Genomic DNA, 57671 nt, shown 5'->3' on the forward strand with positions numbered 1-57671 from the left:
AGCTGTCGTTGCCCGCGCTGCCCGTGTAGCCGCCGTCGACATTCAAGGTTGTGCCGCTCGCCACCGTCGTGGTGACCGCGCCGTTGATCGCACCGCCGGCACCGATGTCCAGCGTGCCACCCTCCACATTGACGACAGTGAAGCTCGAGCTCGCCGGCCCATCGACATGGAGCGTGCCTGTGTTGGTCTTGGTCAGGGTCTCGAAATTGATCGCGCCGCCCAGCGTCGCGCTGCCTGCGATATCCGCCAGGAAGGTATCGGTGCCCGCCCCTCCGTCCACGGCATTCGCCAAGCCCGACAGATCGGCACCGTCCCGGACAGTGAAGGTGTCGTCGCCTTCGAGCAGGTCCACGGTGCCCGTGCCGGTCAGCGTACCGGCTACGGTCATTGTGTCGCTCCCGCTCGTGCCGGTGAAGCTGCCGTCCACGTTCAACGTCGCGCCGTTGCCGACCGTGGTGTCCTGCACCGATACCGTGGCGCTTGGCCCGATATTCAGCGTGCCGCCGAGCACGTCGACTTGCAGCAGGTCGGTCGCGGCGGGACCGTTGATGTCGAGGGTGCCGACGCCGGTTTTGGTCACGCCTTCGAAGTTGACCAATGCGCCCAGATCGGCGGCCAGGTTGATGTCGTAGACGCGGGTGTCCAGACCGGCCCCCCCGTCGATGGTGCCGATGATATTGGTGCCGTCGCGCACGATGAAGGTATCGTTGCCATCCCCCAGCGCGAAGGTTCCCCCCTGCGTGTCGAGCGTGCCGATCACATCGAGTACATCGTTGCCGGCGCCCAGGTCGCCGCTGGCGAGCAAGGTCCCGCCCGCTCCCACGGTGACGGTATTAGTGCCCACACTACCGATGATCGTCGCGGCCGTACCGCCCGCTCCCTGCAGCGAACCATCGACATTGAGCGTCGTGTTGTCGGCCAGCGTCACGGTCGGCGTGCTCAGTGCACCGTCCACGTCCAGCGTGCCGCCGTTGATCGTGGTGCCGCTGCTGAAGCCCTGTGTCCCGGTCAGCGTCGCCGTGCCAGTGTTGTCCTTCTGAAGGAATTCGAAATTGATCGTATCGCTGGCGTCGAAGCTCAGTGTGTTGGCGTTGTTCAGCACGACGGTGTCGCCTGCGCCATGCGCGCCGCCGTCGATGACGTTGCTCAGCACCGCGCCGTCGTTGAGTGTCAGCGTGTCGTCACCGGCGGCCAGGTCGATGGTGCCACTGCCGCTGACCGTGCCGGACACGTCGAAGCTGTCGTTGCCCGCGCTGCCCGTGTAGCCGCCGTCGACATTCAAGGTCGCACCGCTTGCCACCGTCGTGGTGACCACGCCGTTTATCGCACCGGCAGCACCGATATCCAGCGTGCCGCCCAGGACGTTGACCGTAGTGAACGACGAAGAAGCCGGGCCATCGACGTTGAGCGTGCCGATGTTGGTCTTGGTCAGCGTCTCGAAGTTGACTACGCCCCCCAGGACCACACTGCCGGCGATGTCAGCCAACACTGTATCCGTTCCATCTCCGCCACTCAGCGCGTTGACCAGACCCGACAGATTCGCGCCGTCGTTTAAGATCAGCGTGTCGTCGCCGTCACACAGATCGATGGTGCCGCTGCCCCTCACCGTGCCGCCAACGGTCATCGTATCGTTGCCGGAGCCGCAGCCGTAGCTGCCGTCCACGTTGAGGGTGGAGCCACTCGCGACGAGCGTATTGAGCGGACTACCGTCGGCGGGCCCGTCCACGATGCCATCCGGCCCGATGTTCAATGTGCCCTCCAGCACGTTGACGTTCTGGATGGTGGACGGGAACAACACGCCGACGGTATCGCCGTTAATGTTGAGGGTGCCGCCACCGGTCTTGGTCAGGACTTCAAACTGAGCCAGTGCGCCGAGATTGGCAGTCAGGTTGATATCGGCGATGGCGGTGTCGTTACCATCGCCGCCGTAGACGACGCCATCCACCACAGCCCCGTCGTGCAGGGTGAACAGATCGTCGCCGTCGCCCAGCGAGAGCACGCCGCTGAAGCTGCTGCCATTCGTGTTGAGTTCACCGTACACGTCCAGCACGTCGTTGCCGCCCGCCAAGTCGCCTGTCGCGAACAGCAAGCCGCCAGCCCCGATCGTTACCGTGTTGACGTCATCGTCACCGCCAAGGAGCGCTTCGGCGCCATTGAAGCCTCTTACCACGCCGTCAACGTTGAGCGTCGTACCGCCAAGCAGAACCATATCCGACGTCTCCAGCGTGCCGTCCACATCCAGCGTGCCCGCCGCCACATTGACGCTGCCGAAACCCTGGGTTCCGATCAAGGTCGCGATACCCGTATTTTCCTTCTGCAGGAGCTCGAAGTTGGTCGTGTTGCCAGCGTCGAACGTAAAGGCATTGGCGTTGTTCAACACCACGGTATCGCCGTTTATAGAGTCTCCGCCGCTGACGACGTTGCTCAGCACCGCGCCATCGTTGAGGGTCAGCGTGTCATCGCCGCCACACAGGTCGATGGTGCCGGTGCCCGACACCGTGCCGGACACTGTCATCGTATCGTTGCCGTCGCCGCATCCATAGCCGCCATCGACATTCAAGGTGGCGCCGCTGCCAACCAAGGTGCTGAGCGTGCTGCCCGGGGTCGCCACCACGCTGCCGGTGGGTCCGATGTTCAACGTACCGCCCAGCACGCTGACTTCTTGCAGATCGGTCGCACCGGGGCCGTTGAGGTTGAGAGTGCCCGTACCGGTCTTGGTCACGCCTTCGAAGTTGACCAGTTGGCCCAGGTCGGAGGTCTGATTGATGTCGTAGACGCGGGTATCCACGCCAGCACCACCGTCGATAGTGCCGATGACATGGGTGCCGTCGTGCACGGTGAAGGTATCGTCGCCATCGCCCAGCGCGAAGGTTCCGCCCAGTGTGTCGAGCGTGCCAACCACGTCTAGCACATCGTCGCTGGCCCCAAGGTCGCCGGTCGCGACCAGCGTGCCATTGACTGTCACCGTATTGATGCCGGCGCTGCCAGTAATCGTCGCGGCTGTACCGCCCGCGCCCTGCAGCGAACCATCGACGTTGAGCGTCGTGTTGTCGGCAAGCGTTACGGTCGGCGTATTCATTGCACCGTCCACATCCAGAGTGCCACCACTGATTGCGGTGCCGCCGCTGAAGCTCTGTGTCCCGGTCAGCGTCGCCGTGCCGGTGTTGTCCTTCTGCAGGAATTCGAAGTTGACGATGTTGCCGCCGTTGAGGGCCAGTGCGCCGGCGTTGTTCAATATGACCGTGTCGCCTGCGCCATGCGCGCCACCGTCGAGTGGATTGGCCAGCCCACTCAGGTCAGCGCCGTCGTTCAAGGTCAGTACGTCGTCGCCGCCGAGCAGGTTGATCGTGCCCGTGCCATTGACCGTGCCTGACACCGTGAACGTGTCGTTGCCTGCGGTGCCTTGGTACGTCCCATCCACGGTCATGGTCGCGCCCGAGGACACCACGGTGGTCTGCGGATCGACGATGGTGCCCGCGGCGATATGCAGCGTCCCGCCCCGCACCAGCACCGTATCGAACTGAGAAGTCACCGGGCCTGTGATGTTGAGCGTGCCGACATTGGATTTGATCAGTGTTTCGAAATTGACCGCGCCACCCAGGGCAGCAGTGGTGGCGATGTCAGCCGTCAGCGTATCGATGCCGAGGCCACCGTTGATCGCGGTCGTCAGACCGCTTAGATCAGCGCCATCCTGTAGCGTTAACTGATCATCGCCGTCGAGCATGTCGACGGTGCCCGTCCCCGCCACATTGCCTGCAACGGTGAAACTGTCAGAGCCTGTGGTAAAACCCAGGCTGCCATTGACGTTCAGCGCCGCGCCGCTGGCGACCGTCGCGCTGAATACACCGGTAAGGCTGGCAGCGGCATTGATGTTCAAAATGCCGGCCAGCACGTTGACGGTCGTGAAGTCCGAACCCGTCGGGCCATTGAAGTTGAGTGAGCCGACGCCAGTCTTGGTCAGGGTTTCAAACCCTTGCACGGCGCCCACGTCTGCGCTGGTATTGATATCAGTGGCGAAAGTATCGGTGCCCGCGCCCGCCGTCACGGCGCCGATGATGTGGGTGCCATCATGGATGATCAGGGTGTCATCACCGTCGCCGAGTGCGAAAGTACCACCGCCGGTGTCGAGCGTGCCGGCCACGTCCAGGAAATCGTCGCCGCCACCCAGATCGCCACTGGCGACCAGGTGGCCGCCAGCACCTACCGTCAAGGTATTCGCGCCGGCACTGCCGGTGACCGTGGTCGCGGCTCCGCCAACACCCTGCAGTGAGCCATCGACATTGAGCGTCACACTGTCAGCCAGATTCACTGATGGCGTTTCCAGCGCACCCACCACATTAAGCGCGCCGCCGTTGATTGTGGTGCCGACACTGAAGCTCTGACTGCCGGTCAGGGTGGTGACGCCGCCGTTCTGTTTGAGCAGACTCTCGAAACCCGCAGTCGCGCCTCCGTTGAAAGTCAGCGCCAGGGCATTGTCGAGCACCAACTGGTCGTTGCCGGTTCCGGCGTTGATGCCCACGCCACTGATTACAGCGCCGTCATGCAGGATCACGGTTTCGTCCCCCGCACCCAGGTCCAGGGCGGCAGCGCCCGTGTTAAGCGTACCTGCGAGGGTGACGTTGTCGGTGCCGCCGCCAAGGCTGCCGCTTGCTTGCAGCGTCGCCCCGCTGTTGATGTTGAGGGTGTTGGCGCCGGCGCTGCCGGTGAGGATGGCAGTCGTCCCGCCCATGCCTCGCACCGTGCCAACCACATTCAAGGTGGTGGCGTCCGCCATCGAGACGGTTGATGTATCTAGCGAGCCGCCCACATTCAGCGCGCCGCCATTGATCGCGGTACCGGCACTGTAACTCTGGTTGCCGGTCAAGGTCAGCGTGCCCACGTTCTGCTTGGTCAGTTGTTCGAAGCCACTGAAACCACCGAAGGTCTTCGCCAGGGCGTTGTTGATCACCAGGCTGTCGGCGGTGCCGGCACCCGCGTCGACACCGGCGCCGTTGATCACTCCGTCATTGATGGTCAGCGTGTCGTTGCCAGCGCCCAGGTTCAACACCGTGGCACCCGTATCCAGCGTGCCCGTCACGTTGAGCGCATCGCTGCCATCGCCCAAGTCGCCATTAACGCGCAGGGTCGCACCGCTGTTAACGTTGATCGTGCTGGCGCCTGCGTCGCCGGTGATCGCAGCAGTCGTTCCGCCCGCCGCTTGCACGGTACCGTCCACGTTGAGGGTGGAGGTGCTACTCATGGCAATGGAGCCGGTATTCAGCACGCCGTTCACGTCCAGTGTGCCCGCGCTCACCGTGGCGCCACCGATGCTGTTGCCTGCAGTCAGCGTAGTGGTGCCGGTGCCGACCTGCGCGAAGGTGCCCGGACCACTCATGGCGGCATTGAAGATGACCGTGTCACTGCGGTTCATCGACAACGTCGAAGTCGCCGAATCAACGATCACATTGCCGGTGCCGAGATTGCCCGACGTGTTGCCGTCGCCGATTGTCAGGTTGCCGTCGTTGACGACGGTGTTCCCGGTGTACGTGTTGTTGCCGGTCAGTACCCAAGTGCCGCTGCCGTTTTTGGCCAGTGTGGTGATACCGGTGCCGCTGTTGCCGATCACGCCGGCCACAGTGTTGTTGCCAGTGTTGGTACCACCTAGGGCGACGGTGCGTGCCACGTTGGGATTCGATAGCCCGATTGTGCCGGAATTAGTGAAGTTGATCGCGCCTGTCCCCGACGATTCGATGAACGAAACGCCGCCCGCCAGCGTGAACAGTCGATTGCTGCTGTCGCCCGAGCCGGTGTAGCGCAGGGCTGAGTCGTTGCCAATCACCAGGTTGGAGGCCGCACTGGACGCAGCGCCGATACCGCTGGCCGTGCCGCCATTGCTGAGTTTGCTAACTCCGAGCACGCCACCGCTGATGGTGGTGACACCGGTGTAGCTGCTGCTGTTGTTGGTCAGGATCCAGGTGCCGGTGCCGGTCTTGGTTAACGAGCTGACACCCGTACCGTTGTTGTCGAGCTGCGCCGACAGAGTGTTGTTGCCGGTGTTGGTACCGTTGAGCGTCAACGTGCGCGCGATGCCGTTACCGGTCAACGCAATGGCGCCGACGTTGGTCAGGTTCAATGCTCCTGTGCCCGAGGAATCCAGCGAGCCACCGCCCGCGCCGAGCGTGAACAGGCGGTCGCTGCTTTGGCCCGCGCCGCCGTACGACAGAGTGGCGCCATTGTTGATGACCAGGTTGCTTGCAGCCGCGCTGCTGGCGCCGGTGCCACTGTTGCTGCCGCCGTCGGCCAGGCAGTCGACGGCCAGGGTGCCGCCGTTGATGGTGGTGGTGCCGGTGTAGCCGTTGTTGCATCCGGTCATTCGCTGGACCTGCACACCACTCTTGACCAGGTTACCGGTGCCATTGATGTTGCCTGCATAGGCAACGCCAGCCGTATTGTTGCCGGTGCTGATCGTCAGCGTCTGCCCGCCCAGGTTGATGTTGCCGCCCGTGGTGCCGCCACCTTGCAACCAAGTGAACGAAGGATTGAAACCGTTGGCATCCAGCGTGGCGCCGGCCACGTTGCCCATGTTCAGGTAGCCATTGCCAAAGGCCGTGGCTGAGCCGGCTCGCAGGATGCCGGCCTGATCAACCACTGTGCCGCCGGTATACGTATTGTTGCCGGACAGCACCACCGTGCCGGGCCCTCTCTTGTACAGGGTGCCGGCGCCGCCCACCGCCCCACTGATGCCCAGGGTGGTCGCCGCATTGGTGACGTTGAGCACGCCAAACCCGCTCTGTACCGTGAGTCCGTGATCGATGTTGACGTTGCCACCGGTGTAATTGAGAAAACCGTTATTGAACAGTAAGTTGGAAGCAGCGCTGGTCGATGCGCCGATACCGCTTGCCTGCCCGCCATTGGCCAGACAATCGACGGTAACCTGGCTGTTGTTGTTGATGGCGGTGGCGCCGGTGTAGGTATTGTTGCAACCGGACATGATCTGGGTGCCACCCGCCTGGGTATAGCCGCCGCTACCGCTGATGATTCCGCTGAAGCTCCCGCCGGCGAGCGCCGTTAGCGTGCCGGAGCCCAGGGTCACGTTGCCGGCGCCCTGAAGCGCCCCGATCGAGGTGTTGAAACCATTGAGATCCGCCGTGGCTCCGCTCGCCACGCTCAGGTTGTTGCTTGTGCTGCCGAAAGCCTGGATGGACCCTGCGCGCAACGTACCGGCAGTGACCGAGGTACCGCCCGAGTAGGTATTGGTGCCGGAGAGCACCAGTGTGCCCGCCCCGTCCTTGCGAAAACCATCATCACCTACGGCCGTGCCGCTGACGGTCAAGGTGGTGGCCGCGTTGCTGACGCCAATCGCACCAACGCTGCCGCCAACGCCGGGTGTGCCGACGGTGAAACCACGATCGGTGCTGAACGTCCCAGCGAGATAATTGAGCGTGCCGCCATTGAGGACCAGATTGGCCGAAGCATTGCTGGACGCACCGATGCCGCTGACCTGGCCGCCATTGGCCAGGGTGTTGACCGCCAGCGTGCCGCCGGAGACGGTGGTGATGCCGGTGTAGTCGTTGCCCGCGTTGCCCAACGTCAGCGTGCCGACGCCGGTCTTGGTGAAATTGGCGCCATCGGTGCTGGTGACCAGGCCGTTGAACGTCAGGTCGCTGGCGGCACCGGTGACATCGATGGCACTGCCCAGGATCGCGCCGGATTTGGCGATGGTGAAACCGCGGTCACTGGTCGTCGTGGCACCGGTGTACCGCAGTGTGCTGCCTTCCAGCAACAGGTTGGACGACGTTGCGGACGAGGAACCGATGCCGCTGGCCGTGCCGCCGTTGGTGATGTTGCCGACCGAGAGGATCCCCTGCGACACGATGGTGGCGCCGGTGTAGGTGTTGTTGGCGTTGGTCAGCGTGACCAGCCCGGCACCGGCCTTGGTGAAGCCGACTCCGCCGCCGTTGTCGACGATCTGGGACGCTATGGTGAAGTTGCCGGTGCCATTTTGCTGAACGCCCAGTACACCACCTCCGGAGGTACCGGTGAGCGAACCGCCCGTGATCGTCTGATTGTTGGCCCCGACCGACGGCGCAACGATGATCGTGCCATCCACCCCTAGAATATTACCGGCGCCCACAGTCACGGTGGAGTTGGCTGCCGCGGTGTACTGCAAGCCGCCGATCTGCTTGCTGCCGCTCACCGTGCCAAAATAGGGCGAGTTCGCAGTGCCACCGGCATCGCTGAGGATCTCGTTGTTCAGCCAGGTGGACGCATTGTCCTTGTTGACATAGTCCGCTGTGGTGAAGGCAAGGATGTTGCCACCGACCACCTTGGCGTAATTGGTGCCGTTGACCGTGGCCCAACCGCCCAGGGTGCTATTTGTGGTGGTGATGTTGCCGCTGCCCGGCAGGTTGAAGTTGACCAGGCCACTGGTGCGGGTGATCGCCCCCAGGTTGAGCGCCATGCTGCCGCCGGTGCCGGATGTCGCGCCGATCGTGTTGTTGCCTCCAGTGACGAGGAGACCATTGAACGTCTGCGTGTTGGCCTTGCCAGCAGCACCGATCGCATTGAGCACCCCGCCGCCCATTTTCAGGGTCGAGGCGCTGGAAATGATGTTGCTGGTGGGCGCGGTGGCTGCACCGTAGTCCAACCGCAGCGTGCCGCCGTTGATCGTGGTCGCACCCGTATAGGTGTTGGCCCCGGTGAGGGTCTGCGTGCTGGCCCCGGTCTTGGTGAGGCCACCGCTGCCGGTGATGTTGCCGGCGTAGGCGGTACTGATACCCGCAGCATCGTTCAGGGTAAGCGTTCCCGATCCCAGGTCGACGGTGCCGCCCGTACCGGCCAACGAGGAAAGCGTGATGTTCAGATCATTAATATCCAGCGTGGCGCCGCTGTTCACAACGACCCCATTGGTTGCCCCAAAGGCCGTGGTGCTGCCGGCACGGAGTGTGCCGCTGTTGACAATAGTGCTGCCGGTGTAGGTATTGGCGCCGCTGAGTGTCCAGGTGGACGCGCCGCTCTTGCTCAGCCCTCCCGTGCCGGAAATGACGCCCGAGAACAGGTTGTCGGCGCCAATGTAGCTGCCGCCGAGCGTGCCGGTGTTGGTGAGTGCCAAGGTGCCACTGAGCGCAAGCGCGCCAGTGCCATCGTTGTTGATCGCGCCGCCGTTTAGCCCCCATGTCCGATTGCTGCTGTCGCCAGCGCCGGTGTAGGTCACGGCGCCATTGGTGATGCCGATGCCATTCCCCACCGCGCCGGCGCCAAAGGAACTGGCGGTGCCGATGTCCTTGAACGAACCGGCCCGTACGGTTACACCGTTGATGCCGGTCGCGGTCGTATACGTATTTACGTTGCCAAGCGTGATGGTTCTTCCGGCGCTACCGGTATAGGAGACCAAGCCATTGCCTGAAATGATGCCCAGCAATGACATGTCGGCCGAATTGGCATTGAAGTTAGTTCCATAGGTGCTGCCACCCGACACGACCATGTTGCCGGTCAGTGTCAACGTGCCTGTCCCTATGTTGCGAAAGGTGAGCGGTGCCACGGTGCCCGCGGCGTTGAATTGCCAGTTGCGGTTGGAACTGCTGCCGGCACCGAAATAGCTCAGGGTTGCAGGAACGCCACCGCCGGACCCAAGCGTGATGGTGCCATTGGCCACCGTCGTTGGCGCACCCAGGGAACTGGCCACGCCCAGATCGGCGACGGAGTTGAAGGAAAAGCTGCCGCCATTCCCGTTGCCGAAAATGGTCGCCCCGGTATAGTTGCTAGCGGCGTTGGTGAGGCTGACACCGCTATTGAGCCTGAGTCCACCAGCACCGGTGAAGCGGGCCGAGCCCACGCCGGCGCCGTTCAGCAGGACGCTGCCACTGGTGAGGGTGATGTTACGGCTCGCTGCGAGGGCACCAGTGCTGCTCAAGCTGGTGCCGCCGGCGATGGTGACGCCGTTGCCCGCCGCACCCAGCGCGGAATCGCCGTTGAGGGCCAGGCCGCCGGTATTGACCACGACATCACCGCTGAAGGTGTTGGCGCCGTTGAGGCTGAGGACACCGGCCCCCGCCTTGGTCAGACCCGCGCTGCCAGCCAGGATCGAGTTGATGGTGGCGGCGCCATTGGCGGTGACGGTGGGCGTGATCCCCCCCAGAGTCAGGGTGCTGCCGTTGAGCGTGTAACCGGTGGTCAGGAAGGTGAGGTTGTGCACGGTGATCGGCGTGCCCAGGGTTATGGTGCCGGCGGTGCCGCCGAAAAAAGCGTCGTCGAGGGTGGCATTGTTCCAGGCGCTATAGGGGCCGCTGACGCCGTCGCTGTTGGGGCTCCAGAATGCGCTGGAAAGATTCCAGGTGCCGGTACCACCCGAGCCCAGTGCCGTGCCGTTGGTATCCCAATACCGATCGGCTGCCTGCAACAACGGGCTGAACGCCATGCCCGCCGACAGCAACAAGGGCAGTATCCGGAGCCTGCGCCCCCGCCGCCCGCCGCTGCGACCTTTGCCATGAGATTTCGCATATTCGCTGACTGCTACGAAAGTACCTGCACGTCCACTCCAGACAATGCGAAATACATGATTCATGGTCTTTCCCTTTTTTCTTATTGGTTGTGCCCTGTCGAGTTACCCGCTCAACAGTTGCGCGCTGGCCCCTACACACGCAGCAAATGCACGCCGGTACATCAAATCTAGTCAGGAATATCACTAAGAAAATTCTGAAAATGCGCAAATTACCGTAGCGTCGCCCAACGGACGGTCAAGGAAATTCCCGGCAGCACATGAATTGACGGGCTAGAGTTTGCGAGCGTTCTGGAGAACGCGCGGGTCGTACGCGGGCAGATCCATGGAGCATTTGGCGATGGCGACGTTCGGAGAAACGTCTGCACACATTGGTTAGGCGTACGGCCCCCGCAATTGTCAGAATGGAGCAGCGCGGCAAGAGTGATCGGTCCGCCAAGACTCGTCCCGCACTTACCTTGCCCGGATCGATATGAGGCACCCATCTCAAGGGAAAGCTTTGTGCAATTCACCATCACTTGGGCAATGAAATAAAAGCAGGGCGAACTGCATCAGAGCGGCGCAATGCCGAAAAAATGACGCTATCCGGCATGCGGTGCAACTCAAGTCAAGGGTAACAACGACCTAGCACACAATGTTTATCCGTGCGCAGTTTGGAAAGCATCCATTTTGCATGCTGCCAAGAAAAATCTTATCCGAGTAGTCAATATTTTTTCGACGCACGTATTTCCTGACAGACTAACCTATGAAGTGTTCCGCTATGCCCCCAATTGGCTTTGTCGAGATTTCATCATGCCATGGCGATCACATTCCTTGATGGTGCGTCTTACGACAGGTATTGCTTCCTTCATGTTGTTTGTCTATGTGCTCGCAGGTTTGGCGCTCTACCAGAGTAAAAAGCAGCATGAGCTTCAAGCCGCCATCACAGCGGAGAACCTGGCGCGATCCTTGGCGATCAATGTCACTGGCGTCCTTGATAAAGTTGATGTGGGCCTGTTCGCTGTGGCAAGGGAAGTGGAGCGGCAAATGGCTGCTGGAGGCATCAATGAGACATTGCTGGATGGATATCTAACACAACAGCAGACAGCGATTAGAGATTGCGAAGGGCTATGGGTAGCTGATGAAAAAGGCGATGTCCCTTGGGGAACAATATTGACCGCCGGCAAAACGAATATTGCCGACAGAGAGTATTTCCAACGCTTGCATGAGAATTCGCATCTTGGAATGGTTATATCCAAACCTGTGATAGGACGCACCACAAAAACCTGGTCGGTCCTTCTGTCCAGACGCATCAACCACATTGATGGCTCCTTTGCAGGCGTGGCGCTAGGCTCGTTACGCATGGTGGATTATTTTACCGAGATATTCTCCACTTTTGATGTTGGAAAACAAGGAGTCATCGCAATTCGTGATGATGAGATGGCACTCATAGCACGGTATCCGGAAGTAGCGAGTGAAAGTGGAAAAGTTGGCTCCAAGTTGGTGTCAGCCAAGGCTACAGAAACTATTCGTGCGTTCCCGAATGATGGGAGCTACACCGCAGTTGCTCCACTAGACGGCATTGAGCGACTCTACAGCTATCGAAAAATTGCTAATTACCCTCTCTATATCATCGTCGCAACGAGCACCGACGAGTTTCTCGCTCCTTGGCGAAAGGAAGCAGCCATAACACTGTTACTGATAGCAATTTTCACCCTGACTATTCTTGTTTACACGCGTAACAGTTATAGACATGAAACTGAAGTTCTTAAGGCTAAAAGAATGGGGCGCTTTCGGACCGCATTCCGCGCCAGCCCAGATAGTCAGGTCATCACCCGCCTTGACGATGGGAGCCTTCTTGAGGTCAATGATGGATTTACCCGCATATTTGGCTGGACACGGGAAGAGACTTTTGGAAAAACAGTATTTGATATCGACATTTGGCGTTATCCGGAAGAGCGTCACGAATCAGTTCGACTCTTACAGCAACAAGGATACTTCATTGATCATGAAGCTGAATTTGTAAGCAAGGATGGCCGCACTTGGCCCGGTCTGATTTCGGCGCACATAATGACCCTGGATGACACTCAATGTATTCAAGGGATCATCCGCGACATCAGCGACCGGAAAGATGCCGAACAACAGATCCAAAGACTGTCATTCTCTGACCAGTTAACAGGGTTACCAAATCGCCGACTCTTTATGGATCGGCTGGAACAAGCATTGATTTCGAGTATTCGCCATCAATGGATAGGCGCATTGATGTTTGTCGATCTCGATGACTTCAAGTCCATCAACGAAACTCAGGGGCATGGCCAAGGCGACTTGTTTCTAAATGAAATAGCCCAACGATTGAGGAGTTGTGTGCCGGAGGGCAACACCGTCGCCCGCCTTGGAGGCGACAAATTCGCTCTTATTCTGGAGAGCAAGAGCGCCAATCCGCAAGAGGCGGCGAACCATGCTGAAACCATTGGCGAAAAAACCCTGCGGGAGATCGAGCAGCCTTATGAGTTGTGTACATCGACACTGCACCGAACCTGCAGCATAGGTATTACTTTGTTCGGCGAGCGGGATGAGGATGCAAGCGAGCCCCTGAAACGCGCCGAGTTGGCCATGTACCAAGCCAAAGCCTGCGGACGCAATGTCTTGTGTTTTTTCGACCCCGAGATGCAGACGGTCGTCAGCGCTCGAATCGCACTGGAGGAAGGACTGCGCAAAGCTATCAAGCAACACCACATCCTGTTGCACTATCAACCGCAGGTCACGAAGGAAGGTCGCATTACAGGCGTGGAGGCGTTAGTGCGCTGGAAAGACACGCGCGGCGGCATGATTTCTCCGGCAGAGTTCATTCCAATGGCAGAGGCGTCGGGCTTGATTTTTCCGCTAGGCCAGCAGGTGCTCGAAATAGCTTGTAAGCAGTTGGCCGTATGGGCGTATAGACCGAAGTTCTCTCACCTGACCATCGCCGTCAACGTCAGTGCTCGGCAGTTTAATCAGGATGGTTTTGTCGAACAAATACAGTCTGCGCTCGAGCTCTCCGGTGCCAATCCTCATCGTCTCAAGCTGGAAATTACTGAAAGTATGCTGGTCTCCAGCATCGAGGACGTAATAGCCAAGATGAATGCGTTGAAATCCATCGGCGTCGGCTTTTCGCTGGACGACTTTGGCACCGGTTACTCCTCCCTCTCGTATCTCAAGCGCCTGCCGCTGGACCAACTCAAGATCGACCAGGGATTCGTACGCGATATCCTGGTGGACCCAAACGACGCTGCAATCGCCAGGACAGTGGTTGCGTTGGCAAACAGTATGAGCTTGTCGGTCATTGCTGAGGGGGTTGAAACACGCGCACAGCGTGACATGCTGGCTGCCTTGGGTTGCCATAACTTCCAAGGATATTTATTTGGTTGCCCCATGGCCATAGAAGCATTGGAGGCTTACATCGATACAGGGATTCGCCACGCTCTTCCAGGCCGGTAGCCGGGCAACTGCTGCTACAGCAGTGTGTCTCGGCCTGACGCTCTCAACGTGAGGGATCCTTGCATTAGAGACCGCTCAACTCATATGGAACAGGACTGATCGGAATGGAAGCACGAGCCACTTTTTCCTCCAGGAATTTCAAACCAACCGACCTGACGCCCACGCTCGAAATTACCCCCTCGCGGTCGAACCATAGCCAAAGTGCTTGCCTTTCTCGCCGTTGACTCTGAAATCCGTCACGGACTTTTTTCGGAACGGGGCGCTGCCAATGGGGGATTCATTCACCTCTAAACGCGCACTGGCTCTCGTTTCATCCCCCATTCGCTGAGCATATTCCAACTTCTTCAGGCAGCCGCCTTCGACTCGGCAAGATCAACCTCAGTCGCACTGCGCCCCGCCAGCCAGGCGACCACAGACGCCACCACCAACACCGCTGCACTCAGTTCGAAGGTGGCTTTGTAACCACTCAGATCAAATGCCAGGCCGCCGACAATTGCCCCGGCGGCGATAGCCAGTTGCACAATGGCCACCAGTAACCCTCCGCCGGCTTCAGCGTCGTCAGGGAGCGTCTGCGCCAGCCAGGTCCACCAGCCTACGGGCGCCGCCGTAGCGACCAGGCCCCATAGGCCGAGCAGCACTGCGGTCAGCAACGGCGAGGCGCCGAAGTTGACCAGCGCCAGCGCGATGACCGCCATGATCAGCGGGATCACTGTCAGTGTGCGGTAGAGGCCATTGCCGATGAATCTTTCGATCAGAAAAGTCCCGATGAAACCGGCAAGGCCAAGGCCCAGCAGCATGAACGACAATGTTGAAACGCTGACGCCGGTGACGCCCTCAAGGAACGGGCGCAGGTAGGTGAACAACATGAACTGCCCCATGAAAAATACGCTGACGGCGATCATCCCCAAAGCGACGGGCAGCCGCTGCATCAGCCGCAGGGCGTTGCCGCTGCCGGTCTCGCGCTCGACCTTGAAGGACGGCAGGCTGATCAGCAGCCACACGGCCGCCAGCGCTGCGACCGGTACAACACAGAAGAATGCGCCGCGCCAGCCAATCAGCGAACCAAGGAAGCTGCCCGCGGGGGCGGCGATGACCGTCGCCAGCGCGTTACCGCCATTGACGATGGCCAGTGCTCGGGAAACCTGATCGGGCTGCACCAGACGCATGGCGGTCGCCGCCGACAATGACCAGAACCCGCCGATGGCGATGCCAATCAAGGCGCGTCCAAACATGAATGACGGGTAGCCCGGCGCGAATGCGACGACCGTACCCGAAACGATCATCAACAAGGTCAGGCACAGCAGCAGCTTCTTGCGCTCGACACGCGCGGCGACTGCAGCAATCACCAGACTGGTGAGCAAGGCGAAGCCACCGGAGACGGCAATCCCCTGCCCGGCCTGGCCTTCGGTAATGTGCAGTTCTGCCGCGATGGGCGTCAGCAGGCTGACGGGCATGAATTCTGAAGCGACCAGGGCGAATGCGGCCAACGACATGGCCAGCACGGCGCTCCAGCCGCGTTTTTCTGTAGAAAGGGAAGTCATTGGAACTACCTGTATTGCGAGAGGCGGCCGGGCGATTGCCCGGACGCGCTGTTTTTCACTGCGCCAGCGTCGCGTTGTCGATCACGAACCGGTATTTGACGTCACCTTTGAGCATGCGCTCGTACGCCTCATTGATCTGCTCGGCGCGGATCAACTCGATGTCCGAAACGATGCCGTGCTCGGCGCAGAAATCGAGCATCTCCTGGGTCTGCGGGATACCGCCGATCATCGACCCCGCCAGAGTGCGACGCTTCATGATCAGATTGAACACGTTGGGCGACGGATGCGGTGAGGCTGGCGCGCCGACCAGGGTCATCGCGCCGTCACGCTTGAGCAGGATCAACAAGGCATCGAGGTCGTGCGGCGCGGCGACGGTGTTGATGATCAGGTCGAAGCTCTTCAGGTGCGCCGCCATTTGCTGCGCATCGCTTGAGACCACCACTTCATCGGCACCCAGGCTTTTCGCGGCTTCACGCTTCGATTCGGAGGTGGTGAATGCCACCACATGCGCGCCCAGCGCATGGGCCAGTTTGATGCCCATGTGACCGAGGCCTCCGATGCCCACCACGCCGACTTTCTTGCCGGGGCCAGCGTTCCAGTGCCGCAGCGGCGACCAGGTGGTGATGCCCGCGCACAGCAGCGGCGCAACGGCAGCCAACTGCGCCTCGGGGTGACGAATGCGCAATGCGTAGCGCTGGTGCACGACGATCGCCTGTGAGTAGCCACCGAGGGTCCAGCCAGGTGCGTCCGGGGTCGGAAAATTGTAGGTGCCGATCATGCCGTCGCAGTAGTTTTCGAGGCCTTCGGCACACTCTTCGCAATGCTTGCAGCTGTCGACGATGCAGCCGACGCCGACCAGATCACCCGGGGCGAACCCGGTGACTTTTTGGCCTACCGCCGTGACACGACCGACAATTTCGTGACCGGGTACACAAGGGTATTGCGTACCCTCCCATTCGGCGCGCACCTGGTGCAGGTCCGAGTGGCAGATACCGCAATAGGCAATCTCGATCTGCACATCTTCCGGGCCGGGATCGCGACGCGTGATGCGCAGGGGTTCAAGCGGTTTATCGCCCGCATGGGCGCCATAAGCGAAGACTTGCATAGGGACTCTCCTGTAAGGGCTTTTCCTGTAAGGGCTTTCCTGTAACAGTTCGACACATTCTCCCGGTCGATCCGCCTCTGCCCTAGCGCATTCCTCTTGAATGCTTGCCTGATCCTCTGAGGATGCAGGGTGATGGATAGGAAACGCCTCGGCAGCGGATTAGAGTTCGGTCAACAGGAGTGACCCGACATGATCCCTACCCCCCTGCGCCATGAATCGCCTTTGGCGTCGAACATTGACTCGCGCGTGAGCGTACCGGGCGACTTCGCCACCTCTATTCCCGGGCTGTCGCTGTTTCGTCGCGATCAGCCGGCACCTCCCACCGTGTGCATGGTCGAGCCAAGCCTGATTCTGGTGGGCCGTGGTGAAAAGCGCTTGTGGGTCGGTGGTGAGGGTTACTGCTACGACCCGTCGCGATTTCTGGTCACCTCGCTGGACCTGCCCGCCAACTCCGAGGTGATGCTTGCCAGTCCCCAACAACCCTGTGTCGGGCTGGTGCTGAAACTGGATGTCGGCATGCTCGCCGAGGTCCTCAGCAAGGGTGGCTTGCCTGCCAGACGCCATCCTTCGATGAGCACAGGCGCGGGTATTGGCAGTATGTCGTCGGCCCTCGAAGGCGCCCTTGATCGCCTGTTGGCATTGCTCGATGAGCCCGAGGCAATCCCGGTGCTGGCGCCGCTGATCCTGCGGGAAATTCACTATCGGCTGCTCAATACCGATCAAGGCGCGCGACTGCGGCAGATCATCGCCGTGGATGGCCAGGGTTATCGCATCGCCAAAGCCATCGACTGGCTCAAGGTCAACTACACCGAGGCCCTGCGCATCGAAGAGCTGGCAGCGCGGGTGCAGATGAGCACGCCGACCTTTCACCATCATTTCCGCCAGCTCACTGGCATGAGCCCGCTGCAGTACCAGAAGTGGCTGCGGCTGAACGAGGCCCGCCGGCTGATGTTGACCGAACACCTGGACGTCTCGCGGGCAGCGTTTGCGGTCGGCTACGAAAGCCCTTCGCAGTTCAGTCGCGAATATGCCCGCTTGTTCGGCACCGCGCCGAGCCGTGACATCGCCCTGATGCGCGGGCAGCCACTCGAGGCAGAAGCGCCCGGCGCCGTAGCGAACTGAACGAAAGCCGGTGATGCGCCTTGCCGCGTGTCACCGTTTATAACAATGCACGTCAACCGATGATCAGCGGGTGAACCATGGAACTACGAATCAACCAGAAGACCTATCAGGTCGATGCCGACGCCGATACGCCCTTGCTGTGGGTGATCCGCGATGACTTGGGCATGACCGGCACCAAATACGGCTGCGGCCTGGCGCAGTGCGGCGCCTGTTCGGTGCTGGTGGACGGCAATGTGGTGCGCTCGTGCGTCACGCCGGTGGCCGGCGTGGTCGGCCGCGAGGTCACCACGATTGAGGCCATCGAGGCCGATGACGTGGGCAAACGGGTCGTTTCCACTTGGGTCGATCTGCAGGTCGCGCAGTGCGGTTACTGCCAGTCCGGGCAAGTGATGGCCGCTACTGCGTTGCTCAAACAGAACCCCAAGCCGAGTGATGCGCAGATCGAGGCGGCGATGGTCAATCTGTGCCGTTGCGGTACTTACAACGCCATTCATGCCGCCGTGCATGAGCTTGCCGGCAAGGGAGATGCCTGATGAACGTTCGAATCGATCCTACGCTGGAAGCAGCAGCACTGGCTCTGCATGATCCGGTCAACCTATCGCGCAGACGTTTCCTGACCGGCACCGCCGTCGGCGCACTGGTGCTTGGCTTCGGCCTGCCGCTGGGTGCGACACGCGTGCAAGCGGCAGCGGCGGCAACGACTGCCGAGCGCGGCACGCAAGTGCCGGCGTTTCTGGAAATCCGCCCGGACAACCGCGTGCGTCTGCTCTGCCCGTTCATGGAAGGCGGACAAGGCACGTTCACCGCGATGGCGCAAATCGTCGGTGAAGAACTGGATGCCGACCCGGCGACCTTCCTGGTTGAAGCGGCACCGCCCGGCGAAGCCTATGTGGTGATGGAAAACGGCATGCGCATCACCGGCGGCAGCATGTCGGTGCGCATGAGTTACCCGGTCATGCGCCGCCTCGGCGCCCTCGCCCGCGCCATGCTGCTGCAGGCCGGCGCGCAGAAGCTTGGGGTGTCGGTGGGCGAATTGACCACCGAGCCTGGCAAAGTCGTGCACGCCAAGTCTGGCCGCTCGCTGGCCTACGGTGAACTGGCCGAGCACGCGATGGACCTGCCGGTTCCCGATCCGGCCTCTGTGCAGCTGCGTGATCCAAGCCAGTTCCGCTGGATCGGCAAACCGGTCAAACGCCTCGATGCTTACGACAAGTCCACGGGCAAGGCGCTCTACAGCATCGATCTGAAGGTCGACGGCATGCTGCATGCCGCCGTTCAGCATGCCCCGCGCCTGGGGATGACGGTGGGCAACCTGCGCAACGAAGACCAAGTCAAGGCGATGAAAGGCGTGCATTCCGTGCATCGTCTGCCGGGCGCCGTGGCGGTGGTCGCCGAACGTTGGTGGCACGCCAAACGTGCGGTCGAAGCGATTCAGGTCGACTGGCAGGAGCCCACGGCAGACAGCACCGTGCGGCCGATGCCCGCTGACTTTTCCAGCGATGCCTGGCTCAAGCGACTCGCTGCAGACAAAGGCCCCGCCAAAGATGATGAACATGAAGGCGACGTGGCGTCGATTCTCAAGGAGGCCAAGACCCGGATCGACGCCACTTACCACAACCAATACCTGAACCACGGGCAACTGGAGCCGCCTTCTGCGCTGGCCCGCTTCAATCCGGACGGCTCGCTGGAGGTCTGGTTGCCGAATCAGGCGCCGGACATGTTCCGTGCGGACATCGCCAAACGCACGGGGCTGGATCCGTCGCGCATTACCTTGCATTCACCGTTGCTGGGTGGATTCTTCGGTCGGCATTTTCTCTACGACGCGGCCAGCCCCTATCCGCAGGCAATCGCGCTGGCGAAAGCGGTTGGCCGCCCGGTCAAGCTGATCTGGAGTCGCGAGGAAGAGTTCCTGCGTGACGTGCTGCGTCCGGTTGCTGCGGTGAACTTCCGCGCGGCGCTGGACAACGATGGCTGGCCGCTGGCAATCGAAGCGATCAGTGCCACCGAAGGCCCGACCGAAGCCCTCGCCGGCAAGCAGGGTGAGAAGCTCGACCCGACGGCGCTTGAAGGGTTGTCGGGCAAGTCCTACGCGATCCCCAACAAGCGCATCGCGCAGATCTACGTCAAAGGCCCGGCGATGTTGGGTTACTGGCGTTCGGTGGGCAATTCCCTCAACGACTTCTTCTATGAATCGTTCCTCGACGAACTGGCCGACAAGGGCGGCAAGGACCCGTTCGACCTGCGCCTGCATCTGCTGCGTGGCAACCAGCGACTGACCACGCTGCTGCAAGCGGTGGGTGAGCTGTCGGGCGGCTGGAAGCGCGGGCCGTTTACCGGCGAGGACGGCAGCAAACGTGCGCGAGGTGTGGCGATGGCTTCGCCGTTCGGTACCCAGACGGCGGTGATCGCCGAGGTGTCCATCGAGAACGGCCAGGTCAGGGTGCACGACATCTGGCAGGCGATTGACCCGGGCAGCATCGTCAATCCGGCGATTGTCGAAGCGCAGGTCAATGGCGCCGTGGCGTTGGGATTGTCGCAGACACTGGTGGAGGAATCCGTCTGGGTGGATGGCAAACCCCGGGCGCGCAACTACGACTTGTATCCGATCCTGCCGCCTGCGCGGATGGCCCGGGTCCACGTGCGTGTCGTCGAGAGCGGGGAAAAAATGGGTGGCATTGGCGAGCCGCCATTGCCCGCCGTCGCGCCAGCCGTCGCCAATGCGGTGGCAACGCTGACGGGGCAGCGGGTGCGCAGCCTGCCCATGAGCCGACACACCTTCACTTGATCAGCGCCGGAGCCTTCATGAATAACAGCCGATTCGCAAGAACCGCTGGCTGGCTGGCCGTGCCGTGCCTGGTCGCGGCAGGCCTGCTGGCCTGGTATGTCACCCGCGAGCCTGTTTCGCGCCTGGAAAACCATCAGATCGCTGTGGCCGACATCGACCCGGCGCTGGTCGCCCGTGGCGAATACGTTGCCAGGCTCAGCGATTGCGTGGCCTGTCACAGCGTGCCGGGCGGCGCACCGTTCGCCGGTGGCCTGGAAATGGCCACACCGCTGGGTGCGATCCATGCGACCAATATCACCCCGGACACGCAAACCGGCATCGGCCATTACAGCCTGGCGGACTTCGACCGAGCCGTGCGCCACGGTGTAACACCTGACAGTCGCCGCCTGTATCCGGCGATGCCCTACCCGTCTTACGTCAAGCTCAGTGACGACGATGTGCGTGCGCTGTATGCGTTCTTCATGAAAGGCGTGGCGCCGGTGAAACAGGCGAACATCCCGAGTGCGATTGCGTGGCCGTTGAACCTGCGCTGGCCGATTGCAATGTGGAACGGCGTGTTCGTCGACGCCGAACCCTACGCAGCCAAACCGTCGCAGGACGAAGTATGGAACCGTGGCGCGTACCTCGTTCAAGGCGCGGGGCACTGCGGCAGTTGCCATACGCCGCGTGGTCTGGCGTTCAACGAAAAGGCACTGGATGAGACCGGTCAGCCGTACCTCGCCGGCGCCTTGCTCGATGGCTGGTACGCGCCGAGCCTGCGTGATGATCACAACACCGGGCTGGGCCGCTGGAGCGAACCGCAGATCGTGCAGTTCCTCAAGACCGGGCGCAACCAACATGCGGTGGTTTACGGCTCGATGACCGAGGCGTTCAACAACTCCACGCAGTTCATGACCGACGATGATTTGACCGCGATTGCCCACTACCTGAAGTCGCTTCCCGGGGACCGCGAGCGCGACGGGCAGCCATGGCAGTATCAAGCGGTTTCGGCAACGGAACGTCTGGACGCGCCCGGTGCGCATACCTACGTGACACGCTGTGCTTCGTGCCACGGACTGGACGGCAAGGGCCAGCCCGAATGGATGCCGCCGTTGGCTGGCGCGACTTCCGCACTGGCCAAAGAGAGCGCCTCGGCGATCAACATCACCCTCAATGGTTCACAGCGGGTCGTAGCTGCCGGCGTGCCGGACGCCTATCGCATGCCGGCCTTCCGTGAGCAGTTGTCGGATCAGCAGATTGCCGAAGTGCTGACCTTCATGCGCAGTACTTGGGGCAATCAGGGCAGTGCCGTTGATGTGCAGGCGGTTGGCAAGCTGCGTGAACACACCGGTCCGGCCAGCAGCAGCCCGATCATTCTGCAGATGCGCTAAGAGGAGAGCCTGATGGAAAGTATCGACTTGCTGGTCCTGCGCACGGCGCGGGACTGGCTCGCCGCCGGCGAGCGCGTGCTGGTCGCCACGGTGGCGCGCACGTGGGGTTCTTCGCCGCGCCCGACGGGGTCGATGATGGCCTTGCGTGACGACGGTCGCGTGGTGGGCAGCGTGTCCGGCGGCTGTATCGAGGATGACCTGATCCATCGCTATACCACGGCCCATGGCGGCAGTGGTTTTGACGACAGCGCACCGCAAGTGGTGCGCTACGGCGTCAGCGCCGATGAGGCGCATCGCTTCGGTTTGCCCTGCGGTGGCACGCTTGAACTGATCCTTGAGTTCAATCCGGCGTGGCAGTCACTCGACGCGTTGCTGGTGCAACTGGACGCCGGGCAGCTGGTTCGCCGTCGCCTGGCGCTGGCGACCGGTCAGGTCAAGCTCGAAGCCACGGCGACGCCGGAGCAGTTCTGCTTCGATGGCGCGCAGATGCTCAATACCTTGGGGCCGGGTTATCGGATGCTGATGATCGGTGCCGGTGCGCTGGCCGAGTATCTGGCGACCATGGCGTTGTTCAACGGCTTCAAGGTGGCAGTGTGCGATCCGCGTCCCGAGTACATCGAGACTTGGGCGGTAGGCGGCGTGGAGCGCATCGTCGGCATGCCGGATGACGTCGTCCGCGACTTCGCGGTCGACCTGCGCACCTGCATCGTCGCCTTGAGTCATGACCCCAAACTCGACGATCTGGCACTGCTCGAAGCGCTCCACGGCCCGGCGTTCTACATCGGTGCCATCGGCTCGCGGCGCAACAGCCAACTGCGTCGTGAACGTCTGATCGAGCATTTTGGTGAGAGCGAGGCGTCGCTTGAGCGCCTGCACGGGCCGATCGGCCTCTACATCGGCAGCAAGACACCCGCGGAAATCGCCGTCAGCGTGATGGCCGAGATTCTTGCCGCCAAGAATGGCGCCCGCCTGCCGCAAGCGCTTTCAATCGCCAGGGCCAAAGCGCTCGCGGAATGAGCCACGCTGCTACTGCGCGTCGACGTCATCGACCGGCAACGAAGCCAGCATTTGCGCGCGACACACTTCAAGAATTTCGTCCGCCAGCGCGGAATCATCCGGGCAGGCACGCGACAGAATAATCGCGCCGACCGCCCGCGACAGCAGGTCGATCATCTTCTTTCGCCCCTCACCCGCCTCGGCATCCGGCCCTGTCGGGTATTTCTCGCCCAGGGTTTGCAGGGTGTGCTCAATGCCCTCGGCAAATGTCGCTTTCACCTCGTCCGCCTGGCGCGCCGCATCGCCGCCCAACGCGGCCATGGTGCAACCGCTGCCGCGTGCGTCCCGGTGTTCTCTGTTCACGTAGACGTTGATGAAGCCCGGCACATCGAGCGCTTGGGCGCCGGTCAGCGATTTGCCAAGACTGCAGGCCGAGGCTTCAGCCATCAGGTCGGCCTTCGATCCGAAGTGCTTGTAGAAGCCTCCGTGGGTGAAACCGGCTGCCGCCATGAGATCGGCCACACCGACGCCATCAAAGCCGCGTTCACGGAACAGTTCAGAGGCCGTTTCAACGATGTGCTCTCGATTGGCCTGCGCCTGGGCCTTGGTCACTCTCACGTGCAATACCTCGTGTTTAGCGGGAAATCATGCGTCCGATGATACATAGATGTTGCCCATAATCAAAATCGTTGACAGTTTAGATTTCGATCATCATCCTAACTGCACGCACCACCGACTTCCATCAACGGGCACGGAAGATTCATCAGATGACCAATCAGAACCTGTTCACCCCTTACACCTTGGGCAGCCTTACGCTGTCGAACCGCGTGGTTCTCGCGCCGCTGACACGCAATCGCGCAGGCCAGGGCTTTGTCCCCAGCGAATTCGCGGCCACCTACTACAGCCAACGCGCCAGCGCCGGCTTGCTGATCAGCGAGGCGACGCAGATTTCCCGACAGGGCCAGGGTTATCAGGACACCCCTGGGATCTACACCCAGGCGCAGATCGACGGCTGGCGTGCAGTGACCGAAGCCGTTCATGCCAGGGGCGGGAAAATCTTCCTGCAACTGTGGCATGTCGGCCGCGTGTCGCACGTTGATCTGCAAGAAAACGGCGCTGCGCCCGTGGCCCCTTCTACGCTGCGCGCCGCGACCAAAGTGTTCGTCAACAACCGCTTCGAAGACGTCTCCGAGCCGCGCGCGCTGGACATCAGTGAACTGCCGGGAATTGTTGCCGATTTCCGCAAGGCGGCCGCCAACGCGATCGCCGCCGGCTTCGATGGTGTGGAGATTCACGGTGCCAACGGCTATTTGCTCGATCAATTCCTCAAGGACAGCGCCAATCTGCGCACCGACGCTTACGGCGGTTCGATTGAAAATCGTGCGCGTCTGCTGCTCGAAGTGACGGCGGCCGTGGTCAATGAGATCGGCGCGGATCGCACCGGTGTGCGCCTGTCGCCGGTGTCGCCGGCCAATGGCGTTTCCAGCAGCGATCCGCAGGCGCAATTCGAATACCTCGTCGAGCAACTCGATGCCCTCGGCGTGGTTTACCTGCACGTGGTCGAAGGCGCGACCGGTGGCCCGCGCGATGTGGCGCCCTTCGATTTCGACGCCCTGCGCCAGCGCTTCAAAAACACCTACATCGCCAACAACGGCTATGACCTGGACCTGGCGACCGCGAAGCTCGCTGAAGACCAGGCCGACCTGATCGCCTTCGGTCGTCCGTTCATTGGCAACCCGGATCTGGTGGAGCGCCTCAAGCATGGCGCGCCGCTGTCCGCGTTCAATCCCGCCACCCTCTATGGCGGCGGTGCGCAAGGCTACATCGACTACCCGACGCTGGCTGAATCGAGCGCCAGCTGAGCGCGTTCTGTTTCTCACACCCTGAAAGAGAGATACCCCATGAGCACTCGCCCTACTGTTCTTGTCACTGGCGCCTCCACCGGCATTGGCGCGGTCTACGCCGAGCGCTTCGCGCAACGCGGCCACGATCTGGTCCTGGTCGCCCGCGATCAGGCGCGCCTGGACGCACTGGCCGCACGTTTGCGCAGCGACCACGACGTCGCCGTCGATGTGATTCGGGCGGACCTGACCCAACTCAGCGATCTGACCTCCGTCGAAAGCCGCCTGCGCGACGACGCCCGCATCGGCATCCTCGTCAATAACGCCGGTGCCGGGCTGTCGGGCAACTTCGTCGATCAAAGCACCGACAGCATGGCGCAACTGGTCGCCCTCAACACCACGGCGCTGGTGCGGCTCCCCAGCGCCATCGCCCCACGCCTGGCCAAGGCCGGCGACGGCGCGATCATCAACATCGGTTCGGTGGTGGGCCTGGCGCCGGAATTCGGCATGACCGTCTACGGTGCGACCAAGGCATTCGTGTTGTTCCTGTCCCAGGGCCTGAGCCTGGAACTGTCGCCTCAAGGCGTCTACGTGCAAGCCGTGCTGCCGGCCGCTACCCGTACGGAGATCTGGGATCGCTCCGGCGTCGACATCAATACCTTGAGTGAAATCATGGAAGTGGGCGATCTGGTGGATGCCGCACTGGTCGGTTTTGATCGTCGCGAACCGGTGACCATCCCGCCGCTGCACGAAGCGCAACGCTGGGATGACCTGCAGAGCGCACGTCAGGGCCTGCTGGGGCAAATCCGCCAGTCAGCGGTTGCCCAGCGCTACCAGAACCCACAGTGATCTTTTGGTAGCGAGCACTCACGGTGGATTCGATGCAGGCGCAAGTCACTGCATCGAATCCGATCCGTTGTCCGGAGTAGCCATGAATTCAATACAGACAAATCCCCCTTCGGGTTCGCCGACATCGTTCATCAACGCCGTGAACCAGTCGATCACGGTCAACGGCGTTCGCTTTGCCTATCGCGACATCGGTCCACATTCCGGTGTGCCGCTCGTACTGTTCAACCATTGGGGCGCGGTGCTGGATAACTTCGACCCCGCGATCATCGATGGCCTGGCGCAAACCAGACGCATCATTACCACCAACTATCGCGGCATCGGCGGCTCGGGTGGAACCGCGCCCCTGACCGTTGGCGAAATGGCCGACGATGCCATCCGGCTGATCCAGGCGCTGGGCCTGGAAACCGTTGATGTGCTGGGTTTCTCCCTCGGCGGCTTCGTTGCTCAGGACCTCGCCCTGAAGGCGCCTGACTTGGTGCGCCGCTTGATTCTGACCGGTACCGGACCGGCCGGCGGCAGCGGCATGGACAAGGTCGGCGCGGTGTCGTGGCCATTGATCCTCAAAGGTTTGCTGACCTTGCGCGACCCGAAGTTCTACCTGTTCTTCACCTCGACAGCCAATGGCCGCCGATCTGCTTCGCAGTATGTGCAACGCCTGCAAGCACGCAAAAAAGATCGCGACAAAGGCCCGACGCCCCGCGCTTTCCTGCGGCAGTTGAAAGCCATCACCGCGTGGGGCCAACAGGCGCCGCAAGACCTCGGGCGTTTGCGCACGCCGACGCTGATCGTCAACGGCGACAACGACATCATGGTGCCCAGCGTCAATTCGTTTGAGCTGGCCAAGCGTATCCCCAACGCAGAGCTGGTGATGTATGAGGATGCCGGGCACGGCGGGATTTTCCAGCATCACACTGATTTTGTGGCCAAGGTACAGGCGTTCCTCGATGCCTGACCACGCACCGGCTACCCTCCTGATAACCGACAAGAGCCGCACCCCGATGAAAGCATTTCTGATTGATCGCTATGGCAAGCATCCCGGACGCCAGGGCGAAGTGCCCGCCCCCGCAGTGGGTCCTCACGACGTTTTGATCGAGGTCCATGCCAGCAGCGTCAACGTGCTGGATTCAAAGATCAGCGCAGGCGAATTCAAGCTGATCCTGCCCTACGCGTTTCCACTGATCCTGGGCAACGATCTGGCAGGTGTGGTGATTGAAGTGGGCTCGAAGGTGACACGCTTCCAACCGGGAGACGAGGTGTACGCCCGCCCGCCGGAAACGCGGATCGGCACGTTCGCCGAGTTGATTGCCGTGCACGAGCACGCGATCGCCCTGAAACCGGCCAATACCAACATGGCGCAAGCGGCTTCCCTGCCCTTGGTGGCATTGACCGCCTGGCAAGTGCTGGTCGACACCGCCCGCCTGCAAAAGGGCCAGAAGGTGCTGATTCACGCCGGCTCCGGCGGCGTCGGCAGCGTGGCCATTCAGCTGGCCAAACACCTCGGCGCCTTTGTCGCGACCACCACCAGCACCGCGAATGTCGAGTGGGTCAAGGCGTTGGGCGCTGATGTGGTGATCGACTACAAACAGCAGAACTTCGAAACTGTCCTGCACGACTACGACGTGGTCGTTGAACAGTCTCGGCGCCGATGTCCTGGAGCAGTCACTCAAAGTGCTCAAGCCCGGTGGTCAGCTGATTTCCATCTCGGGGCCACCCACCGCGCAATTCGCTCAGGAGCAAGGGTTGTCCTGGCCATTGCAGCAAGTCATGCGCCTGCTGAGCCTCGGCATTCGACGCAAGGCCCGCAAGCTGAACGTCAGCTACACGTTTGTGTTCATGCGCGCCAATGGCGATCAACTGCAACAAATCAGCGTGCTAGTCGAGGCGGGAATCATCAAACCGGTGATTGACCGCGCCTTCCCCTTTGAATCAACGGCAGCGGCGCTGAAGTATGTCGAACAGGGACGGGCCAAGGGCAAGGTCGTTGTCACGATTAAATGACGACGCCGAGAAAGTGTGTGGCAAGGCACACCGGTCGCTGAGGCGCCGCATCAATCAGTCATCCCTTCACAAACTGGTTACGCCCCAGCGCCTTGGCGTTGTACAGCGCCTGGTCTGCGACCTCGATCAACCCTTGCAAGTGATCCAGTTGCGACCCTGTGGCCGTCGCGATGCCGATGCTCACACTCAGCCGTCCGAGCGGGCTGGCGGTGTGCGGGATGTTCTCTTGCTGCAAGCGGTCGAGGATGAGCTGCGCGACCACCGCCGCACCGTCACTGTTGGTGCCCGGCATGATCACGCCCATCTCCTCGCCGCCATAACGCGCCACCAGATCTGACGGTCGCCGCACACAGGCCTCCAGCGCTCTGCCCACCGTCTGCAGGCAGGCATCGCCGGCGACATGCCCGAAGGTGTCGTTGTACCGCTTGAAGTAGTCGATATCGATCATCAGCAAGGCCAGCGTCGTACCGTCGCGTTTTGCCCGCCGTGCTTCCATGGCGAGGCTCTCGTCAAAACAGCGCCGATTGGCCAGCCCCGTCAGGGCGTCCTTCATCGCCAGCAACTCAAGCTGGCGATTGGATGAAAGCAACTGCTCCTGCGTCCCGCGCAACTGGTCTTCGGCCCGTGTGCGCCTGCGGATATCCAGAATCAGAAACCTGCCGATCAGCCCGGTCAGCCCCAGCAGCCCGATTACCACCACTGCCGACAGCCACGCCTCCATGCGCCACGCCGCGAGAGCCTCGCGCTTGCCGAGGGCAACCGTGGTGATCAAGGGCAGTCGATCACTCTTGCGGAAGGCGTAGAGACGTTCGACGCCATCCAGGCTGGAGGTAAACGACGCCGTGCCGACTGACCGATCAACCAGATACTTGGCATAGATCGGCGACTTGGAAAAGTTGCGCCCCATGTCCTGCTCGCGAAACGGATAGCGCACCAGCAACGTACCGTCGGTATAGGACAAGCCAATGGCGCCCTCCTGCCCGACGTCGATCTGGCCAAACAGACGCAGGAAGTTTTCGACCCCCAGGGTAACCGCCACCACCCCGGCGAACTCGCCGCGCGCATCGTTGAAACGGCGGCTGACGGTAATCACCCATTCCTGATTGGAACGGCTCTGAATCGGCGGACCGATAAAGGTCTCGCGGGAGGGATCATCGCGATGGTGGATGAAATAGGCGCGATCACTGCTGTTCGCCCCAGCGGGAATCGGCCGGTTGGAAGACATCAGCCAGCGGCCCTGATTATCGTAGATGGTGATGCCACTGAGCTGTGGCATCAACGGTTCCTGGCGGTTGACCAAGGCACTCAGCCGTTCAATCTGCGCGGGGCCACTGCCTTCGGTTTCCAGACGCTCGACGAGGCCGAGCAACAGCAGCGAACTCTGGCGGACGATGCCTTCGGAGTACGTCGAAAGCGCCTGGGTCAGATTCAGGCCATGCACATCGACCTCCTCCAGAGCTCGTTCTCGAGAGGCCAAGACTTTCCACACCGTCAATGACGCCAGGGAACAACCGATCACCAACAACAAAAGCACAACCAGGCGAGTATCACGCTTCACATTAATACCTTTTGGAAAGTCCGGTTTTCCGTTCCAGCGACTAATGATCGACTCAATGGCTGCAGCCGCTTGTCCTTGTCGCAAGCAAGGATACAAGCAGCGATGAATCGTTGCAGCAACAGATTATGAAGCGGGAAAAAGTACATGTGTGCTTTGCAACGCCTCGTCCAGACGAGATGCGTCAGAGACTTCAAAAGAGAGGATTCGCACTGGGCGAGAGGACGCCAAGCATGCCAGACCAAGCTATCGCCAGGCTTTCAGGACTCGATTTGCCTGAAATTCCCAGGCAGCGATTGCGCAGTTCACGTGTGGGGGGGGAAAAGAGGCCCGACAGAGCGGGCCTCGATTTTAAGATTTATAGCTACGCCGATTTTACAGTTTCAGGTTGCCACTTATCCTCAGGACGGATCTTGAACCAGATCGAGTACATCGCGGGCAGGAACACCAGCGTCATGATGGTGCCGACGAGCGTGCCGCCAATAAGGGTATAGGCCAGCGTTCCCCAGAACACCGAGTGTGTCAGGGGAATGAACGCCAGGATGGCCGCCAGCGCCGTTAACAGTACCGGTCGCGCACGTTGCACCGTGGCTTCGACAACCGCGTGAAACGGATCCAGCCCTTCTTGCGCGTTGTGATGAATCTGCCCGATCAGAATCAGCGTATTGCGCATCAGGATCCCCGACAGAGCAATCAGACCGACCAGCGCATTGATGCCAAACGGCTGATTGAAGATGAGCAGTGTCGGCACCACACCAATCAACCCTAACGGTGATGTGAGGAACACCATGATCATCGCCGAGATCGAACGAACCTGCACAATGATGATGACCAGGGTCATGGCGATCATGATCGGCAGCAACGGCAGAATCGCCTTGCCGGCCTTGCCCGACTCTTCGATCCCCCCCGCCTGCTCAATCCGGTAACCGGAAGGGAGTTTCTCGATGATCGGCTGCAGTTGCTTCAGCAGCGCACTGGAAACATCCGGAGGCTGCAAGTCTTCGGCAATGTCGCCACGCACGGTAATGGTCGGGGTGCGATCACGTCGGCGCAGGATCGGATCCTCCATGCGCACATCGACCTCGCCTATCTGCGACAACGGGATTCGCTGTCCCGACGCACCGACCAAGGTGAAGCTGGCAATCTGCTGCGGATCGAGGCGGATATTGCCCGCTGCCCGCCCCATGACTTGCACTGAGCGAATATCCTCACGCACTGCCGTGATCGGTACTCCGCTCAGCAGGAACTGCAATTGCCGGGCAACCGCAGTCGATGTCAGCCCTACCGCCTGCAGACGGTCCTGGTCCAGGTTGAAATGCAGCGACGGCGTCAGCGGCCCCCAGTCGGTGTTCACGGTTCTCATCATCGGGCTCTCCTGCATCACGCCCCTCACCTGCTCGGCGATCACGCGCAACTTCGCCGGATCAGGCCCCATCACCCGGTAGGCCACCGGAAATGGCGAATAAGGACCGAACACGATTTGCGACGCCCTGAGACGGGCTTCCGGGGCGAGCCCTTGGGCGGCCGCGTCACGAAAACGCAACTTGAGGGCTTCCCGTGCTTCCTGACTGTCGGTCAGCACCACGATCTTGGCGAACGACGGATCAGGCAGCTCCGGCGCCATGGCCAGGAAGAAACGCGGCGCACCCTGGCCGATATAGGCCGTGACAATTTTTGCCTCGTCCTGCTGCTGCAGCCAGGCCTCAACCTTGGCGGCCGTGGCACTGGTCTGTTCGATGGAGGTGCCGTAGGGCATCTGCACCTCGATCATGACCTCGGGACGGTCAGAGGTCGGGAAGAACTGTTTCTTCACCAGCCCCATGCCCGCCGCCGCCACGAAGAACAGTGCGACCACCGTGCCCGCGACCAGCCATTTGCGCGCAATGACCCGTGTCAGAACCCGGCGGAAGCGGTTGTAACGCGGCGTGTTGTAGATCGCTGCGTGTCCGCCCTCGACCGCCTTGATGTCTGGCAACAGCTTCACGCCCAGATAAGGGGTGAACGCCACCGCAACGACCCAGGAAGCGATCAGCGCAATGCCCACGATCCAGAACATGTTGCTGGTGTATTCGCCGGCCGTGGACTGGGCGAAACCGTTCGGTAGAAAGCCGATCGCCGTCACCAGCGTACCGGACAGCATCGGCGCCGCCGTATGACTCCAGGCATAAGCAGAAGCCTTGAGGCGATCGTAGCCCTCCTCCATTTTCACCACCATCATTTCAATGGCAATGATCGCGTCGTCGACCAGCAGCCCGAGCGCCAGGATCAATGACCCGAGGGTGATACGGTCAAAGTTCTTGCCGGTGGCCGCCATCAGCACAAACACGATCGCCAGAGTCAACGGTACGGCGGCGGCGGCCACCACGCCGACACGCCAGCCCATGCTGAGAAAGCAGACGAGCATGACCACCAGCAGCGCGACAAAGAACTTGACCATGAACTCGCCGACGGCCGAATCGATATTCACCGCCTGATCGGTGACCTTGGAGAGACTCATGCCCAGCGGCATTTCCTCATTGATCCTGACCGTCTCGGCATCCAGCGCCTTGCCCAGATCAAGACCGTTCCAGCCCTCACGCATCACCACACCGAGCAACAGCGCATCTGCGCCGTTATTGCGCACCAGAAAGGTGGCCGGGTCTTCGTAACCGCGTTCGACCGTCGCCACATCAGACAGCATGAGTGTCCGTCCCTGCACGACAACAGGGGTGTCGCGAATTTTCTGCAGCTTGTCGAACGCGCCGTCCAGACGCAGAAAAACCTGTGGCCCGCTGGTTTCAATCGATCCGGCCGGGGTCAGTACGTTCTGACTGTTCAGCGCAGCGAAGATATCCTGCGGTGACAAGCCCAAGGTCGCCAACCGGTCATGGGAGAACGATACAAATATCCGTTCGGCTTGCTCGCCGATGATGTTGACCTTCTTCACCCCCGGCACATGCAACAGGCGCTGCCTCAAGGACTCCGCATCGCGTACCAGCAGGCGCTGCGGCTCACCTTTGGCTTTCAGGGCGAACAGCGCAAAAGTCACGTCCGAATACTCATCGTTGACCATCGGCCCGATGCCCCCCGCCGGCAACTTGATGGCTTCATCGTCGAGTTTCTTACGCGCCTGATAGAACTCCTCCTGCACTTGCGAAGGCGGCGTGCTGTCGAGCAGCGAGACCATGGTGAACGCGAGCCCTGGCCGCGTATAGGTTTCCGAGCGGTCGTACCATTTGAGTTCTTGCAGGCGTTTTTCCAGTGGCTCCGCGACCTGATCCTGCATTTCCTGTGCAGTCGCCCCCGGCCACGCCGTGATGACGGTCAACTGCTTGACCGTAAACGGAGGGTCTTCGGCACGCCCCAACTGGAAGAACGACAGAATGCCGGCAACGGCGATCAGAAAAATCAGAAAGACGGTGATCGCCCGTTCGCGAACGGCGATGGCGGAAATGTTGAATCGTCCTTCGTTCATGGACGACTCCCGGCAACCGTCGCGGCAGTCGGCACAGCTATTGTTACTGGCTCCCCCTCGCGCAACAGATGAGCGCCCAGCGCCACAATCTGCTCGCCGATGCGAAGGTCGCCGACCACTCGCGCCGAATCGTCGCTCAGCCCCAGCACCTGAACCGGTCGCCAGGCCACGGTTGGCGGTGTGCCGGCGATGACCCACACGCCCGGACCTTGACCCGGGTCATACACGGCAGCGATCGGCACTTGCACCGACGCGGCAGGTGCCGATCCCTCGGCGATGCGGAGGGTGACTGTCGAACCGATCGGCGCATTGGCCAACGCGCCCTCCAGCACATACCGCGCCTCGAACGTGCGCGTCGTGCGGTCTGCCGAGTCCGAAAGCAACCTCAGTTTTGCGCTCACAGCACCCGAGGCGTTGCCATAGAGCGTGGCTTGCGCGGTAGATCCTGCGGCGGGACGCAAGGTCTCGGGCAGGTGCACGATGGCCTCGCGCTGCCCTGCCCGCGCCAGTCGAACCACCGGTTGACCGGGGCTGACGACTTGTCCGGGTTCAGCGAGTGTTTCCACCACAACGCCGTCGGCATCGGCGACCAGCACCGCATAACCAGAAGCGTTGCGGGCAACGTCCGCTTGCGCTTCAGCGGCGCTGAGCTGCGCCTTGGCAGTGTCTGCGGCGGCTTTGATCTGATCGTAAGCCGATGCGGAAATGGCGCCGGCGCTGACCAGGGTGCGATAGCGCGCTTCGTCATCGGCTGTCTGCTTCGCGCGGGCCCGGGCGGCGCTGACCGACTCCTGCTGCGCGCGTGCCTGCAGCCCCAGGTCGATGGGGTCAAGCCGCATCAGCGGCTGACCGCGCTTGACGGTCTGGCCCGTGTCAACCAGACGTTCGAGCACCTTGCCCGCTACGCGAAACCCCAGGTCGCCCTGAACGCGCGCAGTCACCACACCGGTGAAGGAACGAGAACCGTCCGCCGCAGCCTGAACGGTGGTGAACCTGACCAGAGGTGCCTGCGTGCGCGGGTCTGCAACGGAGGAGGAATCACCGCACGCCGCCAGGGCGAGTGGCAACAGGCATGCCGCAATGGGGAAAAATCGGAGCCGGCGCATAGGTGCCCTTACTGGAATAGGATGATCATCATATTCTCAGCCTTGTGACCATTATCGTCAATAGTCACATTGCATTCGGCATTCAACGCTCCAGTCTTTAGCCTTATCCGGGAATAATCCTTGCGATGATGCTCGATCAGATCAATCGAACACAATTGACACTTAGTGACCAATAAGTAATATGGTCACGAAATCCCCTTAAGGAACGCCAATGCCTGCCCTCCGCCCGATTGCTCTTGTGGTTACTGCCGGCCTGATGGCAGGCTGTGCGGTGGGTCCGGATTACCATCGTCCAGACGCCCCGCTTTCGGATCATTACCTGGGTCGGTCTGCTGTCGAACCGCGATCCGAATCGACACCAGGCAGCCTTGTCGCCTGGTGGGAAAACTTTAATGATCCGCTGCTGACCGACTACATCAACCAGACCCTGCAGCAGAATCTGGACCTGGCACAGGCGTCGGCGCGCGTCACCCAGGCAAGGGCCGGCCTGGGTGCGGCAAACGCAGCACTGCTGCCCTCAGCGAATATCAACGCACAGGCGGCGCGCGCTTATCAGTCCGTCGAGACGCCACTGGGCCAGGTATTGAATTCAACACCGGGATACGAGCGTTACGGCAATGCTTACGAGGCCAACCTCGAGGCGGGCTGGGAAGTCGATGTGTTTGGCGGACTGCGCCGCGGACGTGAGGCGGCACTGGCTGAGTACCAGGCCTACGCAGCGGATTTCACCGCGACACGGCTGGCGATCGGCGCGCAAACGGCCGATATCTACATCACCCTGCGCGGATTACAGGCACGACTGGATATTGCCAACCAGCAAGTCGACACCCGGCGCGCGTTGCTGGAAAAGGTCCGGTTGCTTTACGGCAAGGGCCTGGCCGCGGAGTACCAGGTGCGTCAGGCCGAGGGTGAATTGTCGCAAGTCCAGGCAACCGTGCCGGTACTGCAAAGCGGTCTGGAGGCAGCCATGAATGCGATGGACGTGATGCTCGGCACGCCTCCCGGCACGCACCGCACGCAACTGGCACGTGAGGGCGATATTCCCAATGCGCCGTCGTTGACTGCGCTTGGCACACCGGCGGATCTGCTGCGGCGCAGACCGGACCTGATCGTGGCCGAGCGCCGGCTTGCAGCTTCCAACGCGCGCATTGGTGAAGCGATTGCCGAGTACTACCCGAAATTTTCCCTCAGCGCCTTGCTGGGCAGCGCGACAGCCGTCTCCGGCGGCAATCTATTCCCCAGCGGCGCGAGCCAGTCGAGCGGTGTCCTGGGGTTGCGCTGGAGGCTTTTCGACTTCGCACGCATCAACGCCCAGATCGATCAGGCCAAGGGGCAGGAGGCTGAAGCGTTGGCCGCGTATCGCCAGTCGGTACTGCGCGCCACCGAAGATGTCGAGAACGCGCTGTCCTCACTGGCGAATCGGCAAACCCAGACCACCACCCTCACCGGCGGCGAAGCGGCACTGACTCAAGCTCGCCAGTCCTCATTCATCGCCTATGAAAAAGGCACGGCCAGCCTGATCGATGTCCTGCACGCCGACGAAACATTGCTGCAGGCCTCCGACGCCAGAGCACAAGCGCGGACAGAATCGGCCCGTGCGGCGGTGGCGGTATTCAAGGCTCTCGGCGGTGGCTGGCAACCCGCTGAGTCGCCGTCTGTTGTGGCGCGCTGAGCAGCAACGCCAGATCGTTTCAGACCAGGTTACTGAGAGTCGGGAGACACGCGTACTCCCGACCCGCTTGACCGCATTCAACTAGAAGCGGTAACTGACAGAAGTACCGAATCCGCTCGCACTGTTCTTGTACCTGGCACTGTACGCACCCCGTGTTGCCGAGGTGTCGTTGATCTGTACGCTCTCCTCCCAAAGGTAGGAATACGCGAGATCGATCGTGACATTGTCCACCGGCGTCCAGCCGGCACCGAAGCTGACAACCTTACGGTCGCCGGTAGGAATCCGGGGCCCGCGATTGGTATTGTTGGTGGGTGACTGATCCACCGAAAACCCGCCACGCAGCACCCATTGCTTATTCAATTGATAGGCCGCACCGATCGCGTGAGCCCAGGTGTCGTGCCAGTTCTGCTCTTCGCTGATCGTCCCCAACTGCCCGCTCAGCAACGGCGGCAAGCCGCTGTTCTCAATCGTCAGCTCCTTGAAGCGGCTCCAACGCGTCCAGGTACTGCCCACATAGAGCGTCCAGTCTTTGTTGAATTGATGCGTCACCGAAAAGTCCACCGACTCCGGCGTGTCCACATCCAGCGATGCGTCATAGCTACGACCGCTGACGCCCAGCACACTGAAGATGCCATCCGTGACCTTGGTTTTGGCATCCAGGTGGTAACTGACTTTGGAGTGATACGTCAGGCCCAGACGAGTCTGATCGGTCGCCTGCACCAGCACGCCGGCGTTGAAACCCAGTGCAGTGTCATCGCCGGTGCTTTTGAGCTTGCCGTCATTACGCCCCGGGCTGAGTGGATTGGGCACCATGCCCGATATCTCTCCGCCGATACGGTTGATGGTCGGCCCGAATCCGATCGAGACTTTTTCGTTAAAGGCGTAGCTGATCGTCGGTTGGAAGGTCAGCGTGGTGACTTGACTCTTGTTGGCGTAATAGCGTCCGGCAAAACCACTGCCGTAGTCGGTGATCAACCCGAAAGGCACATAAAACCCGACGCCGAATGCCCAATGCTCATCGATCGGTTTGACGTAATACCCCATCGGTACAGTGGTGGTGGGCACCATGTCGCCGTCTTCCTTGCCGCCGAAGGTACTGCGAGTCCGGCTGATGTCAGACTTGGCTAACAACGTAGCCGCCCCCACGCTGATCTGCTCTCGTTCAAGCCGCGCCATGCCCGCCGGGTTGCCGTAGATCGTACTGGCGTCTTCGGCTGATGAAGATCGCCCGGCAAAACCGGATCCCATCCCGCTGATGCTTTGTTCGTTGAGTGCAAAGCCACCGGCCAACACATTGGAGGACGCCAGCACGACGGCCAGGCCAACGGGATTTTTGAGCATTATTTTTTTCATTATCTGGACTCTATGGGATCACTGAAAAAGAACATCGAGAACGACAGCGAAGCCATATTATCCATGTGACCATTTCAGTCAATGGTCACACACAGCAAAACTTAACGCCGTACCGGCACGCATGTGCCGGGAACAGGAACCTGATAAGGGGGATGTCGCTCTGGCTCAGATCACCTGAACAGTGATCAGCGTTGGGTCAGGGCATCAGGCTGCGCAGGATAAGGTTGGAGGTCAGCGTGGGCGCTACCTCGATAAAATCCAGATTGTGTTGCAGCAGTAACGGGTTGACGAAGGGACGCAGGGCCAGATGGATCGACTCGACGGTCTCGTCCAGGGGGGTCTTGCGCTCGAACTCTCCGGCCTCTCGCCCTTCACGCACGATGTCGAAGATAAAGCGCTTGATCTGCTCCTCATACACCTGGGCACTGGGCCAGCGCTCCGCCGCAGAAAATGCCGCGATGTCGTAGAGCTTGCGATCATTGAAGAACAGGTTCACACCCGTGGCAATCACGGTTTTCACCAACCTGCGTAAACGCTCGGTCGGTGAAATCGCCTCTGCGTTAATCGCCTGTTCTACCGCTGCAACGATTTGCCCCAGACAATTTGAGCAGATCGCTTCGCCGATCGCCTGTTTGGAATCAAAGAATTTATAGATGTACGCCTTGGAAAAACCGATGGCCCTGGCCAGATCGGACACCGTGGTTTTACCGTAGCCATACTGGCTGAAATGCTCGTTGGCAGCCGCGACAATCTGATCGCGAATGTCATGATCGACGGGGCCACGAGTACTGGGTGGGGATGAAGTGATCGATGGCTGATTCATCAGAGCAGCTTACTCACCCTCTCGTGGGCTGACAACTTGTGACTGAAGGCGAATAAAGTCACGCCTTTTCTGCAGCCTCGACACCGTCAGCAAGCCAACTTTCTGACGCCTGTTTAACGACCCTTTGCGCAGGTTTCTCCAAGCATAAAAAATTGGCACTTTTGCACAACAAATTGACACCCAAAAGCATGCCACGGGCGGCCGATATCATTAGAGTATGCGCCCTTAAAAAGGAAAGGACTCTTGATGACTCAGTCACTCTCACGGCGCGTTGTGGCGATTACCGGCGCCCTGGGGAATCTCGGCGAGACCCTGGCGGACATGGCCGCAGCCCAGGGCGCGGATCTGGTGCTGATCGATCAGGCGACGATCGGGCTGCCCACCTCTCACAACCGACTGGTCCTGTCCGGCGTTGATCTGGCCTCCCTTGCCGATTGCCAGGACGTCGCCCGGCAGATCAACCGCTATTTCGGCCGCCTCGATGCGCTGGTCAATGGTGCCGGCGGCTATGCGTGGGAGCCGTTGCTGGGCGGGACGATAGACGCCTGGGATCGGCTCTACACGCTGAATCTGCGAACCGCCTTGAACGCCAGCAAAACTCTGCTGCCATTACTGCTGCAGTCCTCGGCCGGGCGCATCGTCAACATCGGTGCGAGCATGGCGGCGAAGGCCGGGCTGGGCATGGGCGCCTACGCCGCGTCGAAATCCAGCGTACTGCGCCTGACCGAAAGCCTCGCCGAAGAGCTCAAGGACATGAGCATCACCGTCAATGCCGTGCTACCGAGCATTCTCGACACCCCGCAAAACCGCGAGGCCATGCCCGACGCCGAGCACCAGCGCTGGGTAACGCCAGCCCAACTGGCGGCGGTCATTCTGTTTCTGATTTCGGAACAAGCTTCGGCGGTCACCGGCACCGGCATCCCGGTGATCGGGCGCATGTAGGGTCTATTGACGCCGCGTACCTTGGCGACGTCGCTTCCTTCACTTTTCGGAAAAGCAAGATCACCGGATTACCGGACTTCCCCTCCCCCCATGCGACCCGCCACCTCCAGCGCTGCCTTCGTTAACCACGTCCTTGATGTCGCCGAGCAACACGGCTGCGATGGCGATTGGCTGTTGCACCAGACCGGACTGTCACGCGAGCAGTTGTCCGACTCCATTGTGCGCATCCCCATGAAGCAACTGCGCGCCCTGCTGGAACTGGCGGCGCGCAGCAGCAACCTGGCGCATTTCGGCCTGCTGGTCGGCGCGGCCGTGCGCCCCGGCACCTACGGCGTGCTGGGGTATGTGCTGATGACCAGCCCGACGCTGGGCGAGTCGCTGAATATGATGCTGCGCTTCGGCAAGATTCTCTACGACAGCCCTTCCAGCCAGACCCGGGTCGTCATCGGCGACGGCCGCGTGACCCTCGAAGATCAGCGCACCAGTGAACTGGAACCTTATTGCGCCCTGCACCAGGAAGCCCTGATGGTCGGCTGGGCGGCGTTCGGGCGCTGGTTGGTCGCAAGCAACCAGCCGATGCTGGAAGTGCGAATGATGCATGCCGCCGTCGGCGAACCGGCGCTGTATGAACACTTTTTCGGCTGCCCGGTGCAGTTCGAGGCCGGGAGCAACGCACTGGTGTTTGCCGAGTCGACACTCTCGACGCGGATCCAGGGTGCCGACCCGCGCATGCACCGCAGCATGCTGCTGGAAGCCGACTGGCAGCTGTGCCTGTCGTACCCGGCATTTTCCGTGACCGACCGCTTGCGCGCGCTGCTCACCGAACAATTGCCGACCGGCGATTTCAGCCTGAAAAGCCTGGCCCGGCAGTTGGCGATTTCGCCGCGCACCTTACAGCGCAAACTCGCGGCCGAAGGGGAAAACTTCAATCAGGTGCTGGAAACCATGCGCATGGAACTGGCCGACCATTACCTGCGTCGCACCGAGACCAGCATCATGAACATCGCCCTGATGCTGGGTTACTCGCAGGCCAGTTCCTTCAGTCATTCCTTCCGTCAGGCGCGCGGGATCTCGCCGGTGGATTACCGCAAGTTGCTGCGGGCCAGATAAGCCTGTTACGTGCTCCGCGACTGAATATCAGACGCTCGACGCAGACATCGCTGCCTCATCGATCAACGCCGCCACCTCGGCGGCATGCGACGCCAGCGAAGCATGACTGGCCTCCAGCGTGATGACTTTCCTGGCGCCGAGGCGCGCCGACATCATCTTCTGGTTGTCCGGGTGGATCATGTGATCCTGGCTGGAGATCTGATACCAGCTCGGCTTGTTTTTCCAGGCCGGATTGCTGATCGGGTCGCCAAAGGTACTGGCCACCGGCGCTTTCTGAGTGACCGCCATGACCAGCGCTTCATCGGCCGTCAGGTCCTGACAGAAGCTTTCATGGAACTTGTCAGCCTTGAGCCACAGAAAACCGTCGCTGTCCGGTGCCAGGTTCGGCGCAGCCTGCGGCAGATGTTGCTGAGTCAGGCCGCCCGGGCTTTCGCCGGCATCCGGGGCGAACGCGGCGATGTACACCAGACCGACAACATTGGATTGGTTGCCGGCCTCGGTGATCACCGCCCCACCGTAAGAGTGCCCGACCAGCAGCACCGGCCCGCGCTGTTGCGCAATCATCTTGCGAGTGCGCTCTGCATCATCGGCCAGCGAGGTCAGTGGCATCTCCACCGCCCGGATGTCTGTGTAGCCCCTGCGCGTCAGCTCGACAATGACGTGGCCCCAATGCGCCGCGCCGCCCCAGAAACCGTGTACCAGCACAATGGTCGGTTTATTACTCATGGCCTTGCTCCTGTCAGGATCGAAGATGTTTGCCAAACCGCCGCAGGAGTATGGAACTGATTCACGAGTCGGGCCACCGAGACCTTGAGCCCCAATGGTTCTCACCCCACCCGATTAACTGTAGAAGTGAGCCTGCTCGCGAAGAGGCCATACCAGCCACCTCATATACTGACTGACACACCGCTTTCGCGAGCAAGCCCGCTCCCACAGGGGGACGCACCAAGCCAATGGTTCTGACACCACCCAATTAAAATTGTGGGAGCGGGCTTGCTCGCGAAGAGGCCACATCAGCCACCGCATATGCTGACTGATACTCCACCTTCGCGAGCAAGCCCGCTCCCACAATGGGACGTCGCTGCGCCAGTGGCCCTGGCACCATCCAATCAAAACGGTGGGAGGGAGCCTGCTCGCGAAGAGGCCATACCAGCCACCGCATATGCTGACTGATACTCCGCTTTCGCGAGCAGGCTCGCTCCCACATGGATCGGCGCTGTGCCGTGGTTCTGGCACCACCCAATTAAAACTGTGGGAGCGGGCTTGCTCGCGAAGAGGCCACATCAGCCACCTCATATGCTGACTGACACACCGCTTTCGCGAGCAAGCCCGCTCCCACAATGGGCCGGCGCTGCCCCAGTGGCCCTGGCACCACCCAATTAAAATTGTGGGAGCGGGCTGGAGGCAGAAAACTGCTCGGTCTATTTGACCAGGCGTTTTTCCTTGGACGGTCGATAACCGAAAAACGCGCTATAGCATTTGCTGAAATGACTCGGCGAAACAAAGCCGCACGCCACCAGCACTTCCATCTGCGACAGCTCGGTGTGCTGCAGCAGGCGCCGGGCTTCGGTGATGCGCAGTTCCAGGTAGTAGCGCTGCGGTGTGGTGCCCAGTTGCTCCTTGAACAAACGCTCCAGCTGCCGCCGCGAGCGGCCGGCGTACACCGCCAGTTGCTCCAGCTCCAGCGGCTCTTCGAGGTTGGCGTCCATCAGTTTGACCACCTCGCGCAACGGTGCGCTGACACAGAGGTTTTCGTCCGGTTTGATCCGCCGATAACGCGACTCTTCGAACGCCAGAATATCCTCGATACCTTCAACCAGCGCTTTGCCGTGCAGGTTCTTGATCCAGTCCAGCGCCATGTGGAAAGCCCCCGACGGGCTGGATGCCGTGAGCCGGTCGCGATCGATCACATAAGGTTCGCTGCTGACCTGAGTAGATTTGGCAATTTCCGTGAGCGCGGGGCGGTGTTCCGGATGAATCGCGCAACGATAACCCTCGAGCAGCCCGGCGCGTCCGAGAAACCACGCCCCGTTCCACAAACCGGCCAGGCTAACGCCACGCTCCGCTGCCGCACGCAGCAGGCTGATCAACTCTTCGCTCGCCTTCAGCTCCGTGCGGTAGCCACCGCACACCACCAGCAAATCCAGCTCCGCCAGGCTGGCCAGGTCAATCCGTGCATCGGGGCGAATGACCAGGCCCAGATCGCTGATCACCTGCGCCTCGCCCAGGCCGAACGTGCGCGAGGCGAACAGCCCGGCACGCAGCAGGTTGGCGGTGATGATCGTATCCAGCGCTTGAGTGAAGGCCGGCAGCGAAAAGTGCTCCAGCAGCAGGAAACCGGTGCGGGTGAGGCGCGAATCTGCAGATTGTTCATTCAGATAGCGGAGGTTTTTGCCCTTCATGCCTCCGCTGAATTGACGTCGTTCGATCAAGGTCTGGCCCATCGGTCATTTGTTATCCGCCGATAGTTGGCTCGATGGGCCAAAGAGTCAATCACGCTTGCGGCTGATGACTGGTCACGCAGTGAATCCCGCCACCACCGGCCGCAATCGCGTCGATGTTCAGCAGCTCGACTTTGCGCTCCGGGTACAGCTTCGACAGCAGCTCGTATGCCTTCTGGTCAGCCGCCTTGTCACCGAATTCCGGGGCGATGATCGCGCCGTTGATCACGAAATAGTTGATGTAACCGGCAGCAAAGTCCGGGTTGTTCTGGCTGAACTTGCTCTTGCGTGGAGCGAGCGGCGGCGAAATCGTGTGGATCTGTAGCGGCCGACCGTCAGCGTCGGTGGCCTTCTTGAGAATCTCCAGGTGCGCCAGCGTGACCGGGTGATCGTAGGATTGCGGGTCGCTATCGAGGTTGGCGATGACCACGCCGGGCTTGATGAACCGCGCGTAGAAATCGACGTGGGCGTCGGTGATGTCCTTGCCTTTGATCCCCGGCAGCCAGATGATTTTGCGCAGGCCCAGCCGCGCCTTCAGTTCGGCCTCGACGTCTGCCTTGCTCCACCCCGGATTGCGGTTGCTGTTGATCCAGCTGCTTTCCGTCATGATCCCGGTGCCGTGACCGTCGACTTCGATGCCGCCGCCCTCGCCCACCAGCTCGCTGCGCAGGTAAGTCGCTTGCGTGTCGTGGGCCACTGTCGCGGCGATTTTCGCATCCTTGCTGTGCTGCTGTTTGTCGCCCCAACCATTGAAGTTGAAGTCCACCGCACCGAGACCGCCCTTGTCGTCGATGACAAAGTTGGCGCCGATGTCACGCATCCAGATGTCGTCGAGCGCCGCAGTCACGTAGGTGACATTGCTCGTGCCGCAATACTGCTCGGCCAGGCTGCGCTCGCCTTTGCGGCAGAACACTGTCACCGGCTCATACCGGGCAATGGCGCGGGCGATGCGGCCGAGTGCGGCCTGCACGTCAGCGGTGAAGTCCTCCCAGATCGCGTCCTGCGCACCGAACGCAATGAACGCGCGCTCGTGCTGGTCGCCCTCGTCCGGCATGAACCAGTCCTGCGCACTGGCCGCCAGCAGTTTGCCCGGCGACAGACCAAGGCCCATAAACGCGGCGCTGACACCGGCGGCGACTGATACTTGTTTGATGAACTCACGACGAGTCGACATGTTGGCTTTCCTGAAAATGGCCGGCGACCAGGCGCCGGCGGTTGCATCACGGATGGGTGGCGGTTTTGAACTTGGTCCAGGTGCGCATGCGGGCACGCATGTCGGCCTGGGGAATGTCCTTGCCCGGGATCAATCGAGCATAGGTCGCGTCGTCGAGGTAGATGTCCGGGTTGTCGCGCATAGCGGCATCGACACTGGCCCGCGCCTTGGCGTTGGAGGTCGGGTAGCCGGTGAAGTTACTGATCGCGGCCATGTTCTGCGGGCGCATCACGAAGTTGATGAATGCGTAGGCGTACTCCGGGTGTTTGGCATCGACCGGAATCGCCATGGTGTCCATCCACACCGTAGTACCCTCGCGGGGAATGCGGTACTGGAATTTCGTGGTCTTGCCAGCGCTGTCCGAGGTGCGTTGAGCCTGGGTCATGTCGCCGCTGTAACCCAGCGACAGGCACAGGTTGCCGTTGACCAGATCGGTCACCGGTTGCGACTGAAACTTGCGAATGTACGGGCGCACTTTCATCAGCAAATCACTGGCCGCCGCCAGATCTGCCGGTTTCGCGCTGCGCGGATCGCGTCCCAGATAATTGAGTACCACCGCCAGCACCTCATCCGGCGAGTCGATCATCGAGATCCCGCAATCGGCAAATTTCGCCGCCAGTTCCGGCTTGAACAGCAGGTCCAGGCTATTGACCGGCGCGTCGGCCATGCGCTGCTGGATCTGCGCCGCGTTATACGTCAGGCCGATGGTGCCCCAGGTATAGGGCACGGTGGCCTGACTGGAATGTTCGTAATGGCTGCGCAATTTCTGCAAGCCGGGTTCGATCTCGGCGAGCGCCGTGAGCTTCGATTGATCCAGCGGCATCAGGCTGCCGGCACGCATCAGGCGCTCGGCCACGGTGTCGCCGGGGAAGATCAGGTCGTAGCCGCTGCCACCGGAGAGCATCTTGGCTTCGAGGGTTTCGCTGCCGTCCATGACGTCGTAGATCACCTTGATCCCGGTTTCGGCGGTGAACCGGCTCAGGGTGTCTTCGGCAAAATAATCGGCCCAGTTGTACAGCCGCAGGGTTTTGTCCTCGGCATGCAGCGACGGGATCACGCAAGTCAGCGCCAGGCCCAGCGCGCCGAGCAGTCGTTTGTGGTGCGTAGCCATGTTCAAACCCCTTGAGTGTTCCAGCGTGCATGGAGGTGGCGACCGTCATGACTGAGCAGCGCGCCATACATGTCCGGCCGGCGATCACGGTAGATGCCCCAGCTCAGGCGCTCCTCGCGCATGGCCTCGAGATCGAGGCTGCGCACCTGCACGCCGGTGCTGTCGCGGTCGGCGGCGGCGAGCAATTGGCCTTTGTGATCGCTGATGAAAGACGAGCCGTAGAAGCTCATGTGCAGCGACGAATCGGTGGTCGCCACCTCGCGCCCGACGCGGTTGGAAGCCACCACCGGCAGCAGATTGGCAGCCGCGTGACCGCGCATGGTCATCTGCCAGTGATCGCGAGAATCCAGCGCCGCGCAGCCAGGTTCGGTGCCGATGGCGGTGGGAAACAACAATACTTCAGCGCCCATCAACGCCAGACAACGCGCCGTTTCGGGGAACCACTGATCCAGATACCCACGCCGAGGCGGCCGAACGCGGTGTCCCAGACTTTGAAGCCGCTGTCGCCGGGGCTGAAATATTCCTTCTCCTGATAACCGATGGCGTTGGGGATGTGGGTCTTGCGGTACCCCCCCGACAGGCCCCCGCCGGCATCGGCCACGGTCAGCGAATTGAAATAGGCGTTGCCGGCCTTCTCGAACCAGCTCAACGGCAGCACCACGCCCAGCTCTTTCGCCAGTGCGGCGAAGCGCTGGAGCAGGCGGCTGTCGCGAAACTCCTCGGCCAGGGCCAGGTGTTTATGGCTTTGCTCGATGCAGAAATACGGCGTGGCGAACAGCTCCTGCAACAGGATCACCTGCGCGCCCTTCGCGGCCGCCTCGCGAACCAGTTGCTCGGCCTGATCGAGGTTGCGCTGAAGGTCCCAGGTGCACGGCATCTGGGTGGTGGCGATGGTCAGATGGCTCATCAATCAACCCTCCAGCGGCCAGGCGGGTTGCTGCTGGGTGATGCAATGCACGCCACCGCCGCCGTGGGCCAGGTGATTGATGCGCACCGGCACCACTTCGCGTCCGGGGAACGCCTGTTCGAGCACTTTGGCTGCGACGTGGTCAGCCTCGATGCCGTAGGCCGGCATGATGATCGCGCCGTTGGCGATGTAGAAATTGGTGTACGAGGCACAGAACACTTCGGCTTCAGCGTCCACCGCTTCGCTGGCTTCGTAGAGTTCGATCAGCTGGAATTTACGGCCGTGTGCATCGGTCGCCAGCTCCAGCGCGCGGCGATTCTCGCGCACCACTTCGGCGTACACGGAGTGCTGGTCGTGGGTCGCGTCCACCAGCAACACGCCGGGACGGGCGAACGCACAGACACCATCGACGTGGCCGTCAGTCATGTCGCCGGTGACGTAATCCGGATCGCCCGGCAACCAGATGGTTTTCTTCACCCCCAGCAAGCGGCTGAAAATCGCTTCCATCTCGGCCTTGCCGATGCCCGGGTTGCGATTGGGATTGAGCAGCACCGACTCGGTGGTGATCAGCGTGCCCTCGCCGTCAACGTGAATCGCCCCACCCTCGTTACTCAGCGGCGTGCCAAAGCATTCCAGGCCAAGATGATTGAGTGCGCGGCGTGCCAGGCTTTCATCCAGGTCGTGCGCCGACTTGCCGCCCCACGCGTTGAAGCGCCAGCTCACCCCCGCCAGCCCTTGCTGCGGATGGCAGATGAAGCTCGGGCCGGAGTCACGGCACCAACTGTCGTTGACCGCCAGCGGGATCAGCTCGATGTTGGCACCACACAGCGCCTTGGCGCTGGCGACCGCTGACGGATCGACCACCAGTTTCACCGGTTCGAGACGGGCGATGGCATTGGCCACCCGGGCGAAGTCTTCCTGCACCTGCGCCAGCGTCACGCGCCAACCCGACTCCCACAGCGTCTGGTTGTGCGGCCAGACCATCCATGTGGCGGCGTGGGTGACCCATTCCGCCGGCATCATCCAGGCGCTGTTTTTATTGTCATTGTGCTGCATGATAAGCCTCGTTAGTTAAGCCAATGTGTTCACTACGACCATGCTACGGACGCATAAACAGGCAAACAAACGATGGATTTAGCGGATAACTGATTAGAGGAACTTATCGATATGCTCAAACACTGGCCACCACTCAGCTCCCTGCGCGGCTTTGAAGCAGCTGCACGCCTGGGCAGTTTTCACAAGGCCGCCGATGAGTTGAGCCTCACTCAATCTGCGATCAGCCAGCAGATCCGTAGCCTCGAGGCGTACCTCGAACAGCCGCTGTTTTTCCGCAGCGGGCGCAGCGTGGCACTGACCGACGCCGGCCACGATCTGCTCAGCACCACCCAGGCGATGCTCCAGCAATTGGCGGTCGGCATCCGTCGCCTCGGGCAATATCAGAAGCCCAATCAACTGGTGCTCAATACCACGCCAGCGTTCGCCCGACATTGGTTGTTGCCGCGTCTGGCGGATTTTCGCGCTCGGCATCCAGAAGTGGATCTGTGGATCTACAGCACCGATGAAGTGCCGGACATGGCGACACAAACCATCGATATCGCCGTGCGCGACGACATCAGTTCCCAGACCGAATGCAGCTTCAAGGTGCTGCACGCCGACCGCCTCTACCCGGCCTGTCATCCGAGCGTGTTGGCGCAACCCGTCGCGCAGCGCAGCACGTTGCACGGCGAACGGGAAATGGACTGGAGCCATTGGGCGGTCGAGGCCGGAGTCGATGTCGGGCAGCAGGATCAGGGCCTGAATTTCTCCGATCCGGGCCTGCTGCTGGACGCTGCGTGTGCCGGCCTGGGGATTGCGCTGGTCAGTCAGTTGCTCAGCCGTCAGGCGCAGGAAAGCGGGCTATTGCTGCCGTTGGTTGAGCAAACCATTCGCGGCCCGAACTGGGCACTGCTGACCCATCGCGACAGCGAAAACGAGCCGATGGCGCGCAGTTTCAGTGAGTGGTTGATCAATAACCTTGGCGCGCCATGACCGGCGCATGTTGCGCCATCAGCTCGATGATCCAGTCAATGAACACCCGAAGTTTCAGGCTGACATGCCGGTTCGGCGGGTACGCCACGTAGAGTGGCATCGGTTCCAGCTGCCAGTCCTCGAACAGCGGCACCAGTTCACCCCGCATGGCATGAGCATCTGACATGTACCTGGGCAACCACAGCACGCCCATGCCGGCCAGGCCTGCCGCGAGGTAGGCATTGCCGTCGTCGACCGCCAACACGTGGCGCCCCTTGATCTGCAGGTGCTCGCTGCCATTGTGCAAGGCGTAAGGCACCGGTTTGCCGGTGCGCGCCCAGAGAAAACCGACCACTCGATGATGGGAGTCTTCCAACTCCCGCGGATGCATTGGCGTGCCGGCAACGGCCAGGTAACTCGGCGCAGCGAATACCCCCAATTGAAGATCGGCCACCCGCCGGGCCATCAGCGACTGATCGAGCAGTTCGCCGCCGCGCACTACGCAATCGACGTTCTCATCAATGATGTCGACGATGCGGTCACTGACGCCCATGTCGATCTGAATGTCCGGGTAACGCTGGTGAAAGTCGGGCAACGCCGGCATCAGAATCAGGCGTGCCAGCGGACTCGGCACATCCACCCGCAACCGGCCCTTGGGCATCGCCGAGGCACCGGACAGCGTGGTTTCGGCATCGTCCAGATCGGCCAGCAAACTGATCACCCGCTGGTAGTAAATCGCGCCATCGGCGGTGACGTTGACCTTGCGCGTGGTGCGGTTGAGCAACTTCACCCGCAGCCGCGCCTCCAGTTGCTGGACGAGTTGAGTCACGGTGGTCTTACTTATGTGCAGGGTCTCGGCGGCTTTGGTGAAACTGCCCGCCTCGACCACCCGGGCGAACGCCTGCATTGCATCGAAACGGTCCACTTTTCGCCCTCTGATTGTTTGGAATCTGCAAACAGTGAACGCCAAGGTTGCGCGTTTATCGCCACTGCGCAAGTCCCTAAAGTCGCTCCATCGTCAACGTTCCAGCAATGATGGAGACACCCCATGACACAACGTGATGCAGTTTTCCCTCCGGCCCGCCACACTCTCTACGAACGCCATCGCTACTCGCCGGCGATTCGCTCCAACGGTTTCCTGTTCGTCTCGGGACAAGTGGGCAGCCGTGAGGACGGCTCGCCCGAACCGGACCTGCAAAATCAGGTGCGCCTGGCCTTCAACAATCTGAATGCGATCCTCAATGCCGCCGGGTGCAGCTTCGATGATGCGGTGGATGTGACGGTGTTCATGGTCGATCCGCAATCGACGTTCGAAACCATCTGGGAAGTGGTGCCGGAGTTCTGGGGTCAGGCGCCCTATCCGACGATCACGGCGGTGGGCGTGACCTGGCTGGCAGGCTTTCGCTTCGAGATCAAGGTGATCGCCAGATTGCCGGAAAACGTCTCATCGTAACGTGGGGTAAAACATCGCCAGACACCCGCACTGGCCTTTAACCGCCCGCCTACGTATAACCTCGCCGTTTCGTCTAACCTGATTGAGCGCCCGGCCGCGACACCGCGCCCCGTGGCGCTTAGAATGCGACGCTCATGAAACGGAGATTTCCATGCTCAAACGCACCCTTGCACTGACCGCTGGCCTGGCCCTGTCTTTTTCCACTCTGGTGGCGCATGCCGCCGATGTGCTGCGGGTCAGCGCGATTCCCGATGAAGCACCGACCGAATTGCTGCGCAAGTTCGAGCCGCTGGGGGCTTATCTGGAGCAGCAGTTGGGCATGAAAGTGCAGTTCGTACCCGTCGCCGACTACCCGGCAGTGGTCGAAGCACTGGCGACCGATCGCCTCGACATGGCCTGGCTGGGCGGTTTCACCTTTGTTCAGGCACAGCTGAAAACTCAAGGCGAAGGCAAAACCCCGGTGATCCCGCTGGTGCAGCGCGAGCAGGATGCACAGTTCACCAGCAAGTTCATCACCGCCGACCCGAACGTGAAGAGCCTCGCCGACCTCAAGGGCAAGACCTTTGCCTTCGGTTCGGTGTCGTCCACCTCCGGCAGTCTGATGCCGCGTTACTTCATGCTGAAGAACGACAACATCAAACCTGAAGCGTATTTCAGTCGCGTCGCCTACTCCGGCGCCCATGACGCCACCGTCGCCTGGGTCCAGGCCGGCAAGGTCGACGCCGGTGTGCTGAACGCCAGCGTCTGGCAGAAACTGGTGGACGCCGGCAAAGTCGATACCAGCAAGGTTCATGTGTTCGCCACCACCCCGGCCTACTTCGATTACAACTGGACCGTGCGCGGCACCCTCGACCCGGCACTGGCGGCGAAGATCAAAAAAGCCTTCCTCGCCCTCGACCCGGCGAACCCAGAGCAGAAGAAGATTCTTGATCTGCAAGCGGCCAGCCGCTTCATCGACACCAAGCCCGAGAACTACAAGGGCATCGAGGAAGCTGCTCGCGCCGCCGATCTGTTGAAATGACCCTGAGCCTCAAACAAGGCCGCCTGCACCACGCCAACGGGGTCGACGCGCTACGCGGCGTCGACCTGCAGATTGGCGCCGGTGAACAGGTGGCAATCATCGGCCCGTCCGGGGCTGGCAAGTCGAGTCTGTTGAACCTGCTGGCCACGGCTTTGCGTCCCAGCAGCGGCGAAATCGAGGTCCTGGGCGAACGCCCCTGGCACCTTTCCACCCACCAACGCCAACGCTTGCGTGCGCGCATCGGTCTGGTCCATCAGGCGCCACCGCTGCCGCCGCGCCAACGCGTGGTGACGGCAGTGCTGGCCGGCAAGCTCGGGCAATGGAGCCTGGGCAAGAGCCTGTTGAATCTGCTGCATCCACTGGACATTCCCGGTGCCCGCGCGGCCCTCGCACGACTGGATCTGGGCGACAAGCTGTTCGCTCACTGTCAGCAATTGTCCGGCGGTCAATTGCAGCGTGTGGGCATTGCCCGGGTGCTGTATCAGGCGCCGGAAATTCTGCTGGCGGACGAACCCGTTTCCGCGATGGATCCGGTACTGGCCGGGCACACCCTGTCGATCCTTTCGCAACATGCCCGCGCTCATCAGGTCACACTGGTGGCGAGCCTGCACGCGGTGGAGCTGGCGCTGGCGCACTTTCCGCGCATCATCGGTTTGCGCGACGGCCAGATCCTCTTCGACAGCCCTGCCGAACAGGTCAGCCGTGACATGCTCGATACGCTGTACGCCAACGAGCAATTGCAAAGCCCGACGACATCGAGTGCGCCGCTGATCGTGCAGATCCCGCGATGCTGAGGGTCGATGCACGAGACCCGGCTACCGCGCCGCGACTGCTGCTGACTCTGCTGGCGATCGCCTTGCTGTGGCCGGGCATCCAGCTCAGCGAACTCGATCTGGGGGTGCTGCTGCACACCGACAGTCAGACCGAAATGGGCCGTTTCATCGCCGGCTTCTGGCCGCCGGCGCACGACGCGGATTTTCTCCAGTTGCTGTTCAAGGCCACCCTGCAAACCCTGGCCATCGCCACCGCCGGTATGGCGTTGGCTTTGCTGCTGGCGGTGCCGGCGAGTTTGCTTGCCAGTCGTGCGCTGTCACTGTCGGCGGCCTCACGGGGCGGTGTTCCAAGCCGGGTCGGGCGCTTGCTGCGCTGGCCGGTGCGCGGATTGCTGATCTTCTTGCGCAGCGTGCCGGAAATCGTCTGGGCGCTACTGTTCGTGCGCGCCGTGGGCCTCGGCCCGGCGGCGGGTGTGCTGGCGATCGCCATCACTTACAGCGGCATGCTAGGCAAGGTTTATGCGGAAATTTTCGAGTCCACCGACCAGCGTCCGGCGCATGCCCTGATGCAGGCCGGCAGCGGGCGGCTCGCAGGTTTTGCCTACGGGATTCTGCCGAATGTCGCGGCGGAGCTGCTGTCGTACACGGTCTATCGCTGGGAGTGCGCGATTCGTGCGTCGGTGGTGATGGGGTTTGTCGGGGCCGGTGGTCTGGGGCAACAGATCGACCTGTCACTGCGCATGTTTGCCAGCGGTGAAGTGGCGAGCATGTTGCTGACCTTCCTGATGCTGGTGCTCGGCGCCGATCAACTCAGCCGCCTGCTGCGCTGGAGGCTGACATGAATCGCCTGATCAATCTGTTACTGATCGTCGGCATTGGCGTAGCGGTTGTCGCCTCATTCGGTTATCTCGAACTCGACCTCGGTGACCTGGGCAGCAGCGCCAGCCTCAAGCAGATGGGCGCCTACGCGCAGCGTTTTCTCAGCCCGGACCTGAGCGCCACGCACATGCAGGCGATCCTCAAAGGGGCAATGGAAACCCTCGCCATGTCGGCCCTCGGCACCTTGCTCGCGGCGGTGTTCGGCATCCTCCTGGCACTGCCCGCTGCCGGGCGTTTCGGCTGGCCGCTGCAAAGCGCCTCGCGCCTGTTGCTCAACGGTCTGCGGGCAATTCCGGAACTGGTGTGGGCGGCGCTGATGGTGCTCGCCGCCGGCCTCGGCCCGAACGCTGGCACCCTCGCGCTGGCCCTGCACACCACCGGCGTACTCGGCCGATTGTTCGCCGAAGCCCTGGAAAACACCCCGCCCGAGCCTGCCGAAGCGATCCGCTTGCAGGGCGGCAACCCGGTACTCGCCTTCTGCTACGGCACCCTGCCCAACCTCGCCCCGCAGTTACTCGCCTATTGCCTGTACCGCTGGGAAAACAACATCCGCATGGCCAGCGTACTGGGCTTCGTCGGCGCCGGAGGGCTGGGGCAGATGCTGTATGTCAGCCTGAGCCTGTTTCAGGAAGCGCAGGCGAGCACGGTGATTCTGGCGATGCTGATTCTGGTATTGGGTGTGGATTCGCTGAGTGCGTGGAGTCGGCAGCGATGGGTCAAGGCCTGAAAGGCCAAGCCAATCAATCAATCAATCAATCAATCCGAATCCATTTCGGTGAATGTAGCCCATTATGTGCGAGAACAACGACACACCGGTGATCGATGCGCGCCATGCGTAGTACTGTTAACATCCAGATCTATCAAAAAATCACACCTCGTCCAGGGATGTTCAGGTTTCGACATGTACAAGATCAAACACATCACAAATGACTTTTTGAGCGTCGCGACTGCTTTACTATCGGACCAATTAATCGGGTCGGAGAAAGCAAATTGAAGCTAACGAAAGTTCGTCTTGAGAACTATAGGGGATTCAAAAGGCTCGATCTTGACCTGCACCCTAATTTGACAGTTATCGTAGGATTGAACGGATTTGGCAAGACCACAGTCATGAGTGCATTCCGTTTGCTGCTTTGGTCTTATGTACGTAATTACGGTAAAGATGTCAGGCGCGGCGCCACCCCTAAAATTACGGCTGATGATATTCATAGTTTCCAGTCCCCTGAGGGTCGAAACAAATTAAACTTCCCATGTTCAGTCAAAGGCATGGTTGATTTTCCCGAAGAGGAAAATTTTTACTACTTCGAAGAAGACTTCGATGACGACACGCCCATAGACATTATCGGGTGCGAACTGACAAAAACCAATGCAAAGATTAATTGGCTGCGCGGAACGTCCTTAGACATATTGGCGAGATCCAAAGCATTGGATGCAGCTATTGATGACCTTAATCGTTGGCAGGGGGAAGAGGGGCAACCAGGAGATTTACCAGTCATCGCATACTATGGAACTAACCGTCTATGGAAAAGAAGCGCAGGATTAAGAAAGGTTGATCGCTCAACCGTCAGATTTGTGGGTTACGACGGAGCAACAAGCCTTGAGTCAAGCTTCATGAGATTTGAATGGTTTATTTTATTTCTCTTCTCTTCAGTGAAAGATGGGTTATTTAGTAAAGAGTACGTCGCACATCTATGGATCGGGGTTAGAGAGGCCATCCGCACAGTGACTGGTTGGGAGTGGCAACTTCCAAAGCAGGACATAAAACAGATTCATTTCAAACGAGACACCGAGGAAAGAAAACTCTCCCAATTGGGAGATGGTGTGCGCTGCATGATAGAACTTGTTGGTGACCTTGCCTGCCGCTGTTCTCTTTTGAACTTCCACTACAAGCAGGATGCCGTAAAGAGAACTTCCGGCGTTGTATTGATTGACGAGGTCGATATGCACCTGCATCCAAGTTGGCAGCAAAAAATCCTGAGCCAATTACAGGAGGCCTTCCCGAAAATCCAGTTCATCGTCACAACGCACAGTCCTCAAGTCCTCAGCACTGTACGGAGGGAAAATATCCGGTTACTTGAACGGGATGCCAGCGGCCAGGTTTCGGCGAATGAACCCCTCGCCCGTACCTATGGCGAACCGAGCGGCGATATTTTGCACAGTGTCATGCAGGTCGATCCGCAGCCACCAGTGGCCGAGAAAGCTGACCTTCAGCGACTAACAGAACTTGTCGATAAAGGCCTTTATGACGAACCGGAAGCACTGCAGCTGACCAAGGAGCTTCAACTCTCCCTCAGTGAGCAACATCCGCAAATGCAGCGACTCAAACGCAGCATTGCTCGGCAACGGGTACTCAAGGGATGAGACATATCGTTCAACGGCGGTATGCCGGTTACCATCTGGATAAATCGCACGAAAACCCGCCACAAACGTCCGACGATGCGACCAGTCGCTGGGGTGGCTTTGATCATAAGCAAGAAGTGATGGAGTTCTTGCTGTCAGAGCAGTATTCGTTGTGTTGTTACAGTGAACTACGTGCTGACGAGCACGAGCTTGGGTATCACATTGAGCATGTCGAAAACAAAAAACAAAACCCGCAGCGAACATTTGACTGCACCAATCTTGCAGCTTCTGCTCTGCGCACCGGAGACAAAGATCCTCTATTGAAGAACCTTCTTGAAGACGAGCAAGCAGGTATCGTCTTCGGTGGACATGCTCCAGGCAAACAGAAGTCGGTCGACATTCGACTCTTCGTTTCGCCACATCAGCCTGATTGCCGGCGCTTCTTCACTTATCTGTCTGACGGACGCGTCGTCCCCGCGGACGGTTTAGAGAAAAAAGATGAAGATCGCGCTCAATACACTATTGACCTACTCAACCTTAACAGCCCCTTCCTATTGATAGAGCGGCGTCGGTGGTGGGACGAGCTGGACGAGATTTTCATAGATCACATTGAACAGGAAATGGATCTGGAATGTTTGGTTGGTATCAATTTGGTGCCTTGCAATAACAGGCTCTATCCCTTTTTCAGCTTGACCCGAAGCTTTTTCGGTCGCGTTGCCGAGGGTGTCATCGAAAAGGCAGCCCCTGAGCTCATTTAATCGATCCCTTCTCAACTCTACGCCTAATGCCCCGTCGCCAACCGATACTGACGCGGGGTAAACCCGGTCGACGCCTTGAACTGCCGGGTAAACGCGCTGTGGTCGGTATAACCGCACTGCAGCGCCACTTCGGTGATCGGCAAGTCTCCGTGCAACAGCCGATGCGCATGCTCAAGGCGCACTTTCTGGATCATCTGCCGCGGCGTCAGGTGGAACACCCGTTTGCAGTAACGCTCCAGTTGCGCCACTGAAATCCCGGCGATGCGCGTCAGTTCACCGAGGCTGACGCGGCGATTGAAATTCGCCCGGATATACTCGTCTACCGCCGCCAGGCGTTGATAGGCCGGGTGGGTTTCGCTGGCGGTTTGCAGGTCGACGGAAATTCCTGCAAAGCCGATGATCTGGTTATTGCGGTCGTACAGCGGACGCTTGTGAGTCAGGCACCAGCCCGGCTCGCGACTGCCGTACAGATGCAGTTCCAGCTGATCTTCCAGCACAAACCCCTCTTCCAGCACCCGCCGATCCTGCTCGGTATAGCCCGGGCCCAGTTGCGCCGGAAACACCTCGGCGCTGGTCTTGCCGAGCAACGGTCGCAGGTCTTTCAAACCACAGCGCTGCACCAGCGTACGGTTGGCCATGACGTAGCGCGCCTGCAGATCCTTGATGAAGATCGCCGCGTTGGGAATCACGTCCAGCATCGGTAACAGCAGCGCCATGCCCGCCAGCAGATCGTCGAGGGTCTCTGGCCGGCTCGCCTCGTTCTGTTGGCTCAGGATCGCAAACGCATTCTGCATCATGCCCCTCACTCCCCACGTTGCGCATTCACCTGCGCGCAGATTGCCCCATGGCTGACAGCCTGTCGAGCCGGGGCTTTGGCGTCGGCCATTGTGCTGAATTCGTCATTGATGCCGGCAAAAAACATCAATCGCGCCGCGCTTGATGAGTTCACTGTAGCGCCACTGCACGCCCCTCCAACAACCAACAAGAAGGCGACGCTATGACAGGCCAAGGCAAGTTCAAGAAACAACTTTCACTGACAGACCTCACGTTCATCGGACTGGGGGCGATCTTCGGTTCGGGCTGGTTGTTCGCGGCCAGTCACGTGTCCGCCATCGCAGGTCCCGCAGGGATCTTCTCTTGGCTGCTCGGCGGCTTCGCCGTGTTGCTGCTGGGCATCGTCTACTGCGAATTGGGCGCCGCGCTGCCCCGCGCCGGCGGTGTGGTGCGCTACCCGGTTTACTCCCACGGCCCGCTGCTCGGCTACCTGATGGGTTTCATCACCTTGATCGCGTTTTCCAGCCTGGTGGCCATCGAAGTGGTCGCCTCACGGCAATATGCAGCGGCGTGGTTTCCCGAGCTGACCAAGGTCGGTTCCAGTGACCCGACCGTGCTGGGCTGGTTTGTACAATTCGGTCTGTTGTGCCTGTTTTTCCTGCTCAACTACCGCAGCGTGAAAACCTTCGCCATGGCCAACAATCTGGTCAGCGTGTTCAAGTTCATTGTGCCGCTGCTGGTGATCGGCGTGCTGTTCACCTTCTTCAAACCGGCCAACTTCGAAGTGCATGGCTTCGCCCCGTTCGGCCTGTCCGGGATCGAAATGGCGGTGTCGGCCGGCGGTGTGATCTTCGCTTATCTGGGCCTGACGCCGATCATTTCGGTGGCCAGTGAAGTGAAGAATCCGCAACGCACGATTCCGATTGCACTGATCCTTTCGGTGCTGCTCTCCACCGCCATCTACGTGCTGCTGCAAACCGCTTTTCTCGGCGGCATCCCGACCGAAATGCTCGCCAATGGCTGGGCCGGCGTCGCCAAGGAACTGGCCCTGCCGTATCGCGATATCGCCCTGGCACTGGGCGTCGGCTGGCTGGCATATCTGGTGGTGGCGGACGCGGTGATCTCGCCGAGCGGCTGCGGCAACATTTACATGAACGCCACTCCACGGGTGATCTACGGCTGGGCGCAGACCGGAACCTTCTTCAAGATTTTCACCCGCATCGATGAGAAGTCCGGCATCCCGCGCCCTGCGCTGTGGCTGACCTTTGGCCTGTCGGTGTTCTGGACCCTGCCGTTCCCGTCGTGGGAAGCGCTGATCAACGTGGTCTCCGCCGCGCTGGTATTGAGCTACGCCGTGGCCCCGGTGACGGTTGCCGCACTGCGCCGCAACGCGCCGGACATGCCGCGTCCGTTCCGGGTCAAGGGCATGAGCGTGCTCGGGCCGCTGTCGTTCATCATCGCTGCGCTGATCGTCTACTGGTCGGGCTGGAGCACCGTGTCGTGGTTGCTTGGCCTGCAAATCCTGATGTTCGTCATCTACCTGTTGTGTGGCCGCATGGTGCCGACTGCGCACCTCAATCTCGGCCAGCAAGTACGCTCGTCGGCGTGGCTGATCGGCTTCTACGCCGTGACCATCGTCCTCTCCAAACTCGGCAGCTTCGGCGGTATCGGCGTACTCAGCCACCCGTTCGATACGGTGATCGTCGCGGTCTGCGCACTGGGCATCTACTACTGGGGCGCCGCCACCGGCGTACCGGCGCACCTGATTCGTCTGGAAACCGAGGACGACGAAAGCGAAGCCGCTGAATCCTCCACCAGCACCGCCAGCGGCCAACGCCCGGCTCACGCCTGACTTTCACGCAATGGACGAGTTCATGAAACGAATACACATCATCGATTCCCACACCGGCGGCGAACCCACGCGCCTGGTGATGCAAGGCTTCCCCGACGTGCACGGCAACAGCATGGCCGAGAAGCGCGACAACCTGCGCACCCGGCATGATCAATGGCGCCGTGCCTGCCTGCTGGAGCCGCGTGGCAACGACGTACTGGTCGGCGCGCTGTACTGCGAGCCGGTGTCGCCGGATGCGACCTGCGGGGTGATTTTTTTCAACAACGCCGGTTATCTCGGCATGTGCGGCCACGGCACCATCGGCTTGATCAATTCGCTGCATCACCTGGGCCGCATCGAACCGGGCGTGCACAAGATCGACACGCCGGTCGGCCCGGTCAGCGCCACCCTGCACGATGACGGCGCAGTGACCCTACGCAACGTGCCCGCCTACCGCCATCGCAAACAGGTGCCGGTCGAAGTGCCCGGTTACGGACGCGCATTCGGCGACATTGCCTGGGGCGGCAACTGGTTTTTCCTTGTCTCAGAGCACGGCCAGGACCTGCAGATGAGCAACGTCGAAGCCTTGACCGATTACACCTGGGCGATGC

The 57671-nt window shown here is 60.9% G+C and carries 38 protein-coding genes and 3 pseudogenes (1 of these 41 running past the window's edge); 23 read left to right on the plus strand and 18 right to left on the minus strand.

Features of this window, described 5'->3' with window-relative positions:
- Together PseAD21_RS16905 and PseAD21_RS30320 are read right to left on the minus strand one after the other, a co-directional pair.
- The coding region (locus PseAD21_RS16905) for an autotransporter-associated beta strand repeat-containing protein (RefSeq protein ID WP_256588176.1) at positions 1-9373 on the minus strand (9373 nt) is incomplete at its 3' end.
- Between the two features lie 591 nt (positions 9374-9964).
- A pseudogene (locus tag PseAD21_RS30320) lies at positions 9965-10543 on the minus strand (ESPR-type extended signal peptide-containing protein); the annotation flags it as partial.
- Between the two features lie 603 nt (positions 10544-11146).
- Between PseAD21_RS30320 and PseAD21_RS16915 the strand changes: the two are divergent.
- The gene (locus PseAD21_RS16915; protein ID WP_146011291.1) at positions 11147-13933 is read left to right on the plus strand and encodes an EAL domain-containing protein; all 2787 of its coding nucleotides are present in this window, start codon (positions 11147-11149) and stop codon (positions 13931-13933) included.
- A gap of 344 nt (positions 13934-14277) precedes the next feature.
- On the opposite strand, the gene PseAD21_RS16925 is transcribed toward PseAD21_RS16915, so the two are convergent.
- Positions 14278-15474 carry an MFS transporter gene (locus tag PseAD21_RS16925; RefSeq protein WP_102356667.1) on the minus strand — a complete coding sequence of 399 codons (1197 nt, stop codon included), beginning with the start codon at positions 15472-15474 and terminating at the stop codon, positions 14278-14280.
- A 55-nt stretch (positions 15475-15529) separates the two neighbouring features.
- A complete protein-coding gene (locus tag PseAD21_RS16930) occupies positions 15530-16579 on the minus strand; it encodes an NAD(P)-dependent alcohol dehydrogenase (RefSeq protein WP_102356668.1) in 1050 nt (349 codons plus the stop codon).
- A 189-nt stretch (positions 16580-16768) separates the two neighbouring features.
- Here PseAD21_RS16930 and PseAD21_RS16935 point away from each other — a divergent pair, with 189 nt between their 5' ends.
- The 5 genes from PseAD21_RS16935 (at position 16769) to PseAD21_RS16955 (ending at position 22873) form a co-directional block, all read left to right on the plus strand.
- A complete protein-coding gene (locus PseAD21_RS16935; protein WP_102356669.1) occupies positions 16769-17701 on the plus strand; it encodes an AraC family transcriptional regulator in 933 nt (310 codons plus the stop codon).
- A gap of 77 nt (positions 17702-17778) precedes the next feature.
- Positions 17779-18234: a (2Fe-2S)-binding protein gene (locus PseAD21_RS16940; protein ID WP_027613020.1), complete on the plus strand. Its 456-nt coding sequence runs from the start codon at positions 17779-17781 to the stop codon at positions 18232-18234.
- A complete protein-coding gene (locus PseAD21_RS16945; RefSeq protein ID WP_102356670.1) occupies positions 18234-20486 on the plus strand; it encodes a xanthine dehydrogenase family protein molybdopterin-binding subunit in 2253 nt (750 codons plus the stop codon). Before PseAD21_RS16940 ends, PseAD21_RS16945 begins: the two co-directional genes overlap by 1 nt.
- Before the next feature lie 17 nt (positions 20487-20503).
- Positions 20504-21856 (plus strand): cytochrome c, encoded by a 1353-nt coding sequence (locus PseAD21_RS16950; RefSeq protein WP_102356671.1) that lies wholly within the window; start codon positions 20504-20506, stop codon positions 21854-21856.
- A 12-nt stretch (positions 21857-21868) separates the two neighbouring features.
- Positions 21869-22873, plus strand: coding sequence for an XdhC family protein (locus PseAD21_RS16955; protein WP_102356672.1), 1005 nt, complete (start codon positions 21869-21871; stop codon positions 22871-22873).
- A gap of 9 nt (positions 22874-22882) precedes the next feature.
- On the opposite strand, the gene PseAD21_RS16960 is transcribed toward PseAD21_RS16955, so the two are convergent.
- Positions 22883-23470 (minus strand): TetR/AcrR family transcriptional regulator, encoded by a 588-nt coding sequence (locus tag PseAD21_RS16960; RefSeq protein WP_178082139.1) that lies wholly within the window; start codon positions 23468-23470, stop codon positions 22883-22885.
- 149 nt (positions 23471-23619) lie between these two features.
- Between PseAD21_RS16960 and PseAD21_RS16965 the strand changes: the two genes are divergently transcribed.
- The 4 genes and pseudogenes from PseAD21_RS16965 (at position 23620) to PseAD21_RS16980 (ending at position 27540) form a co-directional block, all read left to right on the plus strand.
- Complete coding sequence (locus PseAD21_RS16965; protein ID WP_102356674.1) at positions 23620-24714, plus strand: alkene reductase; 1095 nt, start codon at positions 23620-23622, stop codon at positions 24712-24714.
- Positions 24715-24753: 39 nt separating this feature from the next.
- Entirely contained in the window at positions 24754-25542 is a 789-nt protein-coding gene (locus PseAD21_RS16970; protein WP_102356675.1) for an SDR family oxidoreductase, read from the plus strand.
- 82 nt (positions 25543-25624) lie between these two features.
- Positions 25625-26494, plus strand: coding sequence for an alpha/beta fold hydrolase (locus tag PseAD21_RS16975; protein WP_102356676.1), 870 nt, complete (start codon positions 25625-25627; stop codon positions 26492-26494).
- Between the two features lie 46 nt (positions 26495-26540).
- Positions 26541-27540: pseudogene (locus PseAD21_RS16980) on the plus strand (NADP-dependent oxidoreductase).
- A gap of 58 nt (positions 27541-27598) precedes the next feature.
- Here PseAD21_RS16980 and PseAD21_RS16985 read toward each other — a convergent pair.
- From PseAD21_RS16985 to PseAD21_RS16995, 3 genes are all read right to left on the minus strand, one after another.
- Complete coding sequence (locus PseAD21_RS16985) at positions 27599-29098, minus strand: sensor domain-containing diguanylate cyclase (RefSeq protein ID WP_102356677.1); 1500 nt, start codon at positions 29096-29098, stop codon at positions 27599-27601.
- 361 nt (positions 29099-29459) lie between these two features.
- On the minus strand, positions 29460-32549 hold the full coding sequence (locus tag PseAD21_RS16990; protein WP_102356678.1) for an efflux RND transporter permease subunit: 3090 nt from the start codon (positions 32547-32549) through the stop codon (positions 29460-29462).
- Positions 32546-33655, minus strand: coding sequence for an efflux RND transporter periplasmic adaptor subunit (locus PseAD21_RS16995; RefSeq protein WP_102356679.1), 1110 nt, complete (start codon positions 33653-33655; stop codon positions 32546-32548). The genes PseAD21_RS16990 and PseAD21_RS16995 overlap by 4 nt, the downstream gene beginning before the upstream one ends.
- A 211-nt stretch (positions 33656-33866) precedes the next feature.
- On the opposite strand from PseAD21_RS16995, the gene PseAD21_RS17000 reads away from it, so the two are divergent.
- The gene (locus PseAD21_RS17000; RefSeq protein ID WP_102356680.1) at positions 33867-35327 is read left to right on the plus strand and encodes an efflux transporter outer membrane subunit; all 1461 of its coding nucleotides are present in this window, start codon (positions 33867-33869) and stop codon (positions 35325-35327) included.
- Between the two features lie 81 nt (positions 35328-35408).
- Here the strand turns inward: PseAD21_RS17000 and PseAD21_RS17005 are convergent, their stop codons facing one another.
- The gene (locus PseAD21_RS17005) at positions 35409-36680 is read right to left on the minus strand and encodes an OmpP1/FadL family transporter (protein ID WP_102356681.1); all 1272 of its coding nucleotides are present in this window, start codon (positions 36678-36680) and stop codon (positions 35409-35411) included.
- Positions 36681-36876: 196 nt separating this feature from the next.
- The gene (locus PseAD21_RS17010) at positions 36877-37503 is read right to left on the minus strand and encodes a TetR/AcrR family transcriptional regulator (protein ID WP_102356682.1); all 627 of its coding nucleotides are present in this window, start codon (positions 37501-37503) and stop codon (positions 36877-36879) included.
- A gap of 246 nt (positions 37504-37749) precedes the next feature.
- Here PseAD21_RS17010 and PseAD21_RS17015 point away from each other — a divergent pair, with 246 nt between their 5' ends.
- On the plus strand, positions 37750-38445 hold the full coding sequence (locus tag PseAD21_RS17015; protein ID WP_102356683.1) for an SDR family NAD(P)-dependent oxidoreductase: 696 nt from the start codon (positions 37750-37752) through the stop codon (positions 38443-38445).
- 90 nt (positions 38446-38535) lie between these two features.
- Positions 38536-39555: an AraC family transcriptional regulator gene (locus PseAD21_RS17020; protein WP_102356684.1), complete on the plus strand. Its 1020-nt coding sequence runs from the start codon at positions 38536-38538 to the stop codon at positions 39553-39555.
- A 27-nt stretch (positions 39556-39582) separates the two neighbouring features.
- On the opposite strand, the gene PseAD21_RS17025 is transcribed toward PseAD21_RS17020, so the two are convergent.
- The 6 genes and pseudogenes from PseAD21_RS17025 to PseAD21_RS17055 form a co-directional block, all read right to left on the minus strand.
- Positions 39583-40281 carry an alpha/beta hydrolase gene (locus PseAD21_RS17025; RefSeq protein WP_102356685.1) on the minus strand — a complete coding sequence of 233 codons (699 nt, stop codon included), beginning with the start codon at positions 40279-40281 and terminating at the stop codon, positions 39583-39585.
- 695 nt (positions 40282-40976) lie between these two features.
- Positions 40977-41999: a GlxA family transcriptional regulator gene (locus tag PseAD21_RS17035; protein WP_102356686.1), complete on the minus strand. Its 1023-nt coding sequence runs from the start codon at positions 41997-41999 to the stop codon at positions 40977-40979.
- Between the two features lie 49 nt (positions 42000-42048).
- Entirely contained in the window at positions 42049-43170 is a 1122-nt protein-coding gene (locus PseAD21_RS17040; RefSeq protein WP_102356687.1) for an agmatine/peptidylarginine deiminase, read from the minus strand.
- A 46-nt stretch (positions 43171-43216) separates the two neighbouring features.
- The gene (locus PseAD21_RS17045; RefSeq protein ID WP_102356688.1) at positions 43217-44320 is read right to left on the minus strand and encodes an extracellular solute-binding protein; all 1104 of its coding nucleotides are present in this window, start codon (positions 44318-44320) and stop codon (positions 43217-43219) included.
- A gap of 2 nt (positions 44321-44322) precedes the next feature.
- Positions 44323-45227 (minus strand): annotated as a pseudogene (gene aguB / locus PseAD21_RS17050) (N-carbamoylputrescine amidase).
- A 3-nt stretch (positions 45228-45230) separates the two neighbouring features.
- Complete coding sequence (locus PseAD21_RS17055) at positions 45231-46283, minus strand: agmatine/peptidylarginine deiminase (protein WP_102356689.1); 1053 nt, start codon at positions 46281-46283, stop codon at positions 45231-45233.
- 111 nt (positions 46284-46394) lie between these two features.
- Here PseAD21_RS17055 and PseAD21_RS17060 point away from each other — a divergent pair, with 111 nt between their 5' ends.
- Positions 46395-47255: a LysR substrate-binding domain-containing protein gene (locus PseAD21_RS17060; RefSeq protein ID WP_102356690.1), complete on the plus strand. Its 861-nt coding sequence runs from the start codon at positions 46395-46397 to the stop codon at positions 47253-47255.
- On the opposite strand, the gene PseAD21_RS17065 is transcribed toward PseAD21_RS17060, so the two are convergent.
- Positions 47233-48159 carry a LysR family transcriptional regulator gene (locus tag PseAD21_RS17065; RefSeq protein ID WP_102356691.1) on the minus strand — a complete coding sequence of 309 codons (927 nt, stop codon included), beginning with the start codon at positions 48157-48159 and terminating at the stop codon, positions 47233-47235. The genes PseAD21_RS17060 and PseAD21_RS17065 overlap by 23 nt on opposite strands.
- 123 nt (positions 48160-48282) lie before the next feature.
- Here PseAD21_RS17065 and PseAD21_RS17070 point away from each other — a divergent pair, with 123 nt between their 5' ends.
- The 7 genes from PseAD21_RS17070 to PseAD21_RS17100 all read left to right on the plus strand — a co-directional run bounded on the left by PseAD21_RS17070 (position 48283) and on the right by PseAD21_RS17100 (position 54455).
- The gene (locus PseAD21_RS17070) at positions 48283-48687 is read left to right on the plus strand and encodes a RidA family protein (RefSeq protein ID WP_102356692.1); all 405 of its coding nucleotides are present in this window, start codon (positions 48283-48285) and stop codon (positions 48685-48687) included.
- 151 nt (positions 48688-48838) lie between these two features.
- A complete protein-coding gene (locus tag PseAD21_RS17075) occupies positions 48839-49708 on the plus strand; it encodes a putative selenate ABC transporter substrate-binding protein (RefSeq protein ID WP_102356693.1) in 870 nt (289 codons plus the stop codon).
- Positions 49705-50502: a phosphonate ABC transporter ATP-binding protein gene (locus PseAD21_RS17080; protein WP_102356694.1), complete on the plus strand. Its 798-nt coding sequence runs from the start codon at positions 49705-49707 to the stop codon at positions 50500-50502. Before PseAD21_RS17075 ends, PseAD21_RS17080 begins: the two co-directional genes overlap by 4 nt.
- On the plus strand, positions 50496-51323 hold the full coding sequence (locus PseAD21_RS17085; protein ID WP_102356695.1) for an ABC transporter permease: 828 nt from the start codon (positions 50496-50498) through the stop codon (positions 51321-51323). Before PseAD21_RS17080 ends, PseAD21_RS17085 begins: the two co-directional genes overlap by 7 nt.
- Entirely contained in the window at positions 51320-52087 is a 768-nt protein-coding gene (phnE, locus tag PseAD21_RS17090) for a phosphonate ABC transporter, permease protein PhnE (protein WP_102356696.1), read from the plus strand. Before PseAD21_RS17085 ends, phnE begins: the two co-directional genes overlap by 4 nt.
- Positions 52088-52350: 263 nt before the next feature.
- The gene (locus PseAD21_RS17095; RefSeq protein ID WP_102356697.1) at positions 52351-53718 is read left to right on the plus strand and encodes an AAA family ATPase; all 1368 of its coding nucleotides are present in this window, start codon (positions 52351-52353) and stop codon (positions 53716-53718) included.
- The gene (locus tag PseAD21_RS17100; RefSeq protein WP_102356698.1) at positions 53715-54455 is read left to right on the plus strand and encodes a retron system putative HNH endonuclease; all 741 of its coding nucleotides are present in this window, start codon (positions 53715-53717) and stop codon (positions 54453-54455) included. Before PseAD21_RS17095 ends, PseAD21_RS17100 begins: the two co-directional genes overlap by 4 nt.
- A gap of 23 nt (positions 54456-54478) precedes the next feature.
- On the opposite strand, the gene PseAD21_RS17105 is transcribed toward PseAD21_RS17100, so the two are convergent.
- On the minus strand, positions 54479-55252 hold the full coding sequence (locus PseAD21_RS17105; protein ID WP_102356699.1) for an AraC family transcriptional regulator: 774 nt from the start codon (positions 55250-55252) through the stop codon (positions 54479-54481).
- Positions 55253-55452: 200 nt separating this feature from the next.
- Between PseAD21_RS17105 and PseAD21_RS17110 the strand changes: the two genes are divergently transcribed.
- Positions 55453-57081 carry an APC family permease gene (locus PseAD21_RS17110; protein ID WP_102356700.1) on the plus strand — a complete coding sequence of 543 codons (1629 nt, stop codon included), beginning with the start codon at positions 55453-55455 and terminating at the stop codon, positions 57079-57081.
- 22 nt (positions 57082-57103) lie between these two features.
- A protein-coding gene (locus PseAD21_RS17115) for a 4-hydroxyproline epimerase (RefSeq protein WP_102356701.1) crosses the window boundary here: on the plus strand, positions 57104-57671 show its 5' portion. The gene runs 359 nt beyond the window's last position; 568 of the gene's 927 nt are visible here — the first part of the coding sequence; its start codon is at positions 57104-57106; the stop codon falls past the right edge of the window.

This window comes from Pseudomonas sp. AD21 (assembly GCF_002878485.1).
Classification (GTDB): Bacteria; Pseudomonadota; Gammaproteobacteria; order Pseudomonadales; family Pseudomonadaceae; genus Aquipseudomonas.

Bases quoted from the DNA above. Each gene is read 5' to 3' on its own strand.
- PseAD21_RS16925 (WP_102356667.1), bottom strand. From the start codon at position 15,474: ATGACTTCCCTTTCTACAGAAAAACGCGGCTGGAGCGCCGTGCTGGCC.
- PseAD21_RS16930 (WP_102356668.1), bottom strand. From the start codon at position 16,579: ATGCAAGTCTTCGCTTATGGCGCCCATGCGGGCGATAAACCGCTTGAA.
- PseAD21_RS16935 (WP_102356669.1), top strand. From the start codon at position 16,769: ATGATCCCTACCCCCCTGCGCCATGAATCGCCTTTGGCGTCGAACATT.
- PseAD21_RS16940 (WP_027613020.1), top strand. From the start codon at position 17,779: ATGGAACTACGAATCAACCAGAAGACCTATCAGGTCGATGCCGACGCC.
- PseAD21_RS16945 (WP_102356670.1), top strand. From the start codon at position 18,234: ATGAACGTTCGAATCGATCCTACGCTGGAAGCAGCAGCACTGGCTCTG.
- PseAD21_RS16950 (WP_102356671.1), top strand. From the start codon at position 20,504: ATGAATAACAGCCGATTCGCAAGAACCGCTGGCTGGCTGGCCGTGCCG.
- PseAD21_RS16955 (WP_102356672.1), top strand. From the start codon at position 21,869: ATGGAAAGTATCGACTTGCTGGTCCTGCGCACGGCGCGGGACTGGCTC.
- PseAD21_RS16965 (WP_102356674.1), top strand. From the start codon at position 23,620: ATGACCAATCAGAACCTGTTCACCCCTTACACCTTGGGCAGCCTTACG.
- PseAD21_RS16970 (WP_102356675.1), top strand. From the start codon at position 24,754: ATGAGCACTCGCCCTACTGTTCTTGTCACTGGCGCCTCCACCGGCATT.
- PseAD21_RS16975 (WP_102356676.1), top strand. From the start codon at position 25,625: ATGAATTCAATACAGACAAATCCCCCTTCGGGTTCGCCGACATCGTTC.
- PseAD21_RS16990 (WP_102356678.1), bottom strand. From the start codon at position 32,549: ATGAACGAAGGACGATTCAACATTTCCGCCATCGCCGTTCGCGAACGG.
- PseAD21_RS16995 (WP_102356679.1), bottom strand. From the start codon at position 33,655: ATGCGCCGGCTCCGATTTTTCCCCATTGCGGCATGCCTGTTGCCACTC.
- PseAD21_RS17000 (WP_102356680.1), top strand. From the start codon at position 33,867: ATGCCTGCCCTCCGCCCGATTGCTCTTGTGGTTACTGCCGGCCTGATG.
- PseAD21_RS17005 (WP_102356681.1), bottom strand. From the start codon at position 36,680: ATGAAAAAAATAATGCTCAAAAATCCCGTTGGCCTGGCCGTCGTGCTG.
- PseAD21_RS17010 (WP_102356682.1), bottom strand. From the start codon at position 37,503: ATGAATCAGCCATCGATCACTTCATCCCCACCCAGTACTCGTGGCCCC.
- PseAD21_RS17015 (WP_102356683.1), top strand. From the start codon at position 37,750: ATGACTCAGTCACTCTCACGGCGCGTTGTGGCGATTACCGGCGCCCTG.
- PseAD21_RS17020 (WP_102356684.1), top strand. From the start codon at position 38,536: ATGCGACCCGCCACCTCCAGCGCTGCCTTCGTTAACCACGTCCTTGAT.
- PseAD21_RS17025 (WP_102356685.1), bottom strand. From the start codon at position 40,281: ATGAGTAATAAACCGACCATTGTGCTGGTACACGGTTTCTGGGGCGGC.
- PseAD21_RS17035 (WP_102356686.1), bottom strand. From the start codon at position 41,999: ATGGGCCAGACCTTGATCGAACGACGTCAATTCAGCGGAGGCATGAAG.
- PseAD21_RS17040 (WP_102356687.1), bottom strand. From the start codon at position 43,170: ATGTCGACTCGTCGTGAGTTCATCAAACAAGTATCAGTCGCCGCCGGT.
- PseAD21_RS17045 (WP_102356688.1), bottom strand. From the start codon at position 44,320: ATGGCTACGCACCACAAACGACTGCTCGGCGCGCTGGGCCTGGCGCTG.
- PseAD21_RS17055 (WP_102356689.1), bottom strand. From the start codon at position 46,283: ATGCAGCACAATGACAATAAAAACAGCGCCTGGATGATGCCGGCGGAA.
- PseAD21_RS17060 (WP_102356690.1), top strand. From the start codon at position 46,395: ATGCTCAAACACTGGCCACCACTCAGCTCCCTGCGCGGCTTTGAAGCA.
- PseAD21_RS17070 (WP_102356692.1), top strand. From the start codon at position 48,283: ATGACACAACGTGATGCAGTTTTCCCTCCGGCCCGCCACACTCTCTAC.
- PseAD21_RS17075 (WP_102356693.1), top strand. From the start codon at position 48,839: ATGCTCAAACGCACCCTTGCACTGACCGCTGGCCTGGCCCTGTCTTTT.
- PseAD21_RS17080 (WP_102356694.1), top strand. From the start codon at position 49,705: ATGACCCTGAGCCTCAAACAAGGCCGCCTGCACCACGCCAACGGGGTC.
- PseAD21_RS17085 (WP_102356695.1), top strand. From the start codon at position 50,496: ATGCTGAGGGTCGATGCACGAGACCCGGCTACCGCGCCGCGACTGCTG.
- phnE (WP_102356696.1), top strand. From the start codon at position 51,320: ATGAATCGCCTGATCAATCTGTTACTGATCGTCGGCATTGGCGTAGCG.
- PseAD21_RS17100 (WP_102356698.1), top strand. From the start codon at position 53,715: ATGAGACATATCGTTCAACGGCGGTATGCCGGTTACCATCTGGATAAA.
- PseAD21_RS17105 (WP_102356699.1), bottom strand. From the start codon at position 55,252: ATGATGCAGAATGCGTTTGCGATCCTGAGCCAACAGAACGAGGCGAGC.
- PseAD21_RS17110 (WP_102356700.1), top strand. From the start codon at position 55,453: ATGACAGGCCAAGGCAAGTTCAAGAAACAACTTTCACTGACAGACCTC.